This is a genomic window from Streptomyces sp. HPF1205 (genome assembly GCF_020400825.1).
Lineage (GTDB): Bacteria > Actinomycetota > Actinomycetes > Streptomycetales > Streptomycetaceae > Actinacidiphila.
The window spans coordinates 1-57,671 of sequence record NZ_JAINVH010000034.1 but is presented as its reverse complement, the minus strand read 5'-3'; the positions used below and the strand labels follow the sequence as shown (position 1 = coordinate 57,671).

Sequence of the window (57,671 nt, the reverse complement as noted above, 5' to 3'; positions counted from 1 at the left end):
GCGGGCGATGGCGTCGCCCGGGTCGTGCAGCACGACCTGCTCGCCGTTGATCGCGATGGTGCCCTCGTCCGGCTTCTGCATGCCGTAGAGGATCTTCATCAGGGTGGACTTGCCGGCGCCGTTCTCGCCCACGAGGGCGTGCACCGTGCCGGCGCGCACGGTGATGTCGATGTCGTGGTTGGCGACGACGCCGGGGAACCGTTTGGTGATGCCGCGCAGCTCGACGGCGGGCGCACCGGTCGGCGCGCCGGCGGACGCGGGTGGACTCGTGGACGCGTTGATGGCGCACTCTCCTCGGGGGAAAGGCTCGGGTGGTTCGGGGCTCGTGCCCAGGGCCCGGGGCCCGGCTGGGCTCGGGCCCGGGCCCGGGGTGGCGAGGGGATCGGACGGACGGACGAGGGTGAACGTATCGCGGAAAGTTGGCTCTACGCGCGTAGTGTTCCGTCCGGTGACCGGACAGTGATCGAGGCTCGGCGGGGGCAGCTCACGTACCCCCACCGAGCCTCACGATCACGACCGTTCACCCGCGAGGGGTCACGGCGCGCTCTTGACCTTGATCTGACCGGAGACGATCTTCTGCTTGGCCGCGTCGATCTGCGACTGGACGTCGCCGAGGAAACCGCCCGAGGTGGCCAGCGACACACCGCCGTTGGCCAGCGTGTACGTGTTGGTGCCGGTCTTCGACTTGCCGTCGTGGACGGCCTGGATCAGGTCGAACGTCGCCACGTCCACGTTCTTGATCGCGGAGGTGAGGATGTGGTCCTTGTACTTCGCCAGCGCCGGGTCCTGGTACTGGTCGGAGTCCACGCCTATCGCCCACGCGCCGGCCTTGCCCGCCACCGCCTGGATCGAGCCGTCACCGGACAGGCCGGCCGCGGTGTAGATCACGTCGATGCCCTGGTCGAGCATGCCCTGGGCCTTGCTCTGCGCCGTGGTCGGGTCGTTGAAGCCCTTGGTGTCCGTCTCGTACAGGTACTGGTCGGTGACCTTCACGGACGGCTTGGTGTCGTGCACGCCCTGGTCGAAGCCGGCCTGGAACGTGCCGATCAGCGGGTTGTGCACGCCGCCGATGAAGCCGACCTTGCCGGACTTGCTCTTCAGCGCCGCGGCCACACCCGCGAGGTACGAGCTCTGCTCGGTGGCGAACGTCATGCTGTCGACGTTGCTGCCGGGCACCACCGAGTCGACGATGCCGAACGTCGTCTTCGGGTACTTCTTGGAGATCTTGGTCACGGCGTCGCCGTAGGTGAAGCCGACCGCGACGACCGGGTTGTAGCCCGCGGCGGCCAGCGAGTCGAGCCGCTGCTCACGGTCGGACTCGGTCTCGCCGTTGCTCGCGGTGAGTTCCTTGGACTTCAGGCCGAACTGCTTGTCGGCCTTGTCGAGGCCGCGGGCCGCGGAGTCGTTGAAGGAGTGGTCGCCGCGGCCGCCGACGTCGTACGCCATGCCGACGCCCTTCTTCCCACCGTCACTGCTGCTGGACGTGGAACTGCTGCCACAAGCAGTAGCGGTCAGCGCGAGGGCCGCGGACACCACACCCGCCGCTGCGATCTTGGATACCCGGCGCAAGAGGGTTCCCCTTCAGTTGGAAGCGCCCCGTCCGGCGCTGGCTAAGCTCGGAGCTTAACGCGCGTAGATGTCAGGTAAAGGCGGAATGAAGACCCGTTATCGGATCGACGCATTTCGGCCAGGTGAAGGGGGCGTGGCCGAGGGCTCACGCGCCGTCAGCACGGGACGGGGGCGCCCGCGGACGGGGCAGCGGGCGCAGCCGGGGCCGGAGCCTGAGCCGGAGCTGTGACCACGCCCGGGGCCGCGGGCGGCGCCGGGGTCGCGGGGGACCGTCCCCGGCGGGCGGCCGCCCTGGTCACGACAGCAGCGCCGCCGTGGCGAAAAGCTCCACGCCGACCGCGAGCGCGCCCTCGTCCAGGTCGAAGTCACCCTGATGCAGGTCCCTCTTCGTCGTATCGCCGACCGTACGCACACCGAGCCGCGCGAGCGCGCCCGGTACCCGTTCCAGATACCACGAGAAGTCCTCGCCGCCCAGGCTCTGCTCGGTGTCCTCCACGGTATGCGCACCGAATCGCGCCGTCATCGCGTCCCGCAGCAGCTCGACGGACTCCGCCTCGTTCACCACCGGGGGCACCCCGCGCTGGTACGTGATCTCGCACTTGGCGCGGTAGATCGACGCGACCTGGTCGATGACCTCGTGCACCAGGTCTGGCGCGTCGTGCCATGCGGCCAGCTCCAGGCAGCGGACGGTGCCCTCCAGCTCGGCGTGCTGGGGGATGACGTTGGCCGCGTGGCCGGCCTGGATGCGGCCCCACACGATGCTCAGCCCGGCCCGCGGGTCCACCCGGCGGGTCAGCGCGGCCGGCAGCTCGGTGGCCAGCTTCGCGGCGGCCATCACCAGGTCCGTGGTCAGGTGCGGGCGGGCGCTGTGGCCGCCGGGCCCGTCCAGGGACAGCTTGATCTTGTCCGCGGCCGAGGTGATGGGGCCCGGGCGCAGCCCGATCCGGCCGACCTCGGTCTTGGGGTCGCAGTGCAGCGCGAGGATCCGCTCGACGCCCTCCAGGACGCCCGCCTTGACCGCGTCCAGCGCGCCGCCCGGCATGACCTCCTCCGCCGACTGGAACACCAGGCGGACCGGCCGCTTGAGCCGGCCCTCCTTCGCCAGCCGGGCCAGCACGATGCCCGTGCCCAGCACGATGGTGGTGTGCGCGTCGTGCCCGCAGGCGTGCGCCCGGCCCTCGACGCTTGAGCGGTACGGCACGTCCTTGGTGTCCGGGACCGGCAGCGCGTCCAGGTCGGCGCGCAGCGCCAGGCGTCCCCGCGTCGCGTCCTGCGGACCGATGTCGCAGACCAGGCCGGTCCCGGCGGGCAGCACCCGCGGGCTGAGCCCCTCGCGCTCCAGCCGCTCCTTGACCCGCTGGGTGGTGCGGAACTCCTGCCGGCCCAGCTCGGGGTTGCGGTGCAGGTCGCGCCGGAACTCGGTCAGCTCGGCGCGCAGGTCCTCGGGGAGCAGGGATTCGCCGGGTACGGGGGCACCGGCGAGAGCTGCGGGAGCGGCGCCGTCAGCGGCGGCGGGAGCAGGCGCAGGGGTTGCCGCGAACGCCCCGGCAGCCCCTCTGGCCTGGCCGGACGTCTCGGACGGCGCTTCAGGGGAGTCGTTCACCTCAGTCAGCGTATGCCCCACGATCGGCTCCTCTTGCCTGATCACGAAAAAATGCGGTGCCGCGGATTCCGTGGGAGCTGCCCGATCGGCGCGTACGGGATCATCCTCGGGAGTTGATCAGACTACCGGACGTCGCCGGACGGACACGCTCCCGCGAGCCCCGGCGACCGAGTGATCGTGTCCTGCGGCCCCCGTGGCGCCCCTCAGCCTCCCATGGCGGAGCCCGGGCGGGACCCCTGTTCCGCCCCCTGCCTTACCGCCCCTGCCGGCGGCCCGGCGGCTGCCCGTAACGGATTTCCGCGGCGGGCGGCGCGGCCCCGGCGCTTCCAGGAGCGCGCCGCGCCCGGTCGCGCAACCGGTTAAGTCGGTGGCCGTCCTCCGCGGCAGGAGGCAGGATCGGGCCAGGATGGGCTGACGGGTCGGCAGATCGGCGAAGGGCAGAGCGATGATCTTGGTGACGGGGGCCTCGGGGCACGTCGGGGGCGAACTGGTGCGGCGGCTCGCCGAGGAGGGGCGGCCGGCGCGGGCGATGGTCCGCGAGCCGCAGCGGTACGCCGCCCCGGCCGGGGTGGAGGTGGTGGCCGGGGACCTGAACCGGCCGGACGGCCTCGGTCCGGCGCTTGAGGGCGTCACCGGTGTCTTCCTGCTGCCCGGCTTCGCCGACATGCCCGGCCTGCTGGAGCGGGTACGGGAGGCCGGGGTCGCGCACGTGGTGCTGCTGACGTCGCGCTCGGTGGTCGGCGGGAAGCCGGACAACGCGGTGGTGCGGATGCACCTGGACTCCGAGGCCGCCGTGCGCGCCTCCGGCACCGGGTGGACGGTGCTGCGGCCGAGCGGGTTCATGTCCAACACGTTCCAGTGGCGCGAGCAGATCCACGCGGGCGACGTCATCCGCGAGCCCTTCGCCGGGGTGCCGATCGCGGTCATCGACCCGTACGACATCGCGGCCGTCGCGGCGGCGGTCCTGGGCCGCCCCGAGCACTACGGGCAGGCGTACTCCCTCAGCGGCCCCGAGGCCCTGCTCCCCGAGGAGCGCGCCGCGGTCCTGGCCGACGTCCTCGGCCTGCCACTGCGCTTCGAGGGCCGGCCGGACGACGAGGCCCGCGCCGAGATGAGCGCCACCATGCCCGCTCCGTACGTCGACGCCTTCTTCCGCTTCTTCGCCGACGGCGAGTTCGACGACGCCCCGGTCCTGCCCACCGTCGAGGACCTCACCGGCCGGCCCCCGCGCACCTTCCGCGAGTGGGCCACCGCCCACGCCGCCGAATTCCGCTGACGGCTCCCCGGGTTCCGGCGCGGCGGCCGGGATCGCGGCGGTAGTCTCCCGGAGATGGACGGCTCCGCGGGAGAACACCGGCCGCCATGGGACGCGTTGGCCCCACTGGTGCGGGCGGCACGGGCGGGCGACGCGCTGGCGATGGACGAGGTGCTGGCCGCGGTGACCCCGTACGTGACCCGGCTGTGCCGGCCCATCGCCCTGTCGGACGCGGAGGACGCCGTCCAGGAAGCCCTCACCGCGATCTTCGTGGGCCTGCGGGGACTGCGGGATCCGCGGGCGTTCTACGCCTGGGCGCGCACCCTCACCGTGCGGGAAGCGGTGCGGGTGGCACGGCGGACGGCCGCCGAGCGGTCCGTCGACCCCGGCGAGGCCGCCCGGCTGCGCGGTCTCGCCGACGCCGGTGACGGCGAACTGCCGGCGCAGGTACGGGACGTCCTGGCGCGGATGCCCGCCCGGCACCGCGCCGTCCTGGTCCTGCGCGAGCTCGAAGGGCTCGACGAGGCGAGCGCGGCCGAGGTTCTGGGCGTCCCGCCGGGCACGGTCAAGTCCCGGCTGCACCGCGCCCGTTCGGCCTTTCGGAAGGCGTGGCGGCAATGAACGTCGATACGGTGGCCAGGCTGCGGCTGATCGCGGCCGGACTGCACACCACCCTGTACGCGGAGCAGCGCCTGGAGCTGCCGTACGAGAAGGTGTGGGCGGTCGCGTCGGACCTGGCGGGCGAGCTGCCGCACCTCGTGCCGCTGCTGCGCGAGTTCCGCGTCCCGCCGGGCGACGCCGATCGCAAGCACGCGCTGGCGGTGGGCCCGCTCGGCCTGCGCACCGGCTTCGACGTGCGGCTCGCCCCCGGCTGGTGCCTGATGCAGTCCCGCCTCGTGGTGGGCGGCATGGCGGCCGTACCGGAGGGCGACGGCACGCGGTTCGCCGTACTCGGCGCCGCGCGTCCCGCCGCCCTGCGGCCGGCCCAGCGGGTCTACGCCCTCGGGGGCGGCCGCCGCGCCCGGGCCTTCATCCGCAAGGTCGCGCTGCGGGCGGCCGCGCGGCCGTGAGGGTCCGGGTCGCGTTCAGTGGCCCGGGCGCCCCGGGCGCCCCTGGTGTTGGGGTGCGAAGAGCTCCTTCATCGCCTCGGCGACCGCGCCCGGGTCCTCCACGGGCAGGAAGTGCCCGGCGCCCGGCACGATCCGTACGGTGAGGTCGTCCGCGCGGCTGCCGTCCCCGGCGAGCATGGACGGCGGGAACACGATGTCCCGCCCGCCTCCCAGCAGCACGGTGGGAACGGTCAGCCGCTGCCCGCGCCGCGTACCGCGCAGCAGCGCCGGGATCTCGCGCACCACGTACTGCCAGAACATGGCCTGCCCGGCGTGCGCGGCGGCCCGGGCGGCGGCGGCGAACTCCGTGAGCTCCGCGTCCGGCCAGACCGAGCGGTCCGCTGCCTGGTGGCGCAGCAGGAAGCGGGTGAAACCCGGCCAGTGGCGGAGCACGGCCCGGCCGATCACCGGGTACTCGACGAACGCGGTGTACCACTGGCGCCACACGTTCGGCAGGATCGCCCGCTGCCCGGCCCACGGGTGGGGTGTGTTGAGCGCCAGGTAACCGGTGAACCGCTCCGGTGCCCGCAGGCACAGCCGCAGGGCCACATGGGCGCCCCAGTCGTGCCCCACCAGGCCCACCCGGCGCAGCCCGAGCGCGTCCAGCAGCGCCAGCATGTCGTCGGCCAGGCCGTCGATGTCGTAACCCCGGCGGGTCCGCTCCGACCAGCCGAAGCCGCGCAGGTCAGGGCAGATCAGGCGGTGACCGGCGGCCGGCTGACCTGCGGTCGTCCGTCCCGTCCGTTCCGCGGACGTCCGTCCCGCGGTCACCTGTCCCGTCCGTTCCTCGGCCATCACGGTGGCGACCCGGTGCCAGGCGAACCAGTGCTGCGGGAAGCCGTGCAGCAGGAGGACCGGCGTGCCGGTCCCGTACTCCGCGACATGCAGCCGGATGCCGCGTGCCTCCACCCAGCGGTGTTCCGCCCCTTCCGCGTGCGGCAGCGGTCTGCCCGCCGCCGGTCCGGCCGCGCCCTCCTCGGTCGCGGCCGGGATCGCGTTCGACGTTGCCATGGGAGCACCTCTCGCCTCGGTCGGGCCCCCTCGGGGCCCGCTTCGGCATGCCAGGAGGAGCGGAAGGCGCGAAAGGTTCCCCCCTTCTCCCCTCTCTCCGGTCGGGCTCGCTACCTCGTCAGGAGGGCGCCGCTGCTGAACGTGTCGCCCGTGTCGGCCGAGACGTAGTGCCAGCCGCCGATGGTCAGGTGCGAGCCGCTGGCGGTGATGGAGGCGACGCCCAGCGGCAGGCTCGGGTCGTTCTCGGGCAGGCCGAGGGACTGCCAGCCCGTGCCGGGCGCCCAGGCGAGGCCGACGGCCGCGTCGTCGTTGCCGCCCACGACCGCGAGCCCGCCGTGCGGCCGCAGGGCCGCGGCCTGCAGCGCGAACGTGCCGGCGGGCAGGGGGACTTCCTTCCACGCGGTGCCGTCCCAGTGCAGGGCAAGCCCCGCGGGGCGCTGCTTGTCGGTGTCCCGCGACCAGCCGACCGCCCACACGTCGGACGGCGTGCGCGCGACGACGTCGAAGAGGACGGAGGAGTCGGGGAAGGCGGGGGTCGGCGTCCGGGTCCAGGTGTGCCCGTTCCAGTGCAGCGCGAGGGACTGCCCAGTGCCGTAGTCCGCTCCGACGACCCACACGTCGTCAGGTGACAGCTCCTGCACCTGGTACAGCCCCCAGTCCGCCGAACCCGGTATCCGCACGGACCGCCACCGCCGGCCGTCCCAGTGCTGTACGAGGGGGATCATCGTCCACGTGTCCTGCTCGTATCCCTGGCCCACCGCCCAGGCGTCCTGCCCGGAGGCCGCGCTCACCGACAGCAGGCTCGCGTCCACGGTCCCGGCGGGCAGGGAGGTGTCGGCGGTCAGCCGCCAGGAGCCGGCCGTATAGCGCCCGACGAGTACGCCCTGGTCGCCCGTTCCCTGGTCGCCGACGAAGAACCCCGAGCCGTCGGCGGGCAGGGCCATGTCGTTGATCCTGCTGTCCCAGGCGTCGGCGCCTTGCAGCGGCACGTCGCGCCAGGTACCGCCGTGTTCGAGGTCCCGCTCGTACACGGTGGGCGTGAACCTGGTGACGCCCTGGGCATCCGTGCTGACGGCGGCGCCGCCCGCCCACGTCACGAACGGCCCCTGCTGGGCCACGGTCATCACCGACACCTGGCCGGTCGACGTCTCGGTCCACCCCCCACCGCTCGCGGGTGCGGCGACGGCCTGCCCGCTCACCGCCATCACGACCGCACCGACCCCGGCCACTCCCCCGGCGATCCTCCGCTTGACTGTCACGGCGCTCCCCTTCCGGCTCTCCCCGTGGAGGAGGAATTCCCCCCTGCTCGATCAACGCGCCGGGACCGTCGTCGAGTTACAGGGCGGCGTACGAGGTCCGGTCGCGCGGGAGGGGGCGGGCGTCGGCGCGGGGGGGCTGGGCGTCGGTGCGGGGGGGTCGCGGCCTCCGCCGCGGGGGCCCGAAATCGCATATTTACGGGCCGTGCTGGTTTTCCGTTGCTTTCTGGCACGGTTGGCCCACAAATATGCGGCAGCATTTCGGTCCCCCACGTCTCCGCCCGCTCCCGCCGTGTCCACAGGGCGGGCAGTGAACGGGACCGGCGGCGATCACGCGCTCTGAGGTTCCTCACCGGTCCAGGCTTGCCGGACGATCTCCTTCGCACGAGCTGCGAGGTCGGGTTCGCCATCGAAGACGACGGTGGTGCGGAACTGGCGCCGGGGACGCTCACCGGCTTGGCACCGCAAGGGCGGCGGCGGAGGCCGGCCGACCACCCCAGCCATGACGCCGAGGGGGCGATCAGCCCTCGGTGAAGATGTCCTCGCCACGCTCGGCGGTGAACGCACGGTCGAACCACCCCTCCAGGACCTCCGGGTCCATGCAAGCGGTGATCCGCTCACGCTCGGCCGCGGTCACCTCGATCTTGCGGAACTCGAGCAGCCGCAGAAGATCCCTCGCCCGAGCGCGCGCCGCACCATGGGCCTGGCCCTCCTCGCGGAGGCTCCTGGCGATGCTGCCCCGAAGCATGGATGTGTCCATGGTCACAAATGTCCCCCAGAGGTGGGCTTTCACTCGAATGGCGGGGTGGCCCGCGCCCCAGCCGACCGGTCCTGCGGTCACGGCGACATCCCTGCTGCAGAAACAGTTGGCCCGCATGTAGGAGGCAGCACTTGGGCCCCCCACGTCTCCGCCCGCTCCCGCCGTGTCCAGGGCACAAAGGGGGTCGATCAGCCCTCGGTGAAGATGTCTTCGCCACGCTCGGCGGTGAACGCACGGACGTACCACCGCTCCACGACGTCCGGGTCCATACAAGCGGTGATCCGCTCACGCTCGGCAGCGGTCACCTCGACCTTCCGGAACTCGAGCAGCCGCAGCAGAGCCCACGCCTGGCCTTGGGCCTGGCCTTGGGCCTGGCCCTCCTCGCGAAGGCTCCTGGCGATGCTGCCCCGAAGCATGGATGTGTCCATGGTCATAAGTATCTCCCAAATCTGAGCTGCGGGGGTGCCGACAAGGCCGAGTTCGAGAATATCCAGGAAGGTGACAGGAGCTTCTTCCGCGTCCTTGGTCGCGGATACGATCGCCCGCAATGCCTCTTCCACCTGCGGATTCCTGCCGTGAACCATCGCCGACAAGACGGCGAACGACACGTCCTTCTGGACTTCCGTGGGATCAGTGATCAAGGGGAGGTTGTGCGGGCCGAGGACGAGAGGCCGCAGGGTGAGGGTCGGCCACTGTGGTGGGCCGAGATCCATGGGCCGCTCGGCCCAGCGGGCGGTGGATTCGTCCTGGCACACGACCAGGAGGACGGGCGGCTTGCGGTATTTCGCCTGGAGGTAGGCCGCGTAGTACGCCCAGCTGCTGGACTTGTCCATGTCCTTTCGCCCCTGGGCCTCCACTGCGAGGACGTAACTGGTGCCGTCCACCCCCTCGATGTCGAGCAGCAGATCCACCCGGCGTTCCAGCACCTTGAATTCGGTGACGTCGGTGGGCAGCGGGGTTGCCGTGCGGGGCTGAGCGAACAGAACGTCAAGCCATGGGGAAGACTTTGCGAACAGTGCAAAGTCCTCCCCGAAGATGCGATGCATACTCTCGTGCGATGAGCGGACCATGCCGCGAACATATGCCAACGGTTTTGGGCAGAAACGATGAGGCGGTCGCGCGTTCACCCGAATGGGGGATGAGATCTGCCTCACGCGCCCGCGTGGAGTGGGTCACCGTGCAGCCTGGCGCTCCCGAATCCGGACGGTGCGGTGGGTGCGGGAGGCGGTCAGGTCATGGGCCCGGCAGGGCGGGCGAGAGCCACAGCAGGCGGCCTTCCGGGCCGGTGACGAGCCCGGAAAGGCAGCACGGAAAGCACTCACAACCACCGCGTGGGCTCAAGAGGGGGCCTCATACACCTGTTGTCCGCCGATATATGTCCGCCAGACCCGCGTGGCCTTCACGTCCGTGGCACTGCTGGTAGCGGAAAGTTGACTGTTCAGGATGACCAGATCGGCGATCTTGCCTTCGTCCAGAGTGCCCTGGGTCGCGTCGTCACCGGCCGCGTACGCCGAGCCGTAGGTGTAGGCGTTGAGGGCATCGGACAGGGAGAGAACCTGGTCTGCGGGAGCGAGTGCCTCGCGCTCCTCGTCGGGCGGTCGGCGTGTCATCGCGACGTAGATTCCGGCTATCGGGTCGACGCTGCTCGTGGGCCAGTTTCCGTGGCCGGACAGCATACTGACGGGACCGTCGGACCCGGCAGCCAGCACTGCGCCGTTTTCGATGAGCGAACGGAATGGATATTGCTGGAGTGTGCGCTTGTCGCCGATGACGGGGATGTTGTACGTGTCCATCTGCTTGCCGTGGCACGCCCATATCGGCTGGATGGTCGCGATTGCGTTGCCGTTGAAACCGCTGATGTCCTCAGGGGCGACGACCTGGAGGTGGGCGATCTTATCGCGAGGCCGCACCCCGCTTCCCTTTGCCTCCCGCACGGCGCTGAGAGCTGCGTGCACCGCCCTGTCGCCTATGGCGTGGAAGTGGCAGTTAAAGTCTTTCTCCGCCAGCTTCTTCACGATGACGGTGAGCATGTCATCGCGCTCGTCGTGCAGCGGCACATGCAGTACGCCGCTTCCGCCAGGTACGGGGTTCTGTTCCTCCGGGACGTTGTAGGGCTCGTTCAGGGCCGCAGTATACGATTCCACGATGCCGTCGAGAAGTATCTTGACCGTGTCAGCCCTGACGCCTTGTCCCTGGAGCTTATCCCGGACTTTCTCCAAGCCGGCGATTTGCTCATCGATTTTATTGTTTTGCCAGCAGTACCAGGTCAGAGCGCATGAAGCACGGCCGGTCAGTCGATTTTTTTCCTTTGCTTCGGCATAGGCGTCCGCACTCGACGCGGGCGGCGATTCGTGGTCCACCAGGGCGTCCTGCCAGCCGGTGATGCCGTGGGGGTACAGGAGCTGGTTCTGTGCCGCCACCAGGGCCTCCACCAGTTCGTCCAGAGTGAAGGGCTTTGTGTTGAACTGCTCCGGATCCTTCGGTTCCAGACGTTGAGCCCATTCATGTGCGACACCCGCCGGCGTCCCGTCGGGATCCCGCGTGAACCATCCGCCTTCCGGATCCGGCGTGTTCGATGACAGTCCGCAGGCTTTCAGCACTGCCGTATTGAACCATGTCGAATGCCCGTCCCTGCTTTGGAGGAATGCCGGGCGACCGTCCGGGATCCAGTCGTCGAGCAACCTCCGATCGGGCCACCCACCGGTATCCGCGAAAGCCTCCATGGCCCAACCGCCGCCAACGATGACACCCTCGGGGTTGGTTTTCTGATACCGAGCGACAGCCGCCTTGTAATCATCCCTGGAAACGCCGGACAGTACGCACGTTTTCCCGGTCAGCGCCAATCCGAAACCAATGGGATGGACGTGTGCGTCATGAAATCCTGGGGTCAGGGTCTTCCCGCCGCACTCAATGCGCTCGTAATTATTGTACGTGGAGGACGGTTCTCCTTCGCCGAGACAATCTATCCACCCTGATGGATGCACCGCCAGGTAGCCTTTTTCGATCCACCGGTACTCTGGATTCTCGCCGCCGCGGAAGATGCGGGCATTGACGAACAGAACGCCAGGTTGCGCCATGATGGGTCCCCGTTTTCCATGGACTGATGTTCGGTGACGTTTGGATTCAAGCGTAGTCAGCGTCCTGCTGTCGGGCGAGAGATTTCTGTTACTTGACTCGAATGGACCCGCGCGGCGTGCCGTATTGCGAGACGTAGCTTACAATCGCCCTGCATCGGCGCAGTTTCGTGGATGAGGGGTCCCACGCTCGCGGCGTCCCCGGTTCAGGCGGAGCAGGCCCCGATTCTGCGGAGGGCGGCCACCATTCGCACGTCGTAGAAGCTCACCAGGGCGTGGAGGGTCGAGCAGAGATTGGGGTTCTGGAAATTCCGGTAGAAGCTCTCGCTCCATTCGGTCCACTGCGGGCACTTCCCCTTGTCCTCGGGGGATCCCCGGAGGATGAAATGCCCGTCCGCCGGGGCGCAGTCGACCAGCCGGATGAGGTTGGTGTACACGTACTCGAAGTAGTCGAGGGACCAGACGTTCGTCTGCTTCAGCTGTGCTCGTACTGCCGGGTCGCCGACCTCGCTGAAACGCGTGTGGTTCCGCCACAGCAGGTTGATGTTCCGGTTGTCCGCGGAACTGAAGAACTCGTCCATGTCGAGCAGCGGCCGGTAGAGCTCGTCCAGCCTGGACGCCTCCACCTGACTGGCGCTGTCCTGCGCCTCCTTGCGGGCGATCGACGCCTCCGTGAAGACCAGGAGGAGGGAGACGATGCCCACCACCGCGACCGCCACCTGGATCACGAATTTCCACGTGTCGAGGTTGCGCACGCGAGAACGCCTCGTGCCCGGCGGGCCCTTCGATTCATCCGTCATGAAGTGTTGCCGTTTGTCGCCGTTGCGAGGGAATGTGCGGGACTGGCTCACCGTACAAGTGCCGGGCTCCCCTTGCCCGTCGACACGCACGCGCTCCACCCGCACCTCTCGGTGGCCCGCGGCCCCGCTCCCGGCGGCACGGTGACGGTACGGGGGCGGGGGCGGTGGTGGGGCCGTGGTGGGGCCGATCAGACGGCGGGCAGTTGGCCGTTGCGTATCGCCGTCGTGAAGGCGGTCCACTCCGTGGGGGTGAAGAGCAGGGCGGGGCCGCCGGGGTTCTTCGAGTCCCTGACGGCCATCCCTCCGCCTTCGGCCAGGCGGGCGCCCTCGACGCATTCGCCGCCCTGGGCGTTGCTGTAGCTGGACGTGAACCACTGCTCGGTGCCGGTGAAGCGGGCGGCCTCAACGCATTCGCCGCCGTGGTCGTTGCTGTAGCTGGACTTGAACCAGTGGGCGCCGGTCAGCGCGTCCGCCTTGATCGTCATCGGTATCAATGCTCCTTGATCGCTTCCTTGATCATGCTCAGGGACTCCTGCGGTCCCGAGGCAAAGGCCCGGAGGTCGGAGAACACGTCCTGGTAGCGCTCGACGTCACTGTCACTGCGTTTGACCACAGCGTCCACGCGGTTTTCGAGGTAGACCATCGGCTTCAGGGCGAGGAATTCGGGAAACTGGAGTAGCACGAACGAACCGTCCATCCCTGGGTGAGCGCCCGCGCTGAACGGAACTACCTGCACGCGGACGTTCGGCGAGGACTCCGCCGCATCGACGATGTGGGTCAACTGGTCGCGCATGACCTGAACGCTCCCAACGCGGCGGCGCAGCACGGCTTCATTGATGATGACCGTGAACTTGAGCGGGGAGTCCGGGCGGCGGAGGACTTGCCTACGCGTCGCCCGGACAGCCGCCATACGCTCGGCATCTGCGTCCGGGAGCCCACGACCAGCCCATTGGTAAATCGCGTGGACGTATCCTTCGGTCTGCAGCAAGCCCGGCACGAACTCGGACTGATACGTCTGAACTGACGTTGCCGTCGCCTCCAGGTCCAGGTACGCCCTGAATCCCGGCCCGATGACAGGGCGGTACTCCGGCGTCGCCCACCAGTCCTTGCGGGTCTTCGTGACCGCCGCGTACCCGAGTAAACGCGCGCGGGTCTCCGGGTCGGCTCCGTAGATCTCGCAGAGGCCCATCACGTCGGTGGTCTCGACGGCGGCGTTCTCCCCGGTCTCCAGGCGGGTCAGCTTCGAAGGGCTCCAGATGAGCTTCTTGCATACGGTGGCGCCCTTGATGCCGGCGGCCATGCGGAGCTGACGCAGTTCACTGCCGAGCTGCAGACGGCAGAGGGCGGGGGTCGCCGCCTCGATGTCAGTGATCATCCGGGTACTCCTCTGCGCGATGTTCAGTCTGTGGGCGGGACTTCCACGCGGGCAAGCACCTTTCTGCCCGTCGGCAGAAGACCCGCGGTGGAGCGGCCGGTCTGCGCTGGAACGCGGAAGTCCGCTCCGGAAGTTGGCAGTCAGAATTCGGCTCAATCCCTGCCACCGTAACGCCAACAGTGCCACGCTTACAGCCAGTTGCTCACATTGTGCAGTCGAGCACTCGCGCAGAGTGTTCGAAGCTGGTCGCACACACCCTCAACTCCCCTTACGGCACAGGCACGCACGCACACGTACGCGGGTCGCCGTCGCGCGGCCCAACGGAGGCACCACGATGGAAGAACAGGCAATCCCTCAGCGCCGCTCCCCCGGGCCGGTCGGCGAGCGGCGAACCGTTGGCGGTCCCAGGGTGGACGCACCCCCGGTGCTCACCCTGTGGGCGGCGACGCCCAGGAGTGTGGGGCGGGCGCGGCGGGAGTTGGGGAGGGTGCTGGACGCATGGGGGATGGCGGCGCTCGCGGAGGTGGCCGGGCTCGTACTGTCGGAGCTCATGACGAACGCCGTGGTGCACGGGCACGTCAAGGGGCGCGAGGTGGGGACCAGGTTCGTACGGCGGGCGGACGGGGTGCGGATCGAGGTGCACGACGCGAGGGAGGTCAAGCCGGAGGTACGGGCAGCCGGGGCGGACGAGGAGAGCGGGCGCGGGCTGGCGCTCGTGGACGCGCTCACCGGGTCGCGATGGGGGGTGGCCGACCGGGAGGGGCCGGGGAAGTGCGTCTGGGCCGAGGTGGGCACCGCCTCGGCCAAGCCCTGACAGCCCTCAACGCCGCCGACGCCACCAACGGCACCAACGGCACCAACGTGCGCAACGTGGAGGCGGGCCTCTGGACGGCGGCGACGGTCCTGGCGGTTCAAGACCGTCGCCAAGGCTCCAGCGGCCAGCGGCCCAGCGGCCCGGGATGTCACGGCGTGAGCAGCGACACCGCCTTGTCGAGGGACGGGTCCTTGCCGCCGGACAGGTCCGCCGCGGTCAGCGGGGCGTAGTGGTCCGGGGGGACGCCGACGCCGTCGATGATCTCGCCGTTCGCGCCGACCACGTGCTGCGAGGGCATGCGGATCAGGTTGCCGTCGTTCAGCGCGTACAGGAAGGCGGGGCCGGCGTTGACGCCTGCGGTACGTGTGCCGACGAGGGTGCCGAGGTGCAGGTCCTTGACTCCGGTCGCGAACACTTCGCAGGCGGAGGCGCATCCGTCGTCGGTGAGTGTGACCATGGGCAGCTGCAGCAGGGGGGTGCTGTCGTCCACGCGCTGCGGAACGCAAGCGCCGTCGGCGTCGCAGAAGGACACCACAGTGGCGTTGTGGACGAAGGCCCCCAGCAGGACGTTTCCTTCCTGGGCGATTCCGCCGTGGTTGCCGCGTAGGTCGAAGACGATGCCGGTGATCTCGGTGGGTGTGGTCGCCCGCAGGCCGGCGACGGCCTTGAGGACGTCCTGGGCGAGGCCCGGGTAGAAGGCGTCGAAGCGGATGTCGGCGATGCCGCCGTCGATCAGACGGGCGTCCACGTGGGGCTGCGGCTGCGCGGGCAGCGTGCCGGGGACGAGGCGCACGTGCCGGGTCCGGCCGGTCACCGGCCTGCGTACGGTCATGGTGACCGTGGTCCGCTGCGCGGGCGCCGGGTGGAGCAGGTCCACGACCCCGGGGTTGAGCTTGCCGCCGGTGAAGACCGGGACGCCGTCGACCGATTCGACGATGTCACCCGGCTTGAGTCCGGCCGCGGCTGCGGGGGTGCCCTCGCCGACCGCGGTGAGGAAGAGGGGCCCGGTGAAGTCCGGTGCGGTCTCGGCCGGCGGGGTGGTCATGTTCAGGCTGATGCCCAGACCCCAAGAGGGTGCGGCCGGCGTGGGGCCGCCTGTCGTGCCCGGGCCCACGTATCCGGCGTGGTTGTCGTGCAGAGCGGAGATCATCCCTTGGATCGCGGTGAGCGCGAGGGACGAGCGCAGCGCCCGGCCGCCGTCCGTGCCCGCGGCCGGGCCCGAGACGGGCAGCGCGTCCAGCACCTGCTGGAGCCGCGCGGCGAAGCGTGACCAGTCCTCGTCGCGGTCGCCGGTCAGCGCTGGCAGTACGGCGTCCGGCTGGTCGAGCCCGCGCTTGCGCAGTTCCTTGACGACGGCCTGGAAGGCGTACTGCAGCAGCGGGCGGTCGTCGAGTCGCGAACCGCCGTAGTAGTTGCCGAAGACGCAGTAGTACGTCTGCTCGACCGTGCTGACCGATGTGGGGGCCGGATCCTGCGTGGGCGGCTGCGGCTGGGCCGGGTTCTGCCGTTCGCAGGCGGCGGGCCGGTCGGCGGTGGTCGTGGTGGTGGTAGTGGTGGCCGAGGGGTCGGCGAAGGCCGTCATGCGGGTGACGAGGACGCTCCCGGCCAGGACGGCGGCCCCTGTCGCGGCCAGCACGCGTCGCTTGCGGGTCAGCCCGATCCGGCGGTGGCCGGACGGGCGGTGCGTCGGCCCGCCGGCGGGTGTCTCGGGCGGCCTCCCGTTGGTAGGCGTGTCGGTGGCGGGCGTACCGGTGGCGGGGGCCGGGCGGGTGGGCGTGTCGTCGCTCTTGCGGTTCATGCGGAGCGCTCCTGAACTCGACGTCGTTCGCAGGGGATCGGCGCCGCCGCGTGCGGTGCGGTGGCGCCGGTCGAGTTCTACAGAGCGGGCGGTTTCACGACGGTTGCGTTGCCTGCCCGACCGCGCTGGGGAACGCGACGGTGACGACCAGTCCGCCGCCGGGCCGTGCGGCCGCGGTGAGCGGGGCGTCGTGAGCGGTCGCGATGGCGGCGACGATGGACAGGCCCAGGCCGAGGCCCTGCGACGGGTTGGTACGGGGGCCGCGGGCGGGGCGGGCCGGGTCGAGGCGCTGGAAGGGCAGCAGGATGCGCTCGACGGCGTCCTCGGGCACGATGGGGCCGGTGTTGGCGACGGTGAGGACGGCGCGGCCGGCCGTCGTCGCCGTGGTGACCTCGACGTGGCCGCCGGGCACGTTGTAGCGGATCGCGTTGTCCAGCAGGTTGGCGACCAGGCGCTCGGCCAGTGCCCGGTGGCCGGACGCCACGGCCTCGCCGGCGGACGGACGCAGCGCCACCCGCCGCTCGCGCGCCCCCGTACCGTGTCCGGCGACCGCCTCCTCGGCGAGCCGCGCCAGGTCGAACGGGCGGCGCTCGTCGATGCCCGCATGGCCGCGGGCGAGGGTGAGCAGCGCTTCGATGAGCCGTTCCTGCTGGTCGCCCGCGACCAGTATCCGTTCGTGGGCGGTGCGCAGCGACTCCACGGTCGGCTCGGGGTCGGCCAGCGCGACCTGGCCGAGCACGCGCTGGCGGGCCAGCGGCGTACGCAACTCGTGCGAGGCGTTGGCGACGAACTGCCGCTGCGCCTGGAACGAACGGTTGAGCCGGCCCAGCAGCGCGTCGAACGTCTCGCCCAGCTCCCGCAGTTCGTCGCGCGGGCCGTCCAGCGCGAGCCGCCGGTTCAGGCTGGTGACCGAGATGTCCCGCGCGGTGGCGGTGATCGTCCGCAGAGGGCGCAGAATGCGGCCGGCCACGATCCAGCCGAGCAGCACGGACGTCAGCGACATCAGGCCCAGCGCGATCCCGGACTGGACCAGCAGGGTGTGCAGCAGGTCGGACTTCTGACGGTCCACGGTCCGCTGGACGTCCTTGCGCAGGGAGTCGTCCAGGGGGGCCGTCGGGACGGGCGCCGGACCGGTCCGCGGGTCGGGCGCCGGACCCGGGTACGCGCCCGCGCCGGGCGGCACGGTCACCGCGTGCCTCACGACGGTCGGCGGCCGGTCGACGGCGCCGACCACCAGGCCGTACGTGACCGCCAGGAGCGCGGCGCCGGACACCAGGAACAGCCCGCCGTACAGGGCGGTCAGCCGCAGCCGTACGGTACGGCGGGGCGGGCCGGGGCGAACGACGCGGTCGCGGAGCGCGGACAGGACACGAAGTCCACGCGGTCCGCGCGGTCCGGGTACCTGGGAGCGGGCGGTGTCACGGGCGGTTCCGTCGGCGGTTCCGTGGAGCTGTTCGGGCATACGAGTGCGGTGCCCTTTCAGGCTTCAGGCCGGGTCCAGCGCCGTACTCGCCGGTCCGGAACGGTTCCTCGGATCCGGTAGCCGGCCCCGGCCACCGTGTCGATGACCGCCGGATCGCCGAGCTTGGCCCGCAGCCGGCTGACGGTGACCTTCACGGCGCTGGTGAACGGGTCGGCGGCCTCGTCCCAGACCCGCTCCAGCAGTTCCTCGGCGGACACCGCGCGGCCCCCGGCGGCCAGCAGCAGTTCGAGGACTCCGAACTCCTTGGGCGTGAGGGCGAGTTCGCGCCCGGCCCGGACCGCGGTGCGCCGCGCGGTGTCCACCACGACGTCGCCGCACCGGACCAAGGGCGGCACCGCGGGATGCGCCCGGCGGGCCAGCGCGGCGATCCGGGCCACCAGGACGGGAAAGTCGAACGGCTTCGGCAGGTAGTCGTCGGCGCCCAGCCCCAGCCCGTCCACGATGTCGTCCGCCGTCGCCGCGGCGGTGAGCATCAGCACCCGGCTGCGGCACCGGGCCTCGATCAGCGCCGCGCACACGGCGTCGCCGTGCGTTCCGGGCAGATCCCGGTCCAGCACCACGACGTCGTACGCCTCGCGGTCGGCCCCCAGCATCCGCTCCAGCGCCACCGCCCCGTCGTACGCCAGATCCACCGCCATCCGCGCACGGCGCAACCCCACGGCCACCGCCTGCGCCATCTCCTCGTCGTCCTCGACCACCAGCACCCGCATCCCCCACCGCCCCTCTCCCGTGCCGCCCCCAGTGTCCACGGGAAACCTGTGGAGCGGTTCCGCCGCACGGCGCCCGTCGGCAGTCATGGTGCCGGTCGGCGGTCGCGGCGCCCGTCGGGGTGGGCGGCTCAGCCGGGTGTCGCCCCGCGGAGCTGCTTGCCCGTCAGCGGGGGGACGGGGAGGGGGTGGGCCGCTTCGGGGCGCAGGCCGTCGAGCAGGAGGGCGAGGTGGCGGCGCCACGCGTCGGGGGCGACCTCGCGGGTGGCGCGGGCGGTTCCGGCGATGCCCCAGGTGAGGAGGGCGAGATCGGAGGGTTCGAGGTCGGCCCGCAGGACACCGGCGGCCTTGGCGCGGGTCACGATCGTCTTCTTCAGCACCGCCAGGCGGTGCTGGGCGGCGTCGATGACGGGAGTGCCGGGCAGTCGCGAGCGGTGCACGTCCGTGTAACCGCGGTTGCCGGCGAGCAGTTCGCAGCTCTCCTCCATGAACGACGCGAAGCCGTCCCACGGGTCGTCGGCGACCGCCGCCCGCTCGGCGATCTCCACCGCCTGCTGGGCCAGGGGTGAGAGGGCCGCGTCGACCAGTTCGCCGCGGGTCGGGAACCGGTTGTAGAGGGTGCCGATCGCGACGCCCGCCTCCCGGGCGATCTCGTCGAGGGGGGCGTCCAGGCCCTTGCGGCGGAAGACGTCGCGGGCGGCGCGCACCAGACGCTCGCGGTTGCGCGCCGCGTCCTGGCGCAAGGGGCGCGGGGTGGCCATGCGGCGATTCTACGTTTCCGGAAAAGTTGAGGAACACCTCAAGTTGGCCGCTAGACTCAACTTGAGCAGCCCCTCAACTTATCGCGGTACGCAGGGAGGAACGTGTGGAAGCGGGCATGAGGACGATCGCGGTCTACGGCGCCGGGCCGGCCCTGGGCATGGCGGTGGCCAGGAGGTTCGGCCGGGAGGGCTTCCGGGTGGCGCTCGTGGCGCGCGACCGGGAGCGGCTCGACGGCATGGTGCGCGACCTTGCCGGGGAGGGGGTGGAGGCGGGCGCTTTCCGGGCCGACCTCGCCGACCCGGCAGCGGCGCTGCGGGTGACCGGTGAGATCGAGGACCGGTTCGGCGCGATCGACGTGCTGGAGCACAGCCCGGTCGGCCCCGGGGTGGCCACCCGGCCGCTGGACCTGGACGCCGCGGCCATGGACCCGCTGCTCGACCTGTACCTGCGCGGGCCGCTCGCCCTGGTGCGGCGGGTGCTGCCGGGGATGCGGGAGCGGGGCGGGGGCGGGCTGCTGTTCGCGATGGGGGCGTCGGCCGCGTACCCGTCGCCGCGGTGGGCGGGTGCCGGAGTCGCGCTGTCGGGCCTGCGCAACTACGTCCATACGCTGCACGCGGAGCTGGACGGATCGGGCGTCTACGCAGGGGCGCTGCTGATCGGCGCGCTGATCGAGGGCAGCCGGGCGCACCGCGAGTCGAGCGGCCGCGGCGGCGCGGCCTGGCCGGTGGTGACGGGCGCGGACCTGGCCGACCGGCTGTGGGACATGTACGCGGCGCGGGACCGCGTCGAGGACGTGGTGGTACCCGGGCGGGACGGGGCGGGCGCGCCGGCCTGACCGGTCACCGTCACGTCAAGGCCGCGGGCCGAGGAGCCTTGCGTACAGGTCGATCAGGGGGGCCGACTCGGTCTGCCAGGACCACTGGCGCAGGACGTCGACGCGGTCGTACGCCTTGCGGTAGCGCTTGGGGTTGGTGAGGATCGCGCCGACCGCGCGGACGAAGTCGGCGGTGTCGCGGGCGCGGAAGACCTCGCCGTTGCCGAGTTCGAGGGTGGCCGCGGACATCGCGCGGACATCGCTGACGACGACGGGCAGGCGGGCGTGCGCGTACTCGAAGTAGCGCGAGGACAGCACCGCCTGGTGGTGCGGGAGTTTGTGGACGGGAAGGACGCCGATGTCCGCGCCGGACAGGAAGGCGGGGATCTCGGCGACGGGGACGTACGGCAGGACGTGCACGCGGGCGTGGACGCCGTGCCGGGCGGCGCGTTCGCGCAGGGCGGTCACGTCGGGGTGGTCGGGGTCGGGCACGACGAACGCGGCGTGCAGGTCGTACAGCTTGGGCAGCGCCTCGACGACGGTGTCCGCGCCGCGGTCGGCGGCGAGGGGGCCGGTGTGGACGAGCAGCGGTACGTCGCCGGACAGGTGGCACCGGGCGCGGACGCCGGCGTGGTGCTCGCCGTACTCGGTCAGCGGCGGGGCGTTGCGTACGACGGTGGGGGTGGCGGCGAGCTGGTGGCGGGCGCGCAGCTCGCGGGCGAGGCGGTCGCCGACGGTGACGACGCCGTCGGCCTCGCGGGCGAACGTGCGCTCGTGGGCGTCGGCCGCGATGGTGGCGCGGCGGGTCACGCCGGGCGTACGCGGGGGCGCGTCCCAGACGACCTCGATCCGGTGGCCGGCGGCTTCCGCGCGCAGGGCCGCCCGGATCGCCAGGCCCAGGGCGCGGTGGCCGAGCGCGTGGACGAGGTGGGGGCGCACGGCGTCCAGCACCGGTCCGTACGCGATCTCCTCGTCCAGCAGGCCGGGGTCGAGGCGGCGCCAGGCACGGCGGCCCAGCAGCAGGCGGGCGAGTTCGGTGGTGAGGTTGTCCAGGCGCGAGTGGGGGGTCTCGCGGTGGCGCACGGCGGCGCGGTACTGGGCGGCGCGCGCCCGCGTCCACACCGACTTCACCCCGTGCCGCAGCCAGGACAGCACATGGCCGCACCAGGCCAGCGCGCGCAGCGGCAGTACGCGGTGGACCAGCAGGAGTTCGGCCCGGCGGGTGCGCAGCAGGGAGGTGTCGGCGGCGAGCAGGGCGGTGCGGTGCTCGTACGACTCCGCGCTGCGGTAGGCCAGCGGCCAGCGCAGGGTGGGGTGCGGGCGGCGGATACGGTGGCGCGCCAAGGTGTGTCCCACGGTCACCGCTTTGACGGCCACGCCGCTGGAGGCCGCGAGTGCGGCGGGGGGCTCGCCGATCACGGTCACCTGGTAGCCGGCCTCGCGGGCGGCGAGGGCCACCCGCTGGGCGCGCGAGTCGCCGTCGAGCGGGGCGGTCGTGAGGATCGCGACGTGGGGGGTCAATGCCGCCATTCCCGCACCTAAACGGATCCGCATGATCATCAGGTTACGCGGGATTGGACGGCAAGCGAACGTCGCGGTGGAACGCGGCTGTTGCGCGGAGGCGCCGGGGAGCGCACGGGGCGGCGCGACCGCGCGGAGTGCGCGGGGGAGGCTCGACGCGGACCCGCCGCGGGTCCGCGTCGGCATCATCACGCCCGGCTCGGCTCGTCCGCCGGGGGCAGGCCGTGCAGGGTGCGGGCGGAGTGGCTGATGTCGGTGAGGAAGGTGTGGGCGCGCGGCGAGGCCGCGGCCGTGAGCCAGCCGGCGTCGATGTCGACGACGGTCAGGTGGACGTCGGTGCCGGCCAGGGCCAGCGGGAGGGTGTGGACGACGGTGGACGGGAAGGACAGCACCGACCCGGCGATGGGGCCGCGGCGGGCGACGAGTTCGAGCGGCAGGTCGGGCCGGACCATCTCCAGGCCGGTCTCGGCGGCGAGCCGGCGCAGCTTGTCGGGCGACTCCCGGCGGTGCGCGAAGTAGCGCCTGGCGCCGTGGCGTTCGGCCAGGGACTTGACGACGGCGAGGTAGCGCTCGGGGTCGACCACGCCCGTCTCGACCAGCGACGTGCCGATCAGGTCGGTGCCGGCGAGGGTACGGGGCGGCCCGAAGCGGCTGCGCGTCCAGGCGAAGCGGTTGGTACGCAGGGCCATCCCCGGCGGCGGGGTGGCGGGCATCGCGCTGAACAGTTCGACGCGGCGGTTGCCCCGGCCCGGGGTGAGGCGGCGGCGGGCGGCCGAGGCGAACAGGCCGAAGGCCGCGTCGGCGGGACCGCGGCGGCGGCCCTTGCGGTGCCAGCGCACGAGCCGGCCGCCGTTGGTGAGGATCTCGGTGAACTCCATGGTGGCGGTGCCGTCGTCCACCACCGTCAGCTCTTTGGCCCGGCACAGCGGCAGCAGCACCTGCACCAGCCGGGAGAACGGGTCGCCGATCACCAGGTGCTTGACCCGCAGCAGCAGCGGCGTGAGTGCCAGGGCCGTGCGGACCAGCCCGCCCCGGCCGCCACGCGCCTCGTACCAGCGGACCACCGCGCCCTCGTCGCGGGCGAGTTCGGCCATCCGGCGCAACTGGCCGCGGCTGGTCGGGTCGGACGGGGACAGGACGACGACCGTCAGCGGGCGCGCGGGCGCCGCGGACGGATCGGCGGACGGTACGGGGGCCTGGACGGGCGCACCGCCGTCGCGGGCGCCGGGGGCCGGCGGGCTCGCGGGCGGGCGGACGTGCGCCCACTCCAGCACGTTGAGCAACTGGACGGGCGACTCCACGAGCGCGACGACCCCGCCGGCGACCGGCGGACCGGGCACGCCCGCCCGAGCGGGCGCCTGCCCCGGGACCAGGTCCGGGCCCCTGTCCGGTCCCTTGTCCGGCGCCTGGCCCGGGACCTGGTCCGGCATCCGCTGCTGGTCCTGGTCCTGGTCCTGGTTTAACGTCCGCTCCCGGTCCCGGTCCGGGACGGATCCGCCCCCCGGGGCCGGGGCCGGCGCCCCGGCCGGTGCCGGGCGGCCCGGTCCCTCGGCGGGCGCCGGCCCGGGCGCGGCACCGGCGCCCGACGCCTCGGCCGGTGCGGGAGTGGAGTGATCGTCCACGTACTCGTCCTTCTCGTCCTTTGTCGTCACTCGGGAGTGCTCAGGAACTCACGAGCGCTCGGGAAGGGTCCTGGTCCGCCCGGCCGGGGGGGAAGGGAACGCCGGCCCCCCGGCGCCCGTGCGGGTCCGGCCCCCGGCGCCCGTGCGGGTCAGACCGCCGCGGGCTCGCTGCCGGCCGTTTCCGCGTCGGCCGCCTCCGCCTCCGCGACGACGCCGGGGACGCGGCGCAGCTTCTTCATCGGGCCGAGCTCGCCCTCGTACACCTTCTTGACGCCGTCGCCGAGGGAGGTCTCGATGATGCGGATGTCGCGGACCAGCCGCTCAAGGCCCTGCGACTCGACGGAGGCGGCCTGGTCGGAGCCCCACATCGCGCGGTCGAGGGTGATGTGGCGCTCGACGAAGACCGCGCCGAGGGCGACGGCGGCGAGCGTGGTCTGCAGGCCCACCTCGTGCCCGGAGTAGCCGACCGGGACGTTGGGGTACTCGGCCTGCAGGGTGTTGATCATCCGCAGGTTGAGTTCCTCGTGCTTGGCCGGGTACGTGGAAGTGGCGTGGCAGAGCACGATGTTCTCGCTGCCCAGCACCTCGACCGCGTGGCGGATCTGCTTCGGCGTCGACATGCCGGTGGACAGGATGACCGTGCGGCCGGTGGCGCGCAGCGCGCGCAGCAGTTCGTCGTCGGTCAGGCAGGCCGAGGCGACCTTGTGCGCGGGCACGTCGAACTTCTCCAGGAACTCCACCGACGGCACGTCCCACGGGGAGGCGAACCAGTCGATGCCGCGCTTGCGGCAGTACTCGTCGATCGCCCGGTAGCCGTCCTCGTCGAACTCCACGCGGTGGCGGTAGTCGATGTACGTCATGCGGCCCCACGGGGTGTCGCGCTCGATCTCCCACTGGTCGCGGGGGGTGCAGATCTCGGGGGTGCGCTTCTGGAACTTGACCGCGTCGCAGCCCGCGGCGACGGCGGCGTCGATGAGGGCGAACGCGTTCTCCAGGTCGCCGTTGTGGTTGATGCCGATCTCGCCGGTGATGTACACGGGCTGGCCGTTGCCGATGTGGCGGGAGCCGACGGCACGGAGGTTGGCGGGGAGCGTTGTGGTCACGGGTGTTCCTCTGTGTCGGGGTGTGCCGGTACGCGGCCCCGCGAGGGGCGGTCCGGGGTCTTCGGTACGGGGGGTCGGACGAGGGTCTTGAGCGGGTGCTTCGGACGGGGGTACGGGTTCAGCGGGTCAGGGCCGGGCCGAGCAGCCAGCCGGCGATCTCTCTGATCGCGCCGTGGCCGCCGGCGGTCGTGGTGACGGCGCGGGCGGCGGCGCGGACCACGTCGTGGGCCCCGGCGACGGCCACGGGCCAGCCCACGAGGGCGAAGCAGCCGAGGTCGTTGACGTCGTTGCCGGCGTACAGGACCCGCTCGGGCGCGATGCCGTTCTCCTCGCACCACTGCTTGAGGGCCAGGTCCTTGCGGTCGATGCCGTGCAGGACCGGCACCTTGAGCTTGCGGGCGCGGGCGGCGACGACCGGGTTGGTCTCGGTGGACAGGATGAGTACGGGCAGGCCCGCGCGGCGCAGCGCGGCGATGCCCAGGCCGTCGCCGCGGTGCACGGTGACCGCCTCGTGGCCGTCCGCGTCGATCAGCACGCGGTCGTCGGTCTGGGTGCCGTCGAAGTCGAGGACCACCGCGTCCACGTCGTCCGCGGTCGGGGTGGTGGCGGCCGGGTCGAGCAGCGGGGCCAGGGCGCGGGCGCGTTCGAGGTCGGCGGGCTCGTCGATCTCAAGGACGCGGGCGGGGTCGGTGCGGACCAGGGCGGTACGGCCGAAGAAGCGGTGGCCGGCGGCGCGGAAGCCGTCGGCCCGCATGGCGTACGCGGCGCCCGTCTCCAGCAGGTCCTGGGGGCGGTCCTGGCGGCGGGGGCGGGTGGCCTTGTCGTGGTTGACGCCGACACCGTCCGTGGCGGACGCCTCGGCCCGCGCCGTCTCGCGCCAGATGAAGCCGTGGAAGGGGGCGACCGTGTGGGCGGTGTCCGCGCCGTCCTCGGTGACCGCGGCCGTGACGCCGTCGATGTCCTCGCTGGTGATGAACGGGCTGGTGCACTGGACGAGGAGGACCACGTCGGCCCGCCGGCCGGTCATGGCCTCGTGGGCGTCCATCGCGTGCAGCACCGCGGCCTCGCTGGTGGCGGTGTCGCCGGCGATCGCCGCCGGGCGCAGCACCACGTCGGCGCCGGCGCTCCTGGCCACTTCGGCGATGGACGGGTCGTCGGTGGACACGACGGTCGCCGTCACGCGCCGGGCCCCGGCGCAGGCGAGGACCGCCCGCGCGACCAGCGGCACCCCGCCGACCGCCGCCAGGTTCTTGCCCGGCACCCCTTTCGACCCGCCGCGCGCGGGTATGACGGCCAGCACGGTGGGCTTGTCCGGCGTGGATGGGCGGCTCATGAGGTGTGCTCCAGGTCGTTACGGGTGAGGGTGAAGGGGAGCGGGCGCGGCACGGCCCCGGCGGCGGACCGCGGGGCGCCGCTCACAGCTGCCCCATGCGGCGGATGACGGGGGCCACCCGCTGGACGCCTTGCCGGTAGGCGGTCCGCGCGGAGTTGCGGACCAGTTCGCGCACCGCCCTGCGGACGGGGCCGGCTTCGCGGGGGGCGAGGCCCTGTACCGGTTCGCCCTTGGGGTTCAGGCCGTGGCGGGCGAGGATGCCGGGGAGGTAGCCGGGGGCGGTGCGCAGTGTGTAGTACGGGGACAGCGGCGGCAGTTCGGGGTCGGCGAGCAGCGCGGCCACCCGGGAGCGCAGGGCGGCGTGGGGGTCGGCGCCCGCGACACCGTGCGCGGCCGTCCACAGCGGGTCGGCCTGCGGGAGGTGGCCGTCGTCGATCTCGTCCCAGGAGGCGAAGCATCCCGAGCCGAGGAAGTGGTGGTTGCCCAGTGCCTCGCGTATGCCGAGGTCGGTGAGGATCGCGGTGGGGATGCCCCGGTGCAGGGACTCAAGGGCGGCGGTGGAACTGACGGTCACCAGGAGGTCGGTGCGGTCCAGGACGTCCGCCATGGTGCCGTAGACGAGCTTGAGGTTGTCCGGCGGATCGAGGGAGGCGACCAGTTTCTGGTAGGGGTTCTCCTCGATGTGCGTCGTGTGCTCACCGGGTTTGCTGCGGAGTTTCACCAGGACGTCGCGTTCGGTGTGCCGGCGGGCGTGTTCGACCGTGCGCCGCAGCAGGTGCAATCGGTCGGCGCGGTTTTCCGGGACCGAGGGCTGAACGGCGAAGGTGACGGTGAACGGCCGTCCGCTGTCGGGCCGGTAACGGTCGCCGCCGAGAAATGGCAGCGCGGTTTCGACGATACCGGTGGTGGGATAGCCGACGCCTTCGTACACGGCGGCGAACCGCTCCGCGTCGTCCGCCGAGTTGGCGAGGACGACATCGGCTCCGGCGCGCAGCAGCAGTCCGTCGGCGAGCTTCTCGTAGACGACGCCCACATATCCGGTGACGACGACCGGCCGGTGCGAACGGCCTTCCCAGGCGCGGGCGAAGCCGTGCAGGAGGGCCTGGACCGTGCCGCCGACGCAGGACAGGACGACCACGTCGCAGGTCTCGTCGCTGGTCGCGGCGAGGATCTCGGCGGCGGTCTGCTCGACCATGGAGTCCGCGGGTATGCCCAGTTCGGCCAGTTGGCGGGGGGTGGGCGTGGCCCGGCCTCGCAGCAGCCGCGCGTCGAGCCGGACATCGGGGCCGATGCGGCGGGCGGTCAGCGCCCCCCACTTCCACCGGGTGTCCGAATCGGCGATGACGGTGACCCGCACGGGGCCGGGCTTACGTTTTGGCACACGCAGACGATAGGAAGCCGATGCGCTGTGCGTGATAACTCCGGGCCAACCGCAGGTAAACAAACTGCCGCGACTTGTGAGTTCACGAATCCCTGCCGGGCCATGATCCCTTCATCCTTCGTTAACCCAAATGTAAGTCGTCGTCATACCGAAGAGACAGGCGGCCGCATAGGGTACGGCGGGTGGTCAAGCTCTCCGTTATCGTGCCGTTTTTCAATGTGCAGCAGTTCGTACCCGACGCGCTGCGCAGCCTTCGGGCCAACGCCCGCGAGGACTTCGAGTTCCTGCTGATGGACGACGGCTCGACGGACCGGACTCCGGAACTGCTGGCCCAGGGGGTCGGCGGCCTGCCGGGCGCCCGGATCATCCGGCGCGAGCACGGCGGGGTGGCCGCCCTGCGCAACGCGGGCATCGACGCGGCCAAGGGCACGTACCTGACCTTCATGGACGGGGACGACTGGATGGCCCCCGGCTACCTGCCCCGGCTGGTCGAGGCCATGGACGACCTGGACGTCGACTTCCTGCGCACCGACCACGTCCAGTGCACCGGCAGGACCCGCAACGTCATCCGCGCCCCGCACGGGCGGCGCGGCGCGCGGCTGGACCCGCGCGCGTGCATCCTGCCCGCCGACCGCCCCTCGCTGGTGGACTACCCGTACTCGTGGGCCGGCGCCTACCACCGCCGCATCGTCGAGCAGGGGCTGGTGCACATGCCGGAGGACCTGCGCACCGCCGAGGACCGGCCGTGGATCTGGCGGCTGCACCGGGAGGCGAAGTCGGTCGCGGTCGTGGGCCTGCTCGGCATCTACTACCGCCGTGGTGTGGCCAGTTCGCTGACCCGGGTCGGCGACGCGCGGCAGCTGGACTTCATCCGCTCCTTCGACCAGGTGATCGCCGAACTGCGGGACGACCGCGACGCGGACCTGTTCATGCCCAAGGCGGTGCGCACGTACTGCGCGATCATCGCCCACCACCTGGACAACCTGGACCGCTTCGAACCGGCGCTGGCCCGCCGGCTGAAGGCGATGGCCGCGGGCGCGCTGGGCCGGCTGCCGTCGGACGTCCTGGCGAACGCGCTGGACTCGATGGACCTCGAACGCAGCGCGCGGATACGCAGACTGCGCTGGCGGGTGCCGGCCAAGGCCGACGAGGCGGAGAGCGAGCAGTTCCCCGAGCTGACGGCCGCGGGCAAGGCCGTGGCGGCGAGCGTCACGGAGGCCGGCACCGAGCCCGGCGCCGCGGTGGACGACGAGGTGGACGACGACGACCCGGAAGCGCCCGACAACGACGGATCGGCGGTCGCCTGATGGCACGCACCCAGCTCCTGCTGGCCTCCACCCTGTACGGCGCCGCGACGCTGGCCGCCGCCCTGGACGCCGGATGCCTCCCCTCCGCCGGCCGTCGCATCCTGGTGACCAGCAACAACGCCTCGGTCCCCGAGACCCAGCCCGGTCTGGAGCAGGCCCCCGGTTTCGGCGCGCTGCGCAACCGCTTCGACCGCGTCGTGTCGTGGAACGAGACGATCCACCCGCTGCACCCCGGCGGCTGGTCCCCGCGGGCCGACGAGGTGCCCATGTGGGAGCGGTACCTGCGGCTGCTGTGGGACCTCGGCGACGACGACGTCGAACTGGTCGTGGAATCCATCCAGGTCGCCCCCGCCCTGTCGTTCGCCCAGGTCTTCACCGGCGCGCCCATCTCGGTGTACGCCGACGGCCTGATGTCGTACGGGCCGACCCGCAACAAGCTGGGCCTGATGGTCGACACCCGCATCGACCGGCTGCTGCACCTCGACCTGGTGCCGGGCCTGCGGCCGCTGCTGCTGGGCGAGCACGGCGTGGAGCCGGCCGTGGTGCCGACCGAGGAGTTCACCAAGGTCCTCGCGGAGGTCGCCGAGGCGTCCGCGGACGCCGGCGGGGACAGCCTGGCCGACGTGCCGCGCGGCGCCGCGCTGCTGCTCGGGCAGTACCTGTCGGCGCTGGGCATCCTCACCGTGGCCGAGGAGGAGCAGCTGCACCTGGACATGGTGCGCGGCGCCGCCGCCCTCGGTCACCGCGAGATCGTCTTCAAGCCGCACCCGACCGCGCCCGAGCACTGGACCGAGCCGCTGGTCGCGGAGGCCGAGCGGCTCGGCAGCCGACTGACCGTCCTCAACACCCCGGTACTCGCCGAGGTCGTCTACCTCACCTCCCGCCCGGCGCTGGTGGCCGGCTGCTTCTCCACCGCGCTGGTCACCGCCTCGGCGCTGTACGGGATCCCGGTCGCGCGCACCGGCACGGGCCTGCTGCTGGAGCGCCTGTCGCCGTACCAGAACAGCAACCGCGTCCCGGTGACCATCGTCCACGCGGCCCTGCCCGACCTGGCCGACACCGAGGCCGTACGGGCCTGGCGGCCGCCGACGGCCGAGCAGGTGGCCGCCGAACTCACCCCGCTGGTGCGGACGGTGGGCTACTGCATGCAGGCCCAGGCGTACCCGCACCTGCGGGACGAGGCCGTGGCGTGGCTGTCGACGCGTCTGACGCCGCAGACCTGGCCGTACTTCAAGCGGCGCCGGCTGACCTCGCTCGGGCTGCCCGGCGCGGTGCCGGCCCGGCTGGCGTTCGTCCCCCGCAACCGAACCGTCCGCCGCGTGGCCCGCCGGGCCCGGGCCCTGAAGAAAGCCGCACTCGGATGAGCCTGCACGTTCCCGCGCAAGCCGGCGGGTCGCCCGGGCCGGACGGCTCCGCCGCCACGGCCGCGCCGCTGCCGGAGCCGGCCGCCGTGCCGCCGGCCCCCCGCGGCGGCGGCCGGGAGCGCGGCCGGCTGCGCGCCCTGGACGGGCTGCGCCTGGTCGCCGCCCTGATGGTGTGCATGTACCACTACGCCGGACGCGACGGGGACATCGCCCACTCCTGGGGCAGGTCGCCGAAGGAGATCTTCCCGCACCTGGCCGGCGCCTTCTCCTACGGCCCGCTCGGCGTGCAGATCTTCTTCATCATCAGCGGCTTCGTGATCTGCATGAGCGGCTGGGGCCGCTCGCTGAAGGACTTCGCGATCTCCCGGGTGACCCGCCTGTACCCCGCGTACTGGGCGGCGCTGCTGCTGGTCACGGTGGTGTTCGCGGTCGCGGGCTACCAGCGGGTGTCCAACACCGACCTCATCACCAACGTCAGCATGCTGCAGATGCCGGCCGGCGCCCAGCGGGTCCTCGGCGTGGACTGGACGCTGTGGGCCGAGATGCGGTTCTACCTGCTGTTCGCGGTGTGCGTGCTGTGGCGGGGGGCGACCCGGCAGCGGGTGCTGATGTTCTGCGCGCTGTGGACGGCGGGCGCGCTGTACGCGGGCACCTCCGAGCAGCCGTTCCTGGAGACGGCGCTGATGCCGGACTACGCGCCGTTCTTCGTCGGCGGCATCGGCCTGTACCTGGTCCACCGCTTCGGGCACGACGCCCTGTCGTGGGGCGTCGTCGCGGTCGGTTTCCTGCTCGGCCAGCGCTACGCCGTCGGGGACCTGGTCGCGCCCGCGCACACCCACGTCTTCCACCACCGCTCGCAGGCCGGGGTGATCGCCGTGGTCGCCTTCGGCTTCGCCGCGGTGGCCGCGGTGACGCTGGTCCCGCGGATCGCGGGCGTCAACTGGCGCTGGCTGACCACCGCGGGCGCCCTCACGTACCCCTTCTACCTCGTGCACGAGCACCTCGGCTGGGTCGAGATCGACAAGCTGCACCACCGCACGAGCCTGTCCGACCCCGCGGTGTTCGCCGTGACCGTGGCGACGATGCTGGCGCTGGCGTACGCGCTGCACCGGCTGGTCGAGCGGCCGGTCGCGCCGCGGCTGAAGCGGCTGCTGTCGGCGCGGCCGGTTCCGGTCCGCTGACACGGGCGGCGGGGCGGGTACGGGCGGTACGGCGAACGGTACTGCGGGCGGCGCGGACGGGCGCGGGGGCAGGCGGGTCAGGGCCTACGATGGTGCGGTGAGCGACATCACCCGCGGCCGCCTGCGCGAGCCGACCCGGGCCGAGGAGATCGTCGCGCTCGGCCTGCGCGACGAGAAGAGGCGGCGGACCCGGCGGCACATCGCCGAGGTCGCCACCCGCCTGTTCCTGCGGCACGGTTTCGGCCAGGTCACCATCGCGGAGGTAGCCAGGACCGCCGAGGTCTCGGTCAACACGGTCTACACGTACTTCCCGTCGAAGGAAGACCTCGTCTTCTACCCCGAGGAGGCGTCCGCCGAGCGCATGGTGCAGATGGTCCGCGACCGCGCGCCCGGCGAAGCGGCGGCCGGCGCGGTCCTGTCCGCGCTGCGGGCCGAACTGCGCCGCGAGGACGAGCGGATGGTGGGCCTCACCGACGGCTTCGGCCGCTTCGTGGACATGATCCGGGCGGAGCCGACGCTGGCGAGCCGCCTCGACGCGCTCGGCCGCGACATGGTCGACGCTCTGGCGGCCACGCTGGCGGCCGAGACCGGGGCGGCCGCGGACGACCCCCTCCCCCACCTCGTCGCCGCACAGCTCGGCTGGGCCCAGGACCAGCTCTTCCGCCACCTCGCCGAGCACTCCCGCGCAGGCGCCCCGCCCGAGGTCGTCCGCCCCTCCGCCCTGGCCTTCCTGGACGCGATCGAATCGGTCCTGAGCGACGTGGTCCTGTCCTACGCCAGGCGGTGAAGGCGGCCCGCCCCGGGGGCGAGCCGCCCGGCCACCGCCGGAACCGCCGAAGCCGCCGGAGCCGTCAGAAGACGTCCGACGGCACGTACGTTCCCCACACCTCGCGCAGCGCGTTGCAGACCTCGCCCACCGTGGCGCGCGCCTTCAGCGCCTCCCGCATCGGATACAGCACGTTGTCCGTGCCCTCCGCCGCCTTCCGCATGGCGGCGAGCGCGGCGTCGACGGCGGCCTGGTCGCGGCCCGCGCGCAGCTCGGCGAGGCGCTCGGCCTGCTGCGCCTCGATGGCGGGGTCGACGCGCAGCGGCTCGTACGGCTCCTCCTCGTCCAGCTTGAAGCGGTTGACGCCGACCACGACCCGCTCCCCCGCGTCGGTCGCCAGGGCGATGCGGTAGGCGTTGCGCTCGATCTCGGTCTTCTGGAAGCCGCGCTCGATGGCGGCGACCGCGCCGCCCAGCTCCTCCACCTTGGCCATGAGTTCCACAGCCGCGGCCTCGACGTCGTCGGTGAGCTTCTCCACCACGTACGAGCCGGCGAAGGGGTCGACGGTCGCGGTCACGTCCGTCTCGTACGCCAGGACCTGCTGGGTGCGCAGCGCGAGCCGCGCCGACTTGTCCGTGGGCAGGGCGATCGCCTCGTCGAAGGAGTTGGTGTGCAGCGACTGCGTGCCGCCGAGCACCGCCGCCAGGCCCTGCACGGCGACCCGTACCAGGTTGACCTCCGGCTGCTGCGCGGTGAGCTGCACGCCCGCGGTCTGGGTGTGGAACCGCAGCATCATCGACTTCGGGTTCTTCGCCCCGAACTCCTCCTTCATCACCCGCGCCCAGATCCGCCGGGCCGCCCGGAACTTGGCGACCTCCTCCAGGATCGTGGTGCGCGAGACGAAGAAGAACGACAGGCGGGGCGCGAAGTCGTCCACGTCCATCCCGGCCGCGACGGCCGTGCGCACGTACTCGATCCCGTCGGCGAGGGTGAAGGCGATCTCCTGCGCGGGCGAGGCGCCCGCCTCGGCCATGTGGTAGCCGGAGATGGAGATCGTGTTCCACCTGGGGATCTCGGCCCGGCAGTACGCGAAGATGTCCGCGATCAGCCGCAGGCTCGGCTTGGGCGGGAAGATGTAGGTGCCGCGGGCGATGTACTCCTTGAGCACGTCGTTCTGGATGGTGCCGGTCAGCTCGGCGGCGGGCACGCCCTGCTCCTCGCCGACGAGCTGGTACAGGAGCAGCAGTATGGCGGCGGGCGCGTTGATGGTCATCGACGTGGACACCTTGTCCAGCGGGATGCCGTCGAACAGCACCTTCATGTCCTCGATGGAGTCGATCGCGACACCGACCTTGCCGACCTCGCCGTGCGCGATGGCCGCGTCCGAGTCGTGGCCCATCTGGGTGGGCAGGTCGAAGGCCACGGACAGGCCCATCGTGCCGTGCTCGATGAGCTGCCGGTAGCGGGCGTTGGACTCCGTCGCCGTGCCGAAGCCCGCGTACTGGCGCATGGTCCACGGCCGGCCGGTGTACATGGTCGGGTAGACGCCCCTGGTGAACGGGTAGCCGCCCGGCGCGCCCAGCTTCGTCTCCGGATCCCAGTCCGCCTGCGTCTCGGGACCGTAGACCGGCTCGATCGGCAGACCGGATTCCGACTCGCGCGTCATGGTCACGCCTCCACTGTGTGACGGGTGTGGCTGGGGTCGTCCTGTGGTGCTTCTGCTGCTCCGGGGGCCAGGGCATCGTTACCGGCAGGTACCGACACGGACTGTAGTGGCCGGCGTGCGCCCGGTGCAGCGGTCCGGGCTGGGACCTTCCTCACAGTGTTTACCGGGTCCGCCTAAAGCCATGCTTGCCCACCCGGCGAGTCGGGGCAGTATCACCGTGGCCGCGGGGCGGGCGGGCCGCGGTTCCGGGGCCGGACGGGTCCCGGAACGGCGGACCGCAACCGCCGGGGGGCCACGTTGTGTCTACGGGGTGACAGGGCCCGGGGCCGGGCCCTGGCCCGAACCAGGGGGAAGGGGATTCGCGTGCGCACAAGATCTCCGGCGGCGCTCGCCGTCGCGGCCGTCACGGCGGCCTTGTCCGCCGCCGTGCTCACGGCGTGCGGACCGCAGGACACGGGAGCCGACGGGAAGGCGCCGAGCCGGCCGGCCGCGACCACGGGCAGCCCGACCACCCCGGCGGCCCGGCCGACCACCGCGCCGCCGACCACTCAGGACGCGCGGCCGACGACCGCCCCGCCGACCACACCCCCGGCCCCCACGACGACGGCTCCGGCCACGACCGCGCCGCCGGCCCGCCCGGCCGCGTTCATCCCCATGGGCTCCAGCGGCGACCGGGTACGCGAACTGCAGGCCCGGCTGGGCCAGCTCGGCCTGTTCGGCCGCACCCCGACCGGCTACTACGGCACGGTCACCCGGAACGCGGTGACCGACTTCCAGGAGCGGCACGGCCTGGCGCGGACGGGAAGCGTCAGCCGGACCACGTGGACCCGGCTCACCGCGCTGACCCGCACACCGACCCACCAGGAGCTGTACCCGGCGCCGGCCCCGCACCCGGCCGGCCGGCTGGACCCGCGCTGCATGACCGGCCACGCGATGTGCATCAGCAAGACCACGCGGACGCTGTCATGGGTGGTCGACGGCAAGGTGCTGGCCACGATGGACGTGCGCTTCGGCTCGCAGTACACGCCGACCCGCGAGGGTCTGTTCCACGTGACGTTCAAGAGCCGCAACCACGTCTCGACGATCTACCACACGGCCATGCCGTACGCGATGTTCTTCAGCGGCGGCGAGGCCGTCCACTACTCCTCCGACTTCGCCGCCCGGGGCTACGCGGGCGCCTCGCACGGCTGCGTCAACGTGCGGGACAAGGCGGCCATCGCGAAGCTCTTCGACGAGGTGCGCGTGGGCGACAAGGTCGTCGTCTACTGGTGACGGCGGCGGACGCGAGGCCGTGACGGGAGGCCGTGACGGGAGGCCGTGACGGGAAGGACGAGCGGGAGGGACGGGCGCGGCCGGACAGGGGGAAAAGAGTCCGGCCGCGCCCTGTGTGGCGGACCCCGATACGGGGAGAACCGGGGTCCCCCGGGACCGATGACCAGTCGGTCCACTACCTACAGCGCATCGCCGGCCGAAAGTGTCACGTGCCCGCCCGGGTTCCTCCTCGGCCGCCCGTACAGGCGCGGCCCGCCCGGCTCCTACCGCCGGCTCCAGGACGGCTTCCCGGCCTGATCCGGCCGGTGGGAGGGGTGCGCGGACGCGCCGGCGAACAGCCCCCCGAAGTCCCGGGCGGTGTACGAACGGGCGTGCGCCTGGCCGCTCTTCCCGCCGGAGGAATTGGACGAACCGGACGAGCCGCCCTTCTGCGAGCCGGAGGAGCCGGACGAGCCGGCGGAATTGGAGGAGCCGGAGGAGCCGCGCGTCTGCGAGCCGCCGCCCCCCGAGCCCTTCGCGCCTCCCGTCGTGCCGCCGGCCGCGCCCTCGTTCCCGTCCTGGTTCCCGTCCTGGCCGCCGCTGTTCCCGTTGCCGCTCCCGCCGCCGTTCGCCTGCCAGCCGCCGTTCTGCGAGCCGCCGTTCGCGTTCCCGTTCACGTTTCCGTTCCCGCCGACGCTCCCGTTCCCGTCGTCGTCCCCGCCCGCGTCCCCGCCCGCGTCGCCGCTCCCCTCGCGCTTCTCCTCGCCGGTCGGCTTCGGCCCCGGCGTGACCAGCCGCAGGCAGTAGGAGGTGACGCCGGGCGCGGGAGCGGTGAGGTGGCGCTTGACGCCCCTCAGGTACGCGCGGCACCAGTCGGCGGTGTGCGCGGACGAGCCGGTGGCCGTGGGGACGGGGGACGCCGTGCCGGTGGCGGGGCCGGACGGGGTGCCCGTGGACCCCGCCGTCGTGGCGGTGGTGCCGGCGGACGGCGGCCGGCTGCCCCCCGGCCCGGGATCGGAACCGGAGCCGCCGCCCGGCACGGGCAGCCGCCCGACGCCGGCCAGTGCCACGGTCGCCCCGCCCAGCGCGAGCACGGAGGCGAGCGCGGCCACGGCCACTCGTTGCGAGCGGCGCAGCCTGCCCGCGGTGCGGGGCGCCGTGCCGCCGCCGGTCCCGCCGCGGTGTACGACCACGCGTGGCTCGTCGGGGCGGGCCGGGACGGCCGTACCGCCCTCGGCGCGGCGCGCGGCGCGGAAGGCCGCGATCGCGGCCTCCTCCCGTACCGGGTCCAGCGCGGGCGGCACGCGGCGGGCGGCGGCGAGCACCCCGGCCAGCCGGGCGGCGGCGCGCGCGGCCGCCTCGTCGGCCAGGAGCAGGTCGACCGGCCGCGCCGGGCCGCCGCGGCCTTCCCCGGTGGTGTCCCCGAGGTGGCGCGGTCCCTCGCCGTCCGTGAAGGCCGCAACGCCGCGGCCGGACGCCGCGCCCGGGCCGGGGAAGGCCGCTCCGCCGCTCCCGGCGTCACCGGTCCCGGGCACGAAGCCGTTCAGCAGAGCCTCGGCCACCGGCTCGGTGAGCCAGTGCCGGCGGCCTCGGCGCAGCGGCGCGTACGGGCGGTCGGGACCATGCGCGGGAGCGGAGAAGCCGGTGCCCGGCGGTGGCAGGCGACGCGGGTCGGAGGAGGCTACGCCGTCTCGGCGCTGTGGCTTGGTCATGTCATTTCCTCACAGCGCCTTCGACGTGGAAAACGTCACATCGGGCGTGTGTCCGTCGAAGGAACCGTCGGGTTCGAGGATTTCGGCCAGGCGGCGCAGCCCCCGGTGGGTGGCCATGCGCACCGAGCCCGCGCGTTTGCCCAGGACGCGCGCCGCGCTGGTGGAGTCCAGGCCCATCACCACCCGCAGCATCACCGCCTCGGCCTGCTCGCGGGGCAGCGCGGCGATGGCGGCCAGCGCCCGGTCGGTGGCGACGGCGTCGAGCGCCTCGCCCGCGGTGTCGGCCCGGTCGGGGAGCTGGACGAGTTCGTCGACGCCCGCGCCCGCGACCGGCCGCCGGGCGCGGGCCCTGATGTGGTCCAGCGCGCGGTTGCGGGCGATCCGGGCCGCCCAGCCGCGTACCGATTCGCCGTCGCCGCGGAAGGCCGGCAGGTCGCGGGCGATCTGCAGCCAGGCCTCGGAGGCGACGTCCTCGGCGTCGCCCGGGCCGACCAGGCTGCGGACGTACTGCAGCAGCTGCGGCTGCACGGCCCGGTAGACGACGCGGAACGCCGCCTCGTCACCGTCGCGTGCCGCGCTCACCGCGCTGTCCAGATCCACGCCCTGCCCCACCCCCTCGAGCCCTGCCATCATCCTCCCTCATCGGAGGCCAGTGACACTTTCGGGCCCGCATACGCCGTACATCTTGGCGGCCGGGGACGCTCCTGTGGGGGGAGGCGGACCCCGGCCGTCGTCACGTCCGCCCGGCGCCCGCGCCATCCACGGGCGCCGGGCGGACGCGCATGGCGCGGGCGCTCGCCGCTACGTCGCGCGCCGGGCCGTCCGCCGGGGCGGGGCGGAACTGTCGCGCACGACGAGGCGGGTGGCCGGTTCCACCCGCGGTACGTGCAGGGTCCCGCCGTCGATGAGCTGCAGCAGGGTACGGGCCGCCGCCTCGGCCATCTCGGCCGGCGGCTGGCGGACGGTGGTCAGCGGGGGCGGCGACCAGCGGGCCTGCGGAAGGTCGTCGAAGCCGACCACGCTGAGGTCGTCGGGCACCCGCGGGCCGCGCCGCCGGGCGGCCTCGTAGACGCCGAGCGCCATCTGGTCGCTGGAGGCGAAGACGGCCGTGGGCGGGGTGTCGAGGGCCAGCAGCGCGGCGCCCTGCGCGAAGCCCGACTCGTGGGAGAAGTCGCCCTCGCGGACCAGGTCGTCGTCCACCTCTGCGCCCGCCGACTCCAGCGCGGCCCGGTAGCCGTCGAGCCGGGCGCGGCCGCGCATACCGGCTCCCGCGACATACCGGCTCCCACGCGCCTTCTCGTGCAAGGGGGTTGACGCCGGCCGCGAACCGCTCCTAACGTCGCGCCGCAGCTTTCGGAAACGTTCCAGAAAGATTCGGAGCCCCTTCCGGAGGCCAAGGCACCCACTGTGACCAGCACAGATGTGTGTCGCGGCGAGCACGGGCGAACACCCTTCGCACCGCTCGCCGCACGCTCGGCCGACCTCCCGTTCCGAAAGGCCGCCGCCCCACCGGCGCCTCTTGCTCGCCCCCTGCACAGCCACGCGCACCCGCACTTCGCGCCCGCACCCCGTACGACCTCGCGCACCGACGCCTCATCGCCACCCTCACCGCCGCCCGCCGCGCGGGCGGCCCCGTTCGAGGAGTTACCCAGTGACATCGATCCGCGCCTTCACCGCTGCCGCCGTGACCACGGCGGCGCTCACCTCCCTCGCCCTGGCCGGCGGCGCGCAAGCCGCCGCGCCCTCCGGCCATCCGGCCTCCGGTCTGCCGCTGAGAACCCTGGCCGCCGCCCACCACCTGCGGGTCGGCACGGCCGTGGACATGGACGCGCTGGCCGGCGACGCCACCTACACGGCGGACACCGCCCGGCAGTTCTCCACCGTGACGCCGGAGAACGTCATGAAGTGGGACACGCTGGAGCCGCAGCAGGGCACCTTCGACTACAGCCAGGCCGACAAGCTGGTGAAGTTCGCCGAGCGGCACGGTCAGAAGGTCCGCGGCCACGTCCTGGTCTGGCACAACCAGCTCCCGTCCTGGGTGACCTCGGGCGACTGGACCGCCGACCAGCTCCGGGCGGTCCTGCACAAGCACATCACCGACACCGTCACCCACTTCAAGGGCAGCATCTGGCAGTGGGACGTGGTCAACGAGGCGTTCAACGAGGACGGCACCCTGCGTGACTCGATCTGGCTGGACAAGCTCGGCCCCGGGTACATCGCCGACGCCTTCCGCTGGGCGCACGAGGCCGACCCGCACGCCAAGCTCTTCTACAACGACTACAACATCGAGTGGACGGGCCCGAAGAGCAACGCGGTCTACGACCTGGTCAAGCGGCTGCGCGCGCAGGGCGTGCCGATCGACGGCGTCGGCTTCCAGGGACACCTGGACATCCAGTACAACCCGCCCGCGGACATGGCCGCCAACATGTCGCGTTTCGACAAGCTCGGTCTGGACACCGCGGTCACCGAGGCCGACGTACGGATGACGCTGCCAGCCGACGACACCAAGCTGGCGCAGCAGGCCGACGCCTACCGGCTGATGCTGGACAGCTGCCTGGCCACCCGGCACTGCATCTCCTTCACGGTGTGGGGCTTCACCGACAAGTACTCGTGGGTGCCGGGCGTGTTCACCGGTGAGGGCGCCGCGAACCTGCTGGACGAGTCGTTCCAGCCCAAGCCCGCCTTCCGCGCGGTCCAGGACGCCCTCGCGGCGCGCCCCTGACCGGCGGCGACCGGAACCGAGCGACACCGGCCGGCCCGATCCGACCGACCCCGCCCTGCCCCCGCACCGCCCGACAGCACCGACCGACAGCACTGACCCGGACTCAGACGGAGGACGTCTTGGACAGCAACGGCACACCCGGCGGCGTACGGCGCCGGTCGGTCCTTCAGGCGGGCGCGGGGCTGGGGCTGGCCGCGCTGCCCGCGTCCCTGGCCCTCGCCCAGGGGGCCTCGGCGCAGTCCGGCGCGGGCGCCGCTCCCGCGGGCGCGGACGGCGGCGCGCCGCGCCCCACGGACCCGGGCGCGTACATCGCCACCGAGCCCGGGCCCGGCCGCTTCCCGCTGGTCGCGGGCGGGAAGGCGGCGCCCCTGGTGGTCAGCGGCTCGGACTGGGACGGCGTGGTCCGGGTGGCCGGCGACCTGCGCGACGACATCGAGCGTGTCACCGGCCTGCGCCCGGACCTGTCCGTGGACACGGTTCCCCGCGCCCGCGAGATCGTCCTGATCGGCACCCTCGGCAGGAGCCCGCTGGTGGACGGGCTGGTCGCGGCGGGCAAGCTCGACGTCAGCGGGATCGCCGGGCGCTGGGAGACCTCGCTGGAGCAGGTCGTGGAGCACCCGCTGCCCGGCGTGGACCGCGCCTTCGTCGTCGCCGGCAGCGACCAGCGCGGCACGATCTTCGGCGCCTACGACGTCTCGCGCGGCATCGGCGTCTCCCCCTGGTACTGGTGGGACGACGTGCCGGCCCGCCGGCACGACGCCCTGTACGTGCTGCCCGGCCGCCACACCCAGGGCACGCCCGCGGTGAAGTACCGCGGTGTCTTCATCAACGACGAGAACCCGGCGCTGGGCACCTGGGCACCTGCCTACTTCGGCCAGGGCCTGGCCCCCGGCCACCCGGACGGCTTCAACCACGCCTTCTACGAGAAGGTCTTCGAGCTGCTGCTGCGGCTGAAGGCCAACTACCTGTGGCCGGCGGTCTGGGGCCGGGCCTTCGCGGAGGACGATCCGGTCAACCACGCGACCGCCAAGCGGTACGGGATCGTCATGGGCACCTCCCACGAGGCGCCCATGATGCGCGGCATCGAGGAGTGGAACCGGCACGCGGTGCCCGCCGTCCGCGACAGCCAGGGCAACGTCACCACCCCCGGCCACGACCCGTACGGCGGCACGGGCGAGTGGAGCTACCGGCACAACGCCGACGCGCTGCGGGCGTACTGGGCCGACGGCATCAAGCGCATGGTCGACGAGGACTTCGAGGGCGTGGTCACCCTCGGCATGCGCGGCAACGGCGACACCGCGCTGGGCGACGGCGACGGCATCGAGCTGATGGGGGAGATCATCTCCGCCCAGCGGACCCTGATCGCGCAGATCACCGGCGAGGACGTGACCGCCGTCCCGCAGGTGTGGACGATGTACAAGGAGGTCCAGCGCTACTGGGACAGCGGCCTGCGCGCCCCCGACGACGTGACGGTGGTCTTCACCGACGACAACTGGGGCAACATCCGCAAGGTCCCCGACCCCTCGCTGCCGCCCCGCAGCGGCGGTTACGGCCTGTACTACCACTTCGACTACGTCGGCGGCGGCCGCGACTACAAGTGGGTGGACACCGCCTCGCTGCCCAACGTGTGGGACCAGTTGCACGAGGCGTTCGCGTACGGCATCGGCACCCTGTGGGTGGCCAACGTCGGCGACCTGAAGGGCAACGAGCTGCCCACCCAGTTCTTCGCCGACTACGCCTGGGCGCCCGACCGCTGGCCGGTGGAGGCGCTGCCGGAGTGGGGGCGGCGGTACGCGGCGGAGAACTTCGGCCCGGCGCACGCGGCGGAGATCGCGTCGGTCCTGCACACGTACGGCCACCTGCAGAGCCGCCGCAAGCCCGAACTGCTGAACCGGAAGATCACCCTGGACCCGGCCAAGGACCCCGCCACCGACCGCTCGGCCGTCGTCTACGACGACCAGGCCACGCCGTTCTCGCTGACCGCCTACCGCGAGATGGAGCGGGTCACCGAGGAGTGGCTCGCCCTGGCCGCGCGGGCCGAGCGGATCGACGCCGAACTGCCGGCCGCCGACCGCGACGCCTTCTACGAGCTGGTGCTGTACGCGACCAAGGCGACCGCCAACCTGTACGCCCTGCGGCAGGCGGAGTTCACCAACATCTTCTACGCCGGGCAGGGCCGCGCCGCCGCCAACGGCCTGGCGGCGGTCACCGAGGCCAGGTTCGCCGACGACCTGGCGCTGTCCGACCGCTTCAACACCGAGGTGGCCGGGGGCAAGTGGAAGGGCTTCCAGACGCAGCCGCACATCGACTACGGCGACGTGGCGCGGTACGGCCCGGACGCCCCCTGGCAGCAGCCGCAGATCAACAACGCCGCGATCCCCGACGTGATCTTCCCCGCGGTGCAGCGGATCACCCCCGTCGTCGGGCCCTCGATGGGGGTGGCGATCGACGGCTCGGACCGCTGGTGGCCGCAGGAGGCCGGCGCGGCGGTGCTGCCGGTCCTCAGCCCGTACCGCAACGGGCCTGCTCCGTACATCGAGGTCTTCAACCGCGGCGACGAGCCGTTCGCCTACCGCGTCCGGCCCGGGGCGGGGTGGCTGTCCGTGGACCGGCCCGAGGGCCGGGTGGACACGCAGGTCCGTGTGACGGTCGCGGTGGACTGGCCGCGGGCGCCCTACGGCCGGACCACCGTCCCGATCGACGTGATCGGCCCGGACGGCGCCACGGTTCGGGTGCAGGCCGTGGTGGACCGGCCGCGCGGGGTGCGTCCGGTGGGGCACGTGGAGGCCGACGGCTACGTGTCGGTCCAGGCCGCGAACTTCTCCCGGGCGGTGCGCACCCCGGACGTGTCCTGGCTGACCGTGCCCGACATCGGCAGGGACGGCTCGGGCGTGCGCGCCTGGCCGGTCACCGCGCCCCCGCAGACCCCGGGCGGCGCCGGGCCCCGGCTGGAGTACGACCTGACGCTGTTCACCACCGGGCCGGTCACCGTCTCCGCCTACCTCTCGCCGCGCAACGACGTGCTGGCCCGCGGCGGGCTGAAGTACGCGGTCTCCTTCGACGACGACACCCCGCAGACGGTCAACATCACCCGGGCCACCGGCGCCGACGACGGCACCATGAACAGGCAGTGGGAGCGCAACACCTCGGACAACACCAACCTCACCTTCACCCACCACACCATCGCCGGGCCCGGCCGCCACGTCCTGAAGCTGTGGCTGGTCGACCCGACCGTGGTCTTCCACAAGCTCGTGGTGGACACCGGTGGCCTGCGGCCCAGCTACCTGGGGCCGCCGGAGAGCCACCGGTCCTGACCCCGGGCCGCCCGTGCCCGAGGGGGGCCTCAGAGCTGCGAACAGAATGGCCGCCCTGCTCGCGACGCCTGGCACCGCACCTCGCTGTGTTGCCGATTCGTCCGAGTACGCCCAGTACGAGGACGAACCGGCGCCTTGCGATGCACGGCACCAGACGCCGCGAGCTGACCGGACGCCCATTCTGTTCGCAGCTCTGGCGGACCGGGCGGCCCGGTCCGGGGCGCGGTCGTCAACGACGGCCGCGCCCCTTCGCGTATACGTGTGAACTCCCGTGCGCCGGGGCGTAGTCGGGCGCATCGGACGCGTACAGTGGAGGCTGCCCGCAGCCACCGCCGCCCCCCGCGCAAGCCGCAACCGCCGCAACCGCGGCAACCGCGCACACAGCCGCTGTCCGCCGCAATCCGCCCCACAGGGTCGCCCGATTCCCTCCAGGAGCCCGCCGCTGTCCAGCGACACCAAGCCCGAGGGTCCGTCGCCCGGCACCCCTCCCCCCGGCCTGCGCCGGCTCAACCTGGCCGGGTCCGTGGCCGCCGAGCAGGCCCTGTACGCCTGCTGCGCCAGCCACCGCTGGGCGCGCCGGGTGGCCCACCACCGGCCCTACCCGACGGTCGAGGCCCTGCTCGCCGCCGGCGACGAGGCGGCGTACGACCTGACCGCCGGCGACCTCGCCGAGGCGCTGGCCGCCGAGACCCCCGCCCCGCTGCCCGACCGCGGCGGCTCCAGCGTGCGGACCGCGCTGCGCGCCGCCCACGCGCACTACGAGGCGAAGTTCGGCCACGCCTTCCTGCTCGCCCTCGACCTGACCGACCCCGGCGAGGTGCTGGACGCGACCATGGCCAGCCTGCGCGAGCGGCTCGGCCACGACGAGGACGAGGAAGCCGTGGTGACCGCCGACCAGCTGCGCAGGCTCTGCCGCGCCCGGCTGACCCGGCTGGCCACCGAGGGCCCGGCGATCACCGGCGGGACTGGAACCCCCGCTTCACCCGACCGTGCGGGATCGCTCACACCTGGCCTACCCCGTGGTACGGAGCCGACAGCGCGTCGCTACGATGGCCGGGGCCGGTGGACCGTACCCGGCCGGGCGTGACCGACACGACAAGCCGGCACCCCTTGTCCCGCTCCCGGAGGGTTTTTCCGTGCCGGCTGGAACGCTGTACCGCGGCCGGGAAGGCATGTGGTCCTGGGTGGCTCATCGAGTCACCGGTGTCCTCATCTTCTTCTTCCTGTTCGTGCATGTCCTCGACACCGCCCTGGTGCGGGTGTCCCCCGAGGATTACGACAAGGTCGTCTCGACCTACAAGACCCCGGTCGTCAGCCTGCTTGAGTACGGCCTGGTGGCCGCCGTCCTGTTCCACGCGCTGAACGGCCTGCGGATCATCGCGGTCGACTACTGGACCCACGGTCCCCGCTACCAGAAGCAGATGTTCTGGTCGGTCATGGCGCTGTGGGGCCTGCTGATGGTCGGCGCGATCTACCCGGTCCTCGGTCACGCCGCACGAGTGCTGTTCGGGAGCTGAACGACATGGCAACAGACGTCTCCCCCAAGGACGCCGTCGAGCTGACCGGTTCCAGCTCCTCGTACGGTCCGGACAATCCCGCTCCGGTCATCGAGCCGCCGCGGGCCCGCACCAAGCGGACGCCGCGCGCCACCCGCACCAACTTCGAGCTGTACGGCTGGCTCTTCATGCGGCTGTCCGGCGTCGTGCTGGTCGTCCTGGTGCTGGGCCACCTGCTGATCCAGCTCGTGCTGGACGGCGGGGTCACCAAGGTGGGCTTCGCGTTCGTCGCGGGCCGCTGGGCCTCCCCGTTCTGGCAGGGCTGGGACCTGGTGATGCTGTGGCTGGCCATGCTGCACGGCGGCAACGGCCTGCGCACGGTGATCAACGACTACGCGGAACAGCCGAACACCCGCTTCTGGCTCAAGACGCTGCTGTTCACAGCGGTGGCCTTCACCATCGTGCTCGGCTCGCTGGTGATCTTCACCTTCGACCCGAACATCCGCTAACAGCCGCCGGCGACCGGACACGGAAGCGACCCTCATGCAGATCCACAAGTACGACACCGTCATCGTCGGCGCCGGCGGCGCCGGCATGCGCGCGGCCATCGAGGCCACCAAGCGCAGCCGCACCGCCGTGCTGACCAAGCTCTACCCCACCCGCTCCCACACCGGTGCCGCCCAGGGCGGCATGGCCGCGGCCCTCGCGAACGTCGAGGAGGACAACTGGGAGTGGCACACCTTCGACACGATCAAGGGCGGTGACTACCTGGTCGACCAGGACGCCGCCGAGATCCTGGCGAAGGAGGCCATCGACGCGGTCCTGGACCTGGAGAAGATGGGCCTGCCGTTCAACCGCACGCCCGAGGGCCGGATCGACCAGCGCCGCTTCGGCGGCCACACCCGCAACCACGGCGAGGCCGCCGTACGCCGCTCCTGCTACGCGGCCGACCGCACCGGCCACATGATCCTCCAGACGCTGTACCAGAACTGCGTCAAGGAGGGCGTGGAGTTCTTCAACGAGTTCTACGTCCTGGACCAGCTCATCACCGAGGTCGAGGGCGTGAAGCGCTCGGCGGGCGTGGTCGCGTACGAGCTGGCCACCGGCGAGATCCACGTCTTCCAGGCCAAGGCGGTCGTCTACGCCTCCGGCGGCACCGGCAAGTTCTTCAAGGTGACCTCCAACGCGCACACCCTGACCGGCGACGGCCAGGCCGCGGTCTACCGGCGCGGGCTGCCGCTGGAGGACATGGAGTTCTTCCAGTTCCACCCCACGGGCATCTGGCGGATGGGCATCCTGCTCACCGAGGGCGCCCGCGGCGAGGGCGGCATCCTGCGCAACAAGGACGGCGAGCGCTTCATGGAGAAGTACGCGCCCGTCATGAAGGACCTGGCCTCGCGCGACGTCGTCTCCCGCGCGATCTACACCGAGATCCGCGAGGGCCGCGGCTGCGGCCCCGACGGCGACCACGTCTACCTGGATCTGACGCACCTGCCGCCGGAGCAGCTCGACGCCAAGCTGCCGGACATCACCGAGTTCGCCCGCACGTACCTGGGCATCGAGCCGTACACCGACCCGATCCCGATCCAGCCGACCGCGCACTACGCGATGGGCGGCATCCCCACCAACGTGCAGGGCGAGGTGCTCGCCGACAACACCACGGTGGTGCCGGGCCTGTACGCGGCCGGCGAGGTGGCCTGCGTGTCCGTGCACGGCGCCAACCGGCTGGGCACCAACTCGCTGCTGGACATCAACGTCTTCGGCCGCCGGGCCGGCATCGCCGCCGCCGAGTACGCGCACGCCCACGACTTCGTCGAGCTGCCGGAGGACCCGGCCGCGTTCGTCGAGGAGCTGGTGGAGCGGCTGCGCACGTCGGACGGCACCGAGCGGGTCGCCGACATCCGGCGGGAGCTGCAGGAGACGATGGACGCCAACGTGATGGTGTTCCGTACCGAGCAGACCATCAAGACGGCCGTCGAGAAGATCGGCGAGCTGCGCGACCGCTACCAGCGGGTGTCCGTCCAGGACAAGGGCAGGCGGTTCAACACCGACCTGCTGGAGGCCGTCGAGCTGGGCAACCTGCTGGACCTGGCCGAGGTCATGGCGGTGTCGGCGCTGGCGCGCAAGGAGTCCCGCGGCGGCCACTACCGCGAGGACTACCCCAACCGCGACGACATCAACTTCATGCGGCACACGATGGCCTACCGCGAGACCGACTCGACGGGCGCCGAGACGATCCGCCTGGACTACAAGCCGGTCGTGCAGACCCGCTACCAGCCGATGGAGCGTAAGTACTGATGAGCACCCCGACGCTCGACAAGCAGCCGTCCGACGGCCACTCGGCGGCCCTGGACGCGGCCGAGTCCGCCGCCTCCCACCTGATCACGGTCACCCTGCGGATCCGCCGGTTCAACCCGGAGGTCGCCGCGGAGCCGAGCTGGGTGGACTACCAGCTGCCGATGGACCCCAAGGAGCGCGTCCTGGACGCCCTCCACAAGGTCAAGTGGGAGATCGACGGCTCGCTGACCTTCCGCCGCTCGTGCGCGCACGGGATCTGCGGGTCGGACGCGATGCGGATCAACGGCCGCAACCGGCTGGCCTGCAAGACCCTGATCAAGGACATCAACCCGGACAAGCCCATCACGATCGAGCCGATAAAGGGCCTGACCGTGCTGAAGGACCTCGTGGTCGACATGGACCCGTTCTTCCAGGCGTACCGGGACGTGATGCCCTTCCTGATCACCAAGGGCAACGAGCCCACCCGCGAGCGGCTGCAGTCGGCCGCGGACCGGGAGCGGTTCGACGACACCACCAAGTGCATCCTGTGCGCGGCCTGCACCTCCTCCTGCCCGGTGTTCTGGAACGACGGGCAGTACTTCGGGCCGGCCGCGATCGTCAACGCGCACCGCTTCATCTTCGACTCCCGCGACGAGGGCGGTGAGCAGCGCCTGGAGATCCTCAACGACAAGGACGGGGTCTGGCGCTGCCGCACCACCTTCAACTGCACGGACGCCTGCCCGCGCGGCATCGAGGTGACGAAGGCGATCCAGGAGGTCAAGCGGGCGCTGATCACCCGGCGCATCTGAGCTTCGACCGCGCTCTCGCACCGCTCGGCCCTGGCGGGCCTCCCGGGCTTCGGGGCGCCGCGCCGGACTCCGTCCGGCGGTGCGGGTCAGCGTTTCAGCAGGTCCCGGAGGGCCCCCGCCACCTCGGCGGGGGCCTCTTCCGCCATGAAGTGGCCGGCGGTGAGCGTGCCGTGCCGCAGGTCGGGGGCCCAGGCCCGCCACAGGGCGGCGGCGTCGAACCCCAGGACGGCGCCCCAGTCCTGCGGGAGCACGCTGACCGGCATGCCCAGCCGGCGGCCGGCCTCGCGGTCGGCGCGGTCGTGGTCCACGTCGATGCCCGCGGAGGCGCGGTAGTCGGCCACGATGGACGGCACGGCGGCCCGGCAGGCGTCCAGGTAGGCGGCCCGCACGTCGGGCGGGAAGACGCCGGGGCCGGACGCCCACACGTCGAGGAAGTGCCCGAAGAAGGCGTCCGCGCTCGCGGCGATCATCCGCTCGGGCAGGCCCGGCGGCTGGGCCATCAGGTAGAGGTGGAAGCCGACCGCGGCCGACGTGCCGCGCATCGCGTCCCACATGTCCAGCGTCGGCAGCACGTCCAGGCAGGCCAGGTGGGTGACGGCCGCCGGGTGGTCCAGACCGGCCCGGAAGGCGACCAGGGCGCCGCGGTCGTGCCCGGCCAGCGCGAAGCGCTCGTGCCCCAGCGCGCGGGCCAGGGCGACCACGTCGGCGGCCATGGTCCGCTTGGCGTACACCTCGGGGTCCCCGTCCTCCGCCGGCTTGTCGCTGCCGCCGTAGCCGCGCAGATCCGGGCAGATGACGGTGTGGTCGGCGGCGAGGTCGGCGGCGACGTGCCGCCACATCAGGTGGGTCTGCGGAAAGCCGTGCAGCAGGACGACGGGCGATCCGGCACCGCCGACGGCGGTGTGGAGGGCGACGCCCTCGGCGACCGGGACGCGGCGGTACTCGAATCCGGGGATGACGGCGGGCACGGACGGCACCTTTCACTCGTATCACTCGTACGGGAACGGACTCCTCCCAGCGTGCCGGGACCGAATGAGCACCCGATGAGCGCGCTACGGTGACGTGTGGGCGACCCCGTGGCCACCGGCGACGCGGCCGGAGCGGGGGCCGGCGGACGCACGGGGCGCGTAGACGTACGGGGCGCGGCGGCGCACGGGGCGCGGCGGCGCACGGGGCACGGCGGCGCACGGGGCACGTAGACGTACGGGGTGCGGCGGCGCGCGGGCGCGGGTCGGGCGCGGCGCGCGGCGGCGGCGTGGGTACGGGTCCGAACCCGGGCGCGGGCCCGGGCAGGTCGCGGCCCATGGCGACGACGTGGCTGCGGTCGGTCGCGGCCCACAGCGGCGGCGCGGGCAGGTCGCGGCGACGGCGCGCGCCCGGGCAGGCGCGGCCCATAGCGGCGGCGCAAGTAGGTCGCGGCGCGGCGGCGCGGGCCCGGGCAGGTCGCGGCGCCCAGTATTGGCGAGGGCACGGGCACGGGCTCGGGCGCGGGCGCGGGCACGGGCGCGGGCACGGGCTCGGGCACGGGCACGGGCACGGGCACGGGCAGGTCGTGGCGCCCAGTATCGGCGAGGGCACGGGCACGTGCAGGGAAGGGTGGTCGGGAGTGCGGCGGGTCCTGTTCGGTGTGCTGGGGCCGGTGGCGGCCTGGGACGGCGCGGGGGAACCGCTGGCCCTCAAGGGGCCGCGGCACCGCGCGGTGCTGGCCCTGCTGGTCATCGCCCGCCGCCGTGTGGTCCCCGTGTCGCGGCTGGTGGCAGACCTGTGGCCGCAGCCACCGGACGATCCCGCGGGCGCGGTGGCCGCCGTACGCACCTTCGTCGCCGCGCTGCGCCGCACGCTGGAGCCCGACCGCCCGCCGCGCGCCCCGGCCCGGCTGCTGGTCACCGAGGGTCCCGGGTACGCGCTGCGGGCCGAACCGGAGGCCGTGGACGCCTGGCGGTTCGAGGAGGCGGTGGGCGCGGCGCGGGGGCTCGCGCCGGCCGCGGCGGCCGACCTGCTCGGGGACGCGCTCCGGCAGTGGCGCGGGCCGGCCTACGCCGAGTTCGCCGATCAGCCGTGGGCCCGCGCCGAGCGCTCCCGCCTGGCCGAACTGCGGCTGCACGCGGTCGAGGAGCGGGCCGGGGCGCGGCTGGCGCTCGGCCAGGCCGCGCAGGTCGCGGCCGACCTCGACGCGCACGCCGCCGAGCACCCTTGGCGCGAGGACGCCTGGCGGCTGCTGGCACTGGCCCTGTACCGGGCCGGCCGCCAGGGCGACGCGCTCGCGGTCCTGCGCCGCGCCCGCGCCCTGCTGGCCGAACAGCTCGGCCTGGACCCGGGGCCCGCCCTGCGCGCCCTGGAGGCGGACATCCTCGCCCAGTCCGAACGCCTCGACCAGGCGCCGGCCGCCGCCCAGCGGCTATGGGCGCGGACGGCGGCCGCGTACGACCGCGAGGTCCCGGCCGGCGCCCGCGCCCGGCTGGAGTCCACGGTCGGCCTGCTGCGCACCCTCGCGGTGACCGGCGGGACCGGCCTGGTCGCGGCCCGCAGACACAGGGTGGCGGCGGCCGAGGCGGCCGAGGAACTCGGCGACCCGGAGCTGACCGCGCGGGTGATCGGTGCCTATGACGTGCCCGCCGTGTGGCCGCGCCTGGACGACCCCGGGCAGGCCGCCCGTACCGTGGCCGCCGCCGAACGCACCCTGGCCGCGCTCCCGCCGGACGGCCACGAGGCGGTACGGGCCCGGCTGCTGGCGACGATCGCCGTGGAGTCCCGGGGCGTACGAGGGGCCCGCGGGCCCCAGGCGGCCCGGCTGGCGGAGCGGCTCGCGCGCGGGCTCGACGATCCCGGGCCGCTGGCCTTCGCGCTCAACGGCGTGTTCATGCAGAGTTGCGAGCGGCCGGGGCTGGCCGCGCGCCGGGACGCGATCGGCGCGGAACTGGTGGCGCTGTCGGCCCGGCACGGCCTGACCACCTTCGAGGTCCTCGGCCACCTCGTACGGCTCCAGGCCCGCGGCGGCCTCGGCGACTTCCCGGGCGCGGACCGGCACGCCGCCGCCGCGGACCGGCTGGCCGAACGCCATGAGCTGCCGCTCGTCGCGGTCTTCACGGGGTGGTACCGGGCGATGCGGGCCGCCGCCGACACCCGTACCCCGGCGGCCGAGGCGGAGGCCGGATACCGCGAGGCCGCGACGCTGCTCGACGGCGCCGGCATGCCCGGCCTGTCGGAGGGACTGCTGCCCCTGGCGCTGCTGTGCCTGCGGGTACGCGACGGCCGCCCGGCCGACCCGGCACCGGCGGCGGACTTCGGCCCGTACGAGCCCTGGGCCCGCCCGCTGCTCCTGCTCGCCGAGGACCGCCGCACCGAGGCGGCCACCGCCCTTCGCGCCACCCCGGACCCGCCGCCCGGCCTGCTCCAGGAAGCCCTGTGGACCCTCACCGCCCGCGCCGCCCTCACCCTCCACGACCGCCGCACCATGCGCCGGGCCCTGACCGCCCTGACCCCCGCCGCCCCCGAACTGGCCGGCCCCGCCGGCGGCCTCCTGACAGCCGGCCCCGTAACCGACCACCTCCACCTCCTGACCCAAGCCCTGCCCGCAGCCCCCTGACGCCCCACCCCCAAAGCCCAGCCCCGACCCCCGACAGTCGGCCGCCCCTACCAAGCCCCGCGGATACCGCACAACAGCTGGCCGCCCCTACCAAGGGGCGCGGGGAACTGCGCGACCAACCACAGACAACCGCCGACCCGGCACCAACAGCAACCACCCCCTCGGGACGGCCCCCGCCCAACCCGAACAAGGCTGCCGGGCCCTCCCGGCGAGCCCCCTCAGCGCTCCGCGGCCAACAACACGCGCCGCAAAAGATCCGAAAGCGTCCGCCGCTCCTCCGCGTTCAACGTGCCGAGCAACCTGTACTCCTCGTGCCCGACCACATCCATCGCCCCGAGCCAGGCGGCACGCCCTTCCCGCGTGAGTTCGACGTCGACGCGGCGGCGGTCGGCCGCGGACGGCGTACGGCGGACGAAGCCGCGGCGCTCCAGCGCGTCGAGGCGGCCGGTGACGGAGGCGGGGGCCATCTTGAGGTCGGCGGCCAGTTCGGAGGGGGCGGCGCGGCCCCCGCGCCCGGCCAGGCAGTGCAGTGTCTCGAACTCGTGCTTGTGCATGCCGAAGTCGGCCAGGGAGCGCTCCGTGACCCGCCGCAGGTGGTCGGTGAGGACCTTCGCCCGGGTGACGGCGCCCTCGATGTCGGGGTCCAGCTCCGGCAGTACGGGCAGCCAGCGCTCGACGTGCAGGTCGGTCCAGTCCCGCCCGCCGCCCTCACTGCCCTCACTGTCCTCGCCGGCCGCCCCGCGGCCGTCCGCACCGCCCCCCGTACCCGTTTCCGCGGTCCGCCCGGCCGTGTCCTCTCGCGTCTCCTCGCGGCGCCTCATGGCCCCGATCCTACCCACCGAACCGGCCGATACCTCGGCACCAAAATATTCGTTGACGAAAGATTCGGCGCCGAAATACCGTGGGTGTCCATGACGACGCATCCCCTGCGCCACCGCGCTTTCCGCCTGCTGTTCACCGGCCGCACGCTGTCGGCCGTCGGAGACGCCGTCGTGCCGGCCGCGCTGGCCATCGCGGTCAGCAGGGCGACCGGCTCGGCGGCCGCGCTCTCGCTCGTGCTGGCCTGCGCGATGGTGCCGAGGCTGCTCCTGCTGCCGCTCGGCGGCGTGGTGGCCGACCGGTTCGACGCCCGCAAGGCCGCGCTGACCACCGACCTCGTGCGGTGCGCCGCGCAGCTCGTCGTGGGCCTGGAGCTGATCGGCGGCGACCCGCGGCTGCCGCATCTGGCGGTCGCCGAGGCGATCGGCGGGATCGCCTCGGCGTTCGCGATGCCGACCGCGGCCCCCCTGGTCACCGGAACGGTGGACGGCGAGGGGCTGCTGCGGGCCAACGCCCTTGTCGCGTCGGCCAACAACGCGGCCCGGCTGGCGGGACCCGCGCTGGCCGGCGCGCTGATCTTCACCGCGGGACCCGGCTGGGCGTTCGTCCTGGACGCGGCCTCCTTCGCGGCCAGCGCCGCCCTGCTCGCCGTCATCCAGGTCCGCCGCACCCCGATACCCCGGCGGTCGCTGCGCGCCGACCTCGTCGAGGGGTGGAGCGAGGTGCGCGCCCGTGACTGGTACTGGACCAGCCTGATCGCGCACTCGATGTGGAACGGGGCAGCGGCCGTCCTGGCCACCCTCGGCCCGCTGGCGGTGCACGGCAGGGCGCACGGCGACGGCATCTGGGTCGTCGTGCTGCAGGCGGGCTCGGTCGGCCTGCTGCTGGGGTCGCTGCTGGCCTCCAGGGCCCGGCCGAAGCGTCCCATCCTCGCCGCCAACGCCGGCCTGGCCACGTACGCCCTCCCGCTCGCGCTCCTGGCGGCCGGCGCACCCGCCTGGCTGCTGGTCGCCTCGTACGCCCTGGCGCTGTGCGCCCTCGGCTTCCTCACGCCGGTGTGGGAGACGTACGTCTACGCGTCCGTGCCCGCCGGCGTGCTGGCCCGGGTCGTCTCCTACGACTGGCTGCTGTCGCTGGCGGCGATGCCGGTGGGGTACGCGCTGGCGCCGCTCGCTTCGGACGCTTTCGGGGCCGCGGTGCCGCTGTACGTGTCGGCGGCGGTGGTCGGCGCGGCCTGCCTGGGCACGGCGGCGGTCCCCGGCGTGCGGCGGGCGAAGGCGCTCACCGCCGTGGAGCCCGAGGCGACCGTGCCGGTGTGACGGTACGCGGCCGCGTACGCCCCGAGGAGCAGGCGGCCGCGCACCCCTCAGACGGGGACCGGCGCGGGCGCCAGCGGCAGCCGGACCCGGACCGTCAGGCCCTTGCCCGGGGCGGTGTCGAGGGTGACCGTGCCGTTGTGGGCCTGGACCACCGCTTTGACGATGGACATGCCGAGGCCCGCGCCCCCGGTGTCGCGGGCCCGCTCCGGGTCGGCGCGGAAGAAGCGGTCGAAGACGCGCTCGGCGTCCCGCGCGGCCAGGCCCGGGCCCGAGTCCGCGATCCGCAGCAGCATCTCCTCCGCCTCCACCGCGACCTCCACGGTGAGCGGGGAGGCCGCGGGGGTGTGCACCCGCACGTTGCCCAACAGGTTTCCCACCACCTGCCGCAGCTCCGCCTCGTCCCCGAACACGCACGGCACCTCGTCCTCCGGTTCCGGCAGCAGGAACGTGATCGGCCGCTCCGGCTGCTGCACCGCGAGGTCGCCGGCCGCGTCCCGTACCAGGCAGCACAGGTCCACCGGCTGGAAACAGGCCGCCGGGCGGTCGTCGAGGCGGGCCAGGGCGAGCAGTTCGTCGACCAGGCGGCTCATCCGCAGCGCCTCGGCCGAGACCCGGCTCAGCGCCCGGTCCCGCTCGTCGGGTTCGAGCATGCCCTTCTCGTACAGCTGGAGGTAGCCGCGGACCGAGGCCAGCGGGGTGCGCAGCTCGTGGGAGGCGTCCGCGAGGAACTGGCGCATCTGCGCGCCGGCCCGTTCGCTCTCGGTGAGCGCGGTCTCGATCTGCTGCAGCATGGCGTTGAGCGCCGCGCTGAGCTCGGTGACCTCCAGGGAGCCGTTGCGCGCGGTGCGCACCCTGCGGGACAGGTCGCCCTGGGCGATCGCGGAGGCGGTCTCCACCATGTCCTCCAGCGGGCTCAGCCTGCGGCGGGCGGCGGTCATCGAGCCGGCCGCCAGCAGCGCCAGCAGCACCACCCCCGCGCCCGCCTCCCAGACCAGCAGCTTGCCGATGGCGTGCTTGACGCCGCTCAGCCGCATGCCCTTGACCACGATCGTGCCGTCGGACAGCCGGGTCGCCAGCACCCGGTACTCGGTGGAGCCGCTGCGCACGGTCTTCGGTTGCCCGCCGCGGGCCAGCTTCACCGGATCGGGCACCGCCCCGGCCAGCCGCCGCTGCTCCGGCGTGATCTCGGTCTTCCCGTCCTGGCAGAAGGCCGCGGCCGTGCCCTTCCGGTCCAGCACGATGAACAGGTCCTGCTGGAACGCGCGCGAGATCGCCGAGCCGCCCTTGCCGTTCTCCAGCAGCCCGGCCAGCGTGCACAGCTGCCGCCGGCCGTCGGCGGCGAGCGAGACCTGCCGCAGCGGGTCCTGGGAGGACCGCAGCGAGTCGTCGATCTGCCCGATGAGCACCATGTACGTGGCGGCGATGCTCGCCGCGGCCGCGAGGACCAGCCCGACCGCCAGGAACGTCACGTTGGCGATGGTGAACCGTCCCCGCAGCGACTTCGGCGCGGGCCAGAACCCGCAGCCGGGGCGGCTCACCGGGCGGCCCCCGGCCCCGGCTCCAGGGCGCGCAGCCCGTACCCGATGCCGCGGCGGGTCTCGATCAGCGACGGCCCGAGCCGGTCGAGCTTGCGCCGCAGGTACGAGATGTAGGTCTCCACGACCGTGGACGACACGGCGGTGTCGTACCGCCACACGTGCTGCAGCAACTGCTCCTTGGTGAGGATCCGCCCGGCGTGCCGCAGCAGGTGCCGCAGCAGGTTGTACTCGGTGGGCGTGAGCTCGACCGGCTGCCCGGCCCGGCGCACGCTGTAGGTCGCCTCGTCCATCTCCAGGTCGCCGTGGCGCAGCACCCGCTCACCCGGGCGCGGGCCGCGGCGGCGGGTGCGGCGCAGCACGGCGTGCACCCGGGCGACCACCTCGTCCACCCCGAACGGCTTGGTGATGTAGTCGTCGCCGCCCAGCGCCAGCCCGGCCACCACGTCGCGGGGCGCGTCCCTGGCCGTCACGAAGATGATCGCCAGGTCGTCCTCCGCGTCGCCGTCACCGCCCGCCCCGGCCCCGTTGGCCACCGCCCGGTCCTCGCGCAGCGTGCGGCACACCTCCCAGCCGTTGCCGTCCGGCAGCATCACGTCGAGCAGCACCAGGTCGGGCCGCAGCTCGCGGGCGGCGGCGACCGCCTCGCGGCCGGTCGAGGCGCTGTGCACGGTGAAACCGTTGTATTTCAGGGTGATCCGCAGAATGTCGGCGATCCCCGGTTCGTCCTCGACGATGAGCACGGTCGCTTCCATGTCCCCAGTATCCGGGCGTCCCGGGGCGCTTCGGCCCGCCGAACCTTGGAGTTCCTTGAGAGATGCCGGATCCGTTTGGAGACCGGCGGGGGGTCAACGGACGCTGAAAGGGATTCGCTTCACGGCAATTCGGGTCCGCACGGCGCGACCGCACAGGGGGACTGTGTACGGAAGCGGACGTGCGCGGGACTTCGGCGACTTCGCACGGACGATGGGGGATGTGATCGTGGCCTCAGTGGCGCGATGGTGCTTCCGGCACAAATGGCTGGTGATTCTTTTCTGGGTGGCCGCGCTGGTGGGTATCGGGGCGGCGGGAAGCGCGGCCGGGGACGCGTACTCCAACGCCTTCTCGCTCAAGGGGACCGAGTCCACGACCGTGCTCAACCTGCTCGACAAGGCGCTGCCGGCGCAGTCGGGCGAGGCCGACACGGTGGTGTGGCACGTCGACTCCGGCTCGGTGCGCGACGCCTCGGTGAAGCAGCGCATCACCCCGATGCTGGCCAAGGTCGCCAAGCAGAAGGACGTCGGCCAGGTCGTCAGCCCGTACGACCCCGCGGGCGCGGCGCAGATCAGCAAGGACGGGCGGACGGCGTACGCGAAGATCACGTACACCAAGCTCGGCAACGACATGGCCAACAGCCAGGCGCAACTGCTCATCGACACCGCGCACAGCGCGAGGGCGCCGGGGCTGAAGGTCGAGGTCGGCGGCAACAAGCCGGCCCAGGCCGAGCAGCCGGTGCCCGAAGTCGCCGAGACGGTCGGCATCGCCGCCGCGGGCGTGGTGCTCTTCCTGGCGCTGGGCTCGCTGTTCGGCATGCTGCTGCCGATCCTGACCGCGCTGTTCGGCGTCGGCATCTCCTCGTTCGCGATCATCCTGCTCAGCCACGGCATGAACGTGGCGGACTTCTCCCCGCAGCTCGCCACCCTCGTCGGCCTCGGCGTCGGCATCGACTACGCGCTGTTCATCGTCACCAGGCACCGCAAGGGCATCCTCGCGGGGAAGACGCCGGAGGAGGCGGCGGTCGCCTCGCTCAATACCTCGGGCCGCGCGGTGCTGTTCGCCGGCGGCACGGTGTGCATCGCGCTGCTGGGCATGTTCACGCTGCGGCTGAGCTTCCTCAACGGCGTGGCCGTCGCCGCCGCGCTCACCGTGGTGGTCACGGTCGCCGCGGCCGTCACGCTGCTGCCCGCGATGCTCGGCGTGCTCAAGATGCGCGTGCTCAGCCGGCGCCAGCGCCGCAAGCTGGCCGCCGCAGGCGGGGTGCTGGAGGCCAAGCCGAACGGCCCGGCGGCCCGCTGGTCGGCCCTCGTGCAGCGCAACCCGCGCGCGCTGGCGCTCGTCGCGGTCGTCGTCATGGGCACCTTGGCCGTCCCGGCGCTGTCGCTGCGCCTCGGTTCGTCCGACCAGGGCAACAACCCCACGACCACGACGACCCGCAAGGCGTACGACATGCTGTCGGACGGCTTCGGGCCCGGCTTCAACGGCCCCCTGACCATCCTGGCCACCGCGCCCACGGCCGGCGACAAGGCCGCGGTCACCAAGCTGGTCACCACGCTGAAGTCGACGCCGGGCATCGCGTACGCCGCCCAGGTGCCGCTGAAGAACGCCGGCGACATCGAGTTCGTCAACGCGGTGCCCACCACCTCGCCGCAGGACAAAGCGACGTCGGACCTGATCAAGCACCTGCGCCACGAGGTGGTGCCGGCGGTCGAACGCGGCACCACGATGCACGCCTACGTCGGCGGCCAGACCGCGATCTTCCAGGACTTCGCGACCGTCCTGTTCGACAAGCTGCCGCTGTTCATCGGGGTGATCATCGCCCTGGGCTTCGTCCTGCTGCTGTTCGCCTTCCGCAGCCTGGTGGTGCCGCTGACGGCGGCGGTGATGAACCTGGTGGCGGCCGCGGCCTCGTTCGGCGTGCTGATCGCGCTGTTCCAGTGGGGCTGGGGCGGTTCGCTGGCCGGGCGGGCCGGGCCGATCGACGCCTTCCTGCCGGTGATCATGCTGTCGCTGCTGTTCGGCCTGTCCATGGACTACCAGGTCTTCCTGGTCAGCCGGATGCACGAGGAGTGGGTGCACAGCCGCGACAACGCCCGCGCGGTGCGGGTCGGCCTCGCCGAGACCAGCCGGGTGATCAACTCGGCGGCGGTCATCATGATCTGCGTCTTCTTCGCCTTCGTGCTCAGCGGCGAGCGGGTGCTGGCGATGTTCGGCATCGGCCTGGCGGGCGCGGTGGCGCTGGACGCCTTCATCCTGCGCACCGTCCTGGTGCCGTCCCTGATGCACCTGTTCGGCAAGGGCAACTGGTGGCTGCCGGACTGGCTGGACAAGCGCCTGCCGCACCTGGCGGTCGAACCGGCCGAGGAGAGCGCGGCGTTCGCGGGCGCGGGCGCGATCCCGGGTGCGCGTACGGGCGCGGCTTCGGGCGGCGCCCGGGACTCCGACGGCGACACCGATCGCGAGCCGGTCTACTCCACGGACTGATTGCCCGTCACCCAGCCTGTCACCGGGCCCGGTTCCGCCTCCCGCGGAGCCGGGCCCTTCACTGTGCCCTTGTGGCGTACGGCACTTGACGGCCCTTGCGGCGGACAGCGAGTTGAACATGTTCAAAGACTGGGGGTACGGTCATCTCGTACTCAGA

At 72.8% G+C, this 57,671-nt stretch carries 46 protein-coding genes and 3 pseudogenes (1 of these 49 running past the window's edge); 20 read left to right on the top strand and 29 right to left on the bottom strand.

Annotated features, from left to right (window positions below):
• From K7G61_RS29150 to K7G61_RS29140, 3 genes are all read right to left on the bottom strand, one after another.
• Window positions 1-282, bottom strand: the 5' end (the start) of a protein-coding gene (locus tag K7G61_RS29150; protein ID WP_225850052.1) for an ABC transporter ATP-binding protein. Its footprint begins 1,389 nt before the window's first position; the window shows 282 of its 1,671 coding nt (coding positions 1-282); it begins with the start codon at window positions 280-282; its stop codon lies off the left edge, out of view.
• 252 nt (window positions 283-534) lie between these two features.
• On the bottom strand, window positions 535-1,569 hold the full coding sequence (locus tag K7G61_RS29145) for a BMP family protein (RefSeq protein ID WP_225850013.1): 1,035 nt from the start codon (window positions 1,567-1,569) through the stop codon (window positions 535-537).
• A 295-nt stretch (window positions 1,570-1,864) separates the two neighbouring features.
• Window positions 1,865-3,022, bottom strand: coding sequence for a M20 family metallopeptidase (locus tag K7G61_RS29140; protein WP_225850051.1), 1,158 nt, complete (start codon window positions 3,020-3,022; stop codon window positions 1,865-1,867).
• A gap of 595 nt (window positions 3,023-3,617) precedes the next feature.
• On the opposite strand from K7G61_RS29140, the gene K7G61_RS29135 reads away from it, so the two are divergent.
• From K7G61_RS29135 to K7G61_RS29125, 3 genes are read left to right on the top strand one after another with little or no spacing between them, the layout of a single operon-like run.
• The gene (locus K7G61_RS29135; protein ID WP_225850012.1) at window positions 3,618-4,448 is read left to right on the top strand and encodes an NAD(P)H-binding protein; all 831 of its coding nucleotides are present in this window, start codon (window positions 3,618-3,620) and stop codon (window positions 4,446-4,448) included.
• 54 nt (window positions 4,449-4,502) lie between these two features.
• Window positions 4,503-5,048: an RNA polymerase sigma factor gene (locus K7G61_RS29130; protein ID WP_225850011.1), complete on the top strand. Its 546-nt coding sequence runs from the start codon at window positions 4,503-4,505 to the stop codon at window positions 5,046-5,048.
• Entirely contained in the window at window positions 5,045-5,497 is a 453-nt protein-coding gene (locus tag K7G61_RS29125; protein ID WP_225850010.1) for a hypothetical protein, read from the top strand. Before K7G61_RS29130 ends, K7G61_RS29125 begins: the two co-directional genes overlap by 4 nt.
• 15 nt (window positions 5,498-5,512) lie before the next feature.
• Here K7G61_RS29125 and K7G61_RS29120 read toward each other — a convergent pair whose 3' ends face one another.
• From K7G61_RS29120 to K7G61_RS29085, 9 genes and pseudogenes are all read right to left on the bottom strand, one after another.
• Complete coding sequence (locus K7G61_RS29120; RefSeq protein ID WP_225850009.1) at window positions 5,513-6,547, bottom strand: alpha/beta fold hydrolase; 1,035 nt, start codon at window positions 6,545-6,547, stop codon at window positions 5,513-5,515.
• A 110-nt stretch (window positions 6,548-6,657) separates the two neighbouring features.
• On the bottom strand, window positions 6,658-7,806 hold the full coding sequence (locus K7G61_RS29115; RefSeq protein WP_225850008.1) for a hypothetical protein: 1,149 nt from the start codon (window positions 7,804-7,806) through the stop codon (window positions 6,658-6,660).
• A gap of 517 nt (window positions 7,807-8,323) precedes the next feature.
• Window positions 8,324-8,563, bottom strand: a complete 240-nt coding sequence (locus tag K7G61_RS29110) for a hypothetical protein (RefSeq protein WP_225850007.1) — start codon at window positions 8,561-8,563, stop codon at window positions 8,324-8,326.
• A 188-nt stretch (window positions 8,564-8,751) separates the two neighbouring features.
• Window positions 8,752-9,633: a hypothetical protein gene (locus tag K7G61_RS29105; RefSeq protein WP_225850006.1), complete on the bottom strand. Its 882-nt coding sequence runs from the start codon at window positions 9,631-9,633 to the stop codon at window positions 8,752-8,754.
• A 114-nt stretch (window positions 9,634-9,747) separates the two neighbouring features.
• Window positions 9,748-9,856, bottom strand: a pseudogene (locus K7G61_RS37395) (IS5/IS1182 family transposase); the annotation flags it as partial.
• 44 nt (window positions 9,857-9,900) lie between these two features.
• The gene (locus tag K7G61_RS29100) at window positions 9,901-11,640 is read right to left on the bottom strand and encodes an amidohydrolase (protein ID WP_225850005.1); all 1,740 of its coding nucleotides are present in this window, start codon (window positions 11,638-11,640) and stop codon (window positions 9,901-9,903) included.
• 203 nt (window positions 11,641-11,843) lie between these two features.
• Window positions 11,844-12,392 carry a hypothetical protein gene (locus tag K7G61_RS29095; protein WP_225850004.1) on the bottom strand — a complete coding sequence of 183 codons (549 nt, stop codon included), beginning with the start codon at window positions 12,390-12,392 and terminating at the stop codon, window positions 11,844-11,846.
• Window positions 12,393-12,625: 233 nt separating this feature from the next.
• Window positions 12,626-12,922: a DUF397 domain-containing protein gene (locus tag K7G61_RS29090; protein ID WP_225850003.1), complete on the bottom strand. Its 297-nt coding sequence runs from the start codon at window positions 12,920-12,922 to the stop codon at window positions 12,626-12,628.
• A gap of 5 nt (window positions 12,923-12,927) precedes the next feature.
• Entirely contained in the window at window positions 12,928-13,812 is an 885-nt protein-coding gene (locus K7G61_RS29085; protein WP_225850002.1) for a helix-turn-helix transcriptional regulator, read from the bottom strand.
• A 334-nt stretch (window positions 13,813-14,146) separates the two neighbouring features.
• On the opposite strand from K7G61_RS29085, the gene K7G61_RS29080 reads away from it, so the two are divergent.
• On the top strand, window positions 14,147-14,626 hold the full coding sequence (locus K7G61_RS29080) for an ATP-binding protein (protein WP_225850001.1): 480 nt from the start codon (window positions 14,147-14,149) through the stop codon (window positions 14,624-14,626).
• Between the two features lie 148 nt (window positions 14,627-14,774).
• Here K7G61_RS29080 and K7G61_RS29075 read toward each other — a convergent pair whose 3' ends face one another.
• From K7G61_RS29075 to K7G61_RS29060, 4 genes are all read right to left on the bottom strand, one after another.
• Window positions 14,775-16,424: a S41 family peptidase gene (locus K7G61_RS29075; RefSeq protein ID WP_225849999.1), complete on the bottom strand. Its 1,650-nt coding sequence runs from the start codon at window positions 16,422-16,424 to the stop codon at window positions 14,775-14,777.
• A gap of 94 nt (window positions 16,425-16,518) precedes the next feature.
• On the bottom strand, window positions 16,519-17,886 hold the full coding sequence (locus tag K7G61_RS29070) for a HAMP domain-containing sensor histidine kinase (RefSeq protein ID WP_225849997.1): 1,368 nt from the start codon (window positions 17,884-17,886) through the stop codon (window positions 16,519-16,521).
• 17 nt (window positions 17,887-17,903) lie between these two features.
• Window positions 17,904-18,617, bottom strand: a complete 714-nt coding sequence (locus tag K7G61_RS29065; protein WP_225850050.1) for a response regulator transcription factor — start codon at window positions 18,615-18,617, stop codon at window positions 17,904-17,906.
• A 128-nt stretch (window positions 18,618-18,745) separates the two neighbouring features.
• Entirely contained in the window at window positions 18,746-19,375 is a 630-nt protein-coding gene (locus K7G61_RS29060) for a TetR/AcrR family transcriptional regulator (protein ID WP_225849996.1), read from the bottom strand.
• A gap of 116 nt (window positions 19,376-19,491) precedes the next feature.
• Here K7G61_RS29060 and K7G61_RS29055 point away from each other — a divergent pair, with 116 nt between their 5' ends.
• A complete protein-coding gene (locus K7G61_RS29055) occupies window positions 19,492-20,211 on the top strand; it encodes an SDR family oxidoreductase (RefSeq protein WP_225849994.1) in 720 nt (239 codons plus the stop codon).
• A gap of 15 nt (window positions 20,212-20,226) precedes the next feature.
• On the opposite strand, the gene K7G61_RS29050 is transcribed toward K7G61_RS29055, so the two are convergent.
• From K7G61_RS29050 to K7G61_RS29030, 5 genes are all read right to left on the bottom strand, one after another.
• Window positions 20,227-21,720, bottom strand: coding sequence for a glycosyltransferase (locus K7G61_RS29050; RefSeq protein ID WP_225849992.1), 1,494 nt, complete (start codon window positions 21,718-21,720; stop codon window positions 20,227-20,229).
• A gap of 179 nt (window positions 21,721-21,899) precedes the next feature.
• Window positions 21,900-23,141, bottom strand: a complete 1,242-nt coding sequence (locus K7G61_RS29045; protein ID WP_374204280.1) for a hypothetical protein — start codon at window positions 23,139-23,141, stop codon at window positions 21,900-21,902.
• 341 nt (window positions 23,142-23,482) lie between these two features.
• Window positions 23,483-24,436, bottom strand: coding sequence for an N-acetylneuraminate synthase family protein (locus tag K7G61_RS29040; RefSeq protein ID WP_225849991.1), 954 nt, complete (start codon window positions 24,434-24,436; stop codon window positions 23,483-23,485).
• Window positions 24,437-24,554: 118 nt separating this feature from the next.
• Window positions 24,555-25,769, bottom strand: coding sequence for an acylneuraminate cytidylyltransferase (locus K7G61_RS29035; RefSeq protein ID WP_225849990.1), 1,215 nt, complete (start codon window positions 25,767-25,769; stop codon window positions 24,555-24,557).
• A gap of 82 nt (window positions 25,770-25,851) precedes the next feature.
• Window positions 25,852-27,150: a DUF6716 putative glycosyltransferase gene (locus tag K7G61_RS29030; protein WP_225849989.1), complete on the bottom strand. Its 1,299-nt coding sequence runs from the start codon at window positions 27,148-27,150 to the stop codon at window positions 25,852-25,854.
• 182 nt (window positions 27,151-27,332) lie between these two features.
• Here K7G61_RS29030 and K7G61_RS29025 point away from each other — a divergent pair.
• The 4 genes and pseudogenes from K7G61_RS29025 to K7G61_RS29010 form a co-directional block, all read left to right on the top strand.
• Window positions 27,333-28,280 (top strand): annotated as a pseudogene (locus K7G61_RS29025) (glycosyltransferase family 2 protein); the annotation flags it as partial.
• Between the two features lie 176 nt (window positions 28,281-28,456).
• Window positions 28,457-29,821, top strand: a complete 1,365-nt coding sequence (locus K7G61_RS29020; protein ID WP_225849987.1) for an alpha-2,8-polysialyltransferase family protein — start codon at window positions 28,457-28,459, stop codon at window positions 29,819-29,821.
• Window positions 29,818-31,002, top strand: coding sequence for an acyltransferase (locus K7G61_RS29015; protein WP_225849986.1), 1,185 nt, complete (start codon window positions 29,818-29,820; stop codon window positions 31,000-31,002). Before K7G61_RS29020 ends, K7G61_RS29015 begins: the two co-directional genes overlap by 4 nt.
• A 97-nt stretch (window positions 31,003-31,099) precedes the next feature.
• On the top strand, window positions 31,100-31,789 hold the full coding sequence (locus K7G61_RS29010; RefSeq protein ID WP_225849985.1) for a TetR/AcrR family transcriptional regulator: 690 nt from the start codon (window positions 31,100-31,102) through the stop codon (window positions 31,787-31,789).
• Window positions 31,790-31,853: 64 nt separating this feature from the next.
• On the opposite strand, the gene K7G61_RS29005 is transcribed toward K7G61_RS29010, so the two are convergent.
• Window positions 31,854-33,434 (bottom strand): methylmalonyl-CoA mutase, encoded by a 1,581-nt coding sequence (locus K7G61_RS29005; protein WP_225850048.1) that lies wholly within the window; start codon window positions 33,432-33,434, stop codon window positions 31,854-31,856.
• Between the two features lie 363 nt (window positions 33,435-33,797).
• Here K7G61_RS29005 and K7G61_RS29000 point away from each other — a divergent pair, with 363 nt between their 5' ends.
• Window positions 33,798-34,706: a L,D-transpeptidase family protein gene (locus K7G61_RS29000; RefSeq protein WP_225849984.1), complete on the top strand. Its 909-nt coding sequence runs from the start codon at window positions 33,798-33,800 to the stop codon at window positions 34,704-34,706.
• A 263-nt stretch (window positions 34,707-34,969) separates the two neighbouring features.
• Here K7G61_RS29000 and K7G61_RS28995 read toward each other — a convergent pair whose 3' ends face one another.
• The 3 genes and pseudogenes from K7G61_RS28995 to K7G61_RS28985 form a co-directional block, all read right to left on the bottom strand.
• Entirely contained in the window at window positions 34,970-36,397 is a 1,428-nt protein-coding gene (locus tag K7G61_RS28995; RefSeq protein WP_225849983.1) for a hypothetical protein, read from the bottom strand.
• Between the two features lie 9 nt (window positions 36,398-36,406).
• A complete protein-coding gene (locus tag K7G61_RS28990; protein WP_225849982.1) occupies window positions 36,407-37,030 on the bottom strand; it encodes an RNA polymerase sigma factor in 624 nt (207 codons plus the stop codon).
• A 168-nt stretch (window positions 37,031-37,198) separates the two neighbouring features.
• Window positions 37,199-37,684 (bottom strand): annotated as a pseudogene (locus tag K7G61_RS28985) (substrate-binding domain-containing protein); the annotation flags it as partial.
• A 373-nt stretch (window positions 37,685-38,057) separates the two neighbouring features.
• Between K7G61_RS28985 and K7G61_RS28980 the strand changes: the two are divergent.
• From K7G61_RS28980 to K7G61_RS28950, 7 genes are all read left to right on the top strand, one after another.
• The gene (locus tag K7G61_RS28980) at window positions 38,058-39,119 is read left to right on the top strand and encodes an endo-1,4-beta-xylanase (protein ID WP_374204279.1); all 1,062 of its coding nucleotides are present in this window, start codon (window positions 38,058-38,060) and stop codon (window positions 39,117-39,119) included.
• 119 nt (window positions 39,120-39,238) lie between these two features.
• Window positions 39,239-42,433, top strand: a complete 3,195-nt coding sequence (locus K7G61_RS28975) for a glycosyl hydrolase 115 family protein (protein WP_225849980.1) — start codon at window positions 39,239-39,241, stop codon at window positions 42,431-42,433.
• Window positions 42,434-42,956: 523 nt separating this feature from the next.
• Window positions 42,957-43,520, top strand: coding sequence for a 2-oxo-4-hydroxy-4-carboxy-5-ureidoimidazoline decarboxylase (locus K7G61_RS28970; RefSeq protein WP_308190728.1), 564 nt, complete (start codon window positions 42,957-42,959; stop codon window positions 43,518-43,520).
• A 49-nt stretch (window positions 43,521-43,569) separates the two neighbouring features.
• Window positions 43,570-43,950 (top strand): succinate dehydrogenase, cytochrome b556 subunit, encoded by a 381-nt coding sequence (gene sdhC / locus K7G61_RS28965; RefSeq protein ID WP_225849978.1) that lies wholly within the window; start codon window positions 43,570-43,572, stop codon window positions 43,948-43,950.
• Between the two features lie 5 nt (window positions 43,951-43,955).
• Complete coding sequence (locus K7G61_RS28960; RefSeq protein WP_225849977.1) at window positions 43,956-44,438, top strand: succinate dehydrogenase hydrophobic membrane anchor subunit; 483 nt, start codon at window positions 43,956-43,958, stop codon at window positions 44,436-44,438.
• Between the two features lie 34 nt (window positions 44,439-44,472).
• Window positions 44,473-46,227, top strand: a complete 1,755-nt coding sequence (sdhA, locus tag K7G61_RS28955) for a succinate dehydrogenase flavoprotein subunit (protein WP_225849976.1) — start codon at window positions 44,473-44,475, stop codon at window positions 46,225-46,227.
• Window positions 46,227-47,015 (top strand): succinate dehydrogenase iron-sulfur subunit, encoded by a 789-nt coding sequence (locus tag K7G61_RS28950; RefSeq protein ID WP_225849975.1) that lies wholly within the window; start codon window positions 46,227-46,229, stop codon window positions 47,013-47,015. The genes sdhA and K7G61_RS28950 overlap by 1 nt, the downstream gene beginning before the upstream one ends.
• A gap of 86 nt (window positions 47,016-47,101) precedes the next feature.
• Here K7G61_RS28950 and K7G61_RS28945 read toward each other — a convergent pair whose 3' ends face one another.
• Window positions 47,102-47,983, bottom strand: a complete 882-nt coding sequence (locus K7G61_RS28945) for an alpha/beta fold hydrolase (protein ID WP_225849974.1) — start codon at window positions 47,981-47,983, stop codon at window positions 47,102-47,104.
• Window positions 47,984-48,621: 638 nt separating this feature from the next.
• Between K7G61_RS28945 and K7G61_RS28935 the strand changes: the two genes are divergently transcribed.
• Complete coding sequence (locus K7G61_RS28935; protein WP_225850047.1) at window positions 48,622-50,601, top strand: BTAD domain-containing putative transcriptional regulator; 1,980 nt, start codon at window positions 48,622-48,624, stop codon at window positions 50,599-50,601.
• Window positions 50,602-50,819: 218 nt separating this feature from the next.
• Here K7G61_RS28935 and K7G61_RS28930 read toward each other — a convergent pair whose 3' ends face one another.
• A complete protein-coding gene (locus K7G61_RS28930; protein ID WP_225849973.1) occupies window positions 50,820-51,422 on the bottom strand; it encodes a MarR family winged helix-turn-helix transcriptional regulator in 603 nt (200 codons plus the stop codon).
• Between the two features lie 90 nt (window positions 51,423-51,512).
• Between K7G61_RS28930 and K7G61_RS28925 the strand changes: the two genes are divergently transcribed.
• Window positions 51,513-52,739 (top strand): MFS transporter, encoded by a 1,227-nt coding sequence (locus K7G61_RS28925; protein WP_225849972.1) that lies wholly within the window; start codon window positions 51,513-51,515, stop codon window positions 52,737-52,739.
• Window positions 52,740-52,786: 47 nt separating this feature from the next.
• Here the strand turns inward: K7G61_RS28925 and K7G61_RS28920 are convergent, their stop codons facing one another.
• Together K7G61_RS28920 and K7G61_RS28915 are read right to left on the bottom strand one after the other, a co-directional pair.
• Complete coding sequence (locus K7G61_RS28920) at window positions 52,787-54,277, bottom strand: cell wall metabolism sensor histidine kinase WalK (RefSeq protein WP_225849971.1); 1,491 nt, start codon at window positions 54,275-54,277, stop codon at window positions 52,787-52,789.
• Complete coding sequence (locus K7G61_RS28915; protein WP_225849970.1) at window positions 54,274-55,029, bottom strand: response regulator transcription factor; 756 nt, start codon at window positions 55,027-55,029, stop codon at window positions 54,274-54,276. The genes K7G61_RS28920 and K7G61_RS28915 overlap by 4 nt, the downstream gene beginning before the upstream one ends.
• Window positions 55,030-55,255: 226 nt before the next feature.
• Between K7G61_RS28915 and K7G61_RS28910 the strand changes: the two genes are divergently transcribed.
• Window positions 55,256-57,514 carry an MMPL family transporter gene (locus K7G61_RS28910; protein ID WP_225850046.1) on the top strand — a complete coding sequence of 753 codons (2,259 nt, stop codon included), beginning with the start codon at window positions 55,256-55,258 and terminating at the stop codon, window positions 57,512-57,514.
• Window positions 57,515-57,671: the final 157 nt, after the last annotated feature.

What these genes read in the sequence shown, in the direction of transcription:
- K7G61_RS29065 (WP_225850050.1), bottom strand. Translation starts at nt 18,617, where the DNA reads ATGCGGGTGCTGGTGGTCGAGGACGACGAGGAGATGGCGCAGGCGGTG.
- K7G61_RS29090 (WP_225850003.1), bottom strand. Translation starts at nt 12,922, where the DNA reads ATGACGATCAAGGCGGACGCGCTGACCGGCGCCCACTGGTTCAAGTCC.
- K7G61_RS28930 (WP_225849973.1), bottom strand. Translation starts at nt 51,422, where the DNA reads ATGAGGCGCCGCGAGGAGACGCGAGAGGACACGGCCGGGCGGACCGCG.
- K7G61_RS28950 (WP_225849975.1), top strand. Translation starts at nt 46,227, where the DNA reads ATGAGCACCCCGACGCTCGACAAGCAGCCGTCCGACGGCCACTCGGCG.
- K7G61_RS29130 (WP_225850011.1), top strand. Translation starts at nt 4,503, where the DNA reads ATGGACGGCTCCGCGGGAGAACACCGGCCGCCATGGGACGCGTTGGCC.
- K7G61_RS29080 (WP_225850001.1), top strand. Translation starts at nt 14,147, where the DNA reads ATGGAAGAACAGGCAATCCCTCAGCGCCGCTCCCCCGGGCCGGTCGGC.
- K7G61_RS28915 (WP_225849970.1), bottom strand. Translation starts at nt 55,029, where the DNA reads ATGGAAGCGACCGTGCTCATCGTCGAGGACGAACCGGGGATCGCCGAC.
- K7G61_RS29005 (WP_225850048.1), bottom strand. Translation starts at nt 33,434, where the DNA reads ATGACGCGCGAGTCGGAATCCGGTCTGCCGATCGAGCCGGTCTACGGT.
- K7G61_RS29070 (WP_225849997.1), bottom strand. Translation starts at nt 17,886, where the DNA reads ATGCCCGAACAGCTCCACGGAACCGCCGACGGAACCGCCCGTGACACC.
- K7G61_RS28990 (WP_225849982.1), bottom strand. Translation starts at nt 37,030, where the DNA reads ATGATGGCAGGGCTCGAGGGGGTGGGGCAGGGCGTGGATCTGGACAGC.
- K7G61_RS29135 (WP_225850012.1), top strand. Translation starts at nt 3,618, where the DNA reads ATGATCTTGGTGACGGGGGCCTCGGGGCACGTCGGGGGCGAACTGGTG.
- K7G61_RS29120 (WP_225850009.1), bottom strand. Translation starts at nt 6,547, where the DNA reads ATGGCAACGTCGAACGCGATCCCGGCCGCGACCGAGGAGGGCGCGGCC.
- K7G61_RS28995 (WP_225849983.1), bottom strand. Translation starts at nt 36,397, where the DNA reads ATGACCAAGCCACAGCGCCGAGACGGCGTAGCCTCCTCCGACCCGCGT.
- K7G61_RS28925 (WP_225849972.1), top strand. Translation starts at nt 51,513, where the DNA reads ATGACGACGCATCCCCTGCGCCACCGCGCTTTCCGCCTGCTGTTCACC.
- K7G61_RS29110 (WP_225850007.1), bottom strand. Translation starts at nt 8,563, where the DNA reads ATGGACACATCCATGCTTCGGGGCAGCATCGCCAGGAGCCTCCGCGAG.
- K7G61_RS29060 (WP_225849996.1), bottom strand. Translation starts at nt 19,375, where the DNA reads ATGGCCACCCCGCGCCCCTTGCGCCAGGACGCGGCGCGCAACCGCGAG.
- K7G61_RS29055 (WP_225849994.1), top strand. Translation starts at nt 19,492, where the DNA reads ATGAGGACGATCGCGGTCTACGGCGCCGGGCCGGCCCTGGGCATGGCG.
- K7G61_RS29045 (WP_374204280.1), bottom strand. Translation starts at nt 23,141, where the DNA reads ATGCCGGACCAGGTCCCGGGCCAGGCGCCGGACAAGGGACCGGACAGG.
- K7G61_RS29050 (WP_225849992.1), bottom strand. Translation starts at nt 21,720, where the DNA reads ATGGCGGCATTGACCCCCCACGTCGCGATCCTCACGACCGCCCCGCTC.
- K7G61_RS29125 (WP_225850010.1), top strand. Translation starts at nt 5,045, where the DNA reads ATGAACGTCGATACGGTGGCCAGGCTGCGGCTGATCGCGGCCGGACTG.
- K7G61_RS28960 (WP_225849977.1), top strand. Translation starts at nt 43,956, where the DNA reads ATGGCAACAGACGTCTCCCCCAAGGACGCCGTCGAGCTGACCGGTTCC.
- K7G61_RS29075 (WP_225849999.1), bottom strand. Translation starts at nt 16,424, where the DNA reads ATGAACCGCAAGAGCGACGACACGCCCACCCGCCCGGCCCCCGCCACC.
- K7G61_RS29105 (WP_225850006.1), bottom strand. Translation starts at nt 9,633, where the DNA reads ATGGTCCGCTCATCGCACGAGAGTATGCATCGCATCTTCGGGGAGGAC.
- K7G61_RS29085 (WP_225850002.1), bottom strand. Translation starts at nt 13,812, where the DNA reads ATGATCACTGACATCGAGGCGGCGACCCCCGCCCTCTGCCGTCTGCAG.
- K7G61_RS29100 (WP_225850005.1), bottom strand. Translation starts at nt 11,640, where the DNA reads ATGGCGCAACCTGGCGTTCTGTTCGTCAATGCCCGCATCTTCCGCGGC.
- K7G61_RS29015 (WP_225849986.1), top strand. Translation starts at nt 29,818, where the DNA reads ATGAGCCTGCACGTTCCCGCGCAAGCCGGCGGGTCGCCCGGGCCGGAC.
- K7G61_RS29020 (WP_225849987.1), top strand. Translation starts at nt 28,457, where the DNA reads ATGGCACGCACCCAGCTCCTGCTGGCCTCCACCCTGTACGGCGCCGCG.
- sdhA (WP_225849976.1), top strand. Translation starts at nt 44,473, where the DNA reads ATGCAGATCCACAAGTACGACACCGTCATCGTCGGCGCCGGCGGCGCC.
- K7G61_RS29035 (WP_225849990.1), bottom strand. Translation starts at nt 25,769, where the DNA reads ATGAGCCGCCCATCCACGCCGGACAAGCCCACCGTGCTGGCCGTCATA.